The organism is Glycomyces lechevalierae (assembly GCF_027622945.1).
GTDB lineage: Bacteria > Actinomycetota > Actinomycetes > Mycobacteriales > Micromonosporaceae > Glycomyces > Glycomyces rutgersensis.
The window spans coordinates 77,802-133,712 of the sequence record NZ_JAPZVQ010000013.1 but is presented as its reverse complement, the minus strand read 5'-3'; the positions used below and the strand labels follow the sequence as shown (position 1 = coordinate 133,712).

The 55,911-nt window shown below is 67.7% G+C and carries 54 protein-coding genes, 1 tRNA gene and 5 pseudogenes (1 of these 60 cut by a window edge); 28 read left to right on the top strand and 32 right to left on the bottom strand.

From position 1 onward, the window contains the following. Window positions 1–36 carry the 3' portion of a TetR/AcrR family transcriptional regulator C-terminal domain-containing protein gene (locus O2L01_RS19225; RefSeq protein ID WP_270123633.1) on the top strand. 639 nt of this gene lie to the left of the window's left edge, so only the last 36 of its 675 coding nucleotides appear in the window; its start codon lies beyond the left edge, outside the window; its stop codon occupies window positions 34–36. Between the two features lie 448 nt (window positions 37–484). On the opposite strand, the gene O2L01_RS19220 is transcribed toward O2L01_RS19225, so the two are convergent. The 4 genes from O2L01_RS19220 to O2L01_RS19205 form a co-directional block, all read right to left on the bottom strand. Beyond that, window positions 485–1,141: a hypothetical protein gene (locus tag O2L01_RS19220; RefSeq protein ID WP_270123632.1), complete on the bottom strand. Its 657-nt coding sequence runs from the start codon at window positions 1,139–1,141 to the stop codon at window positions 485–487. 103 nt (window positions 1,142–1,244) lie between these two features. Beyond that, a complete protein-coding gene (locus O2L01_RS19215) occupies window positions 1,245–1,565 on the bottom strand; it encodes a hypothetical protein (RefSeq protein ID WP_270123631.1) in 321 nt (106 codons plus the stop codon). A 52-nt stretch (window positions 1,566–1,617) separates the two neighbouring features. Next, the gene (locus O2L01_RS19210) at window positions 1,618–2,601 is read right to left on the bottom strand and encodes a hypothetical protein (RefSeq protein ID WP_270123630.1); all 984 of its coding nucleotides are present in this window, start codon (window positions 2,599–2,601) and stop codon (window positions 1,618–1,620) included. A 356-nt stretch (window positions 2,602–2,957) separates the two neighbouring features. Then, window positions 2,958–3,368 (bottom strand): hypothetical protein, encoded by a 411-nt coding sequence (locus O2L01_RS19205; protein ID WP_270123629.1) that lies wholly within the window; start codon window positions 3,366–3,368, stop codon window positions 2,958–2,960. Window positions 3,369–3,459: 91 nt separating this feature from the next. Here O2L01_RS19205 and O2L01_RS19200 point away from each other — a divergent pair, with 91 nt between their 5' ends. Further along, a complete protein-coding gene (locus O2L01_RS19200; RefSeq protein ID WP_270123628.1) occupies window positions 3,460–4,359 on the top strand; it encodes a hypothetical protein in 900 nt (299 codons plus the stop codon). Window positions 4,360–4,776: 417 nt separating this feature from the next. On the opposite strand, the gene O2L01_RS19195 is transcribed toward O2L01_RS19200, so the two are convergent. From O2L01_RS19195 to O2L01_RS19175, 5 genes are all read right to left on the bottom strand, one after another. Beyond that, on the bottom strand, window positions 4,777–5,472 hold the full coding sequence (locus O2L01_RS19195) for a hypothetical protein (RefSeq protein WP_270123627.1): 696 nt from the start codon (window positions 5,470–5,472) through the stop codon (window positions 4,777–4,779). A gap of 22 nt (window positions 5,473–5,494) precedes the next feature. Then, window positions 5,495–5,785, bottom strand: a complete 291-nt coding sequence (locus O2L01_RS19190) for a hypothetical protein (protein ID WP_270123626.1) — start codon at window positions 5,783–5,785, stop codon at window positions 5,495–5,497. A 273-nt stretch (window positions 5,786–6,058) separates the two neighbouring features. Continuing rightward, window positions 6,059–7,588 (bottom strand): S1 RNA-binding domain-containing protein, encoded by a 1,530-nt coding sequence (locus O2L01_RS19185; RefSeq protein ID WP_270123625.1) that lies wholly within the window; start codon window positions 7,586–7,588, stop codon window positions 6,059–6,061. A 107-nt stretch (window positions 7,589–7,695) separates the two neighbouring features. Beyond that, window positions 7,696–8,442, bottom strand: coding sequence for a 2,3-bisphosphoglycerate-dependent phosphoglycerate mutase (locus tag O2L01_RS19180; protein ID WP_270123624.1), 747 nt, complete (start codon window positions 8,440–8,442; stop codon window positions 7,696–7,698). Between the two features lie 436 nt (window positions 8,443–8,878). Continuing rightward, window positions 8,879–12,022 (bottom strand): AfsR/SARP family transcriptional regulator, encoded by a 3,144-nt coding sequence (locus O2L01_RS19175; protein WP_270123623.1) that lies wholly within the window; start codon window positions 12,020–12,022, stop codon window positions 8,879–8,881. Window positions 12,023–12,213: 191 nt separating this feature from the next. On the opposite strand from O2L01_RS19175, the gene O2L01_RS19170 reads away from it, so the two are divergent. After that, on the top strand, window positions 12,214–12,558 hold the full coding sequence (locus tag O2L01_RS19170; RefSeq protein WP_270123622.1) for a hypothetical protein: 345 nt from the start codon (window positions 12,214–12,216) through the stop codon (window positions 12,556–12,558). Window positions 12,559–12,600: 42 nt separating this feature from the next. Continuing rightward, window positions 12,601–12,963, top strand: a complete 363-nt coding sequence (locus O2L01_RS19165; protein ID WP_270123621.1) for a hypothetical protein — start codon at window positions 12,601–12,603, stop codon at window positions 12,961–12,963. Window positions 12,964–13,657: 694 nt separating this feature from the next. On the opposite strand, the gene O2L01_RS19160 is transcribed toward O2L01_RS19165, so the two are convergent. Together O2L01_RS19160 and O2L01_RS19155 are read right to left on the bottom strand one after the other, a co-directional pair. Continuing rightward, entirely contained in the window at window positions 13,658–14,218 is a 561-nt protein-coding gene (locus O2L01_RS19160) for a hypothetical protein (protein ID WP_270123620.1), read from the bottom strand. A 103-nt stretch (window positions 14,219–14,321) separates the two neighbouring features. Next, window positions 14,322–15,126 (bottom strand): annotated as a pseudogene (locus O2L01_RS19155) (IS5 family transposase). Window positions 15,127–15,232: 106 nt separating this feature from the next. Between O2L01_RS19155 and O2L01_RS19150 the strand changes: the two are divergent. After that, window positions 15,233–16,723, top strand: a complete 1,491-nt coding sequence (locus O2L01_RS19150; protein WP_270123619.1) for an FAD-dependent monooxygenase — start codon at window positions 15,233–15,235, stop codon at window positions 16,721–16,723. Further along, a complete protein-coding gene (locus O2L01_RS19145) occupies window positions 16,720–17,334 on the top strand; it encodes a TetR/AcrR family transcriptional regulator (RefSeq protein WP_270123618.1) in 615 nt (204 codons plus the stop codon). The genes O2L01_RS19150 and O2L01_RS19145 overlap by 4 nt, the downstream gene beginning before the upstream one ends. Before the next feature lie 165 nt (window positions 17,335–17,499). Here the strand turns inward: O2L01_RS19145 and O2L01_RS19140 are convergent, their stop codons facing one another. Continuing rightward, the gene (locus O2L01_RS19140; protein WP_270123617.1) at window positions 17,500–18,324 is read right to left on the bottom strand and encodes a GIY-YIG nuclease family protein; all 825 of its coding nucleotides are present in this window, start codon (window positions 18,322–18,324) and stop codon (window positions 17,500–17,502) included. Between the two features lie 1,029 nt (window positions 18,325–19,353). Between O2L01_RS19140 and O2L01_RS19135 the strand changes: the two genes are divergently transcribed. Together O2L01_RS19135 and O2L01_RS19130 are read left to right on the top strand one after the other, a co-directional pair. Next, window positions 19,354–19,842: a GNAT family N-acetyltransferase gene (locus O2L01_RS19135; RefSeq protein ID WP_270123616.1), complete on the top strand. Its 489-nt coding sequence runs from the start codon at window positions 19,354–19,356 to the stop codon at window positions 19,840–19,842. Between the two features lie 96 nt (window positions 19,843–19,938). After that, window positions 19,939–22,464, top strand: coding sequence for a tetratricopeptide repeat protein (locus O2L01_RS19130; RefSeq protein ID WP_270123615.1), 2,526 nt, complete (start codon window positions 19,939–19,941; stop codon window positions 22,462–22,464). Window positions 22,465–22,480: 16 nt separating this feature from the next. On the opposite strand, the gene O2L01_RS19125 is transcribed toward O2L01_RS19130, so the two are convergent. Then, window positions 22,481–23,350, bottom strand: coding sequence for a GHMP family kinase ATP-binding protein (locus tag O2L01_RS19125; protein WP_270123614.1), 870 nt, complete (start codon window positions 23,348–23,350; stop codon window positions 22,481–22,483). Between the two features lie 295 nt (window positions 23,351–23,645). On the opposite strand from O2L01_RS19125, the pseudogene O2L01_RS19120 reads away from it, so the two are divergent. The 8 genes and pseudogenes from O2L01_RS19120 to O2L01_RS19095 all read left to right on the top strand — a co-directional run. Further along, window positions 23,646–23,792, top strand: a pseudogene (locus tag O2L01_RS19120) (DUF397 domain-containing protein); the annotation flags it as partial. 34 nt (window positions 23,793–23,826) lie between these two features. Then, window positions 23,827–24,573: a phosphotransferase gene (locus tag O2L01_RS19115; RefSeq protein WP_270123613.1), complete on the top strand. Its 747-nt coding sequence runs from the start codon at window positions 23,827–23,829 to the stop codon at window positions 24,571–24,573. 574 nt (window positions 24,574–25,147) lie between these two features. After that, window positions 25,148–25,579 carry a PadR family transcriptional regulator gene (locus tag O2L01_RS25735; RefSeq protein ID WP_416259806.1) on the top strand — a complete coding sequence of 144 codons (432 nt, stop codon included), beginning with the start codon at window positions 25,148–25,150 and terminating at the stop codon, window positions 25,577–25,579. Window positions 25,580–25,617: 38 nt separating this feature from the next. Next, window positions 25,618–25,725, top strand: a pseudogene (locus tag O2L01_RS25730) (sigma-70 family RNA polymerase sigma factor); the annotation flags it as partial. 8 nt (window positions 25,726–25,733) lie between these two features. Continuing rightward, a pseudogene (gene rsrA / locus O2L01_RS25725) lies at window positions 25,734–25,946 on the top strand (mycothiol system anti-sigma-R factor); the annotation flags it as partial. A gap of 922 nt (window positions 25,947–26,868) precedes the next feature. Next, on the top strand, window positions 26,869–28,467 hold the full coding sequence (locus tag O2L01_RS19105) for a hypothetical protein (protein ID WP_270123611.1): 1,599 nt from the start codon (window positions 26,869–26,871) through the stop codon (window positions 28,465–28,467). 149 nt (window positions 28,468–28,616) lie between these two features. Continuing rightward, window positions 28,617–29,108 carry a hypothetical protein gene (locus tag O2L01_RS19100; RefSeq protein ID WP_270123610.1) on the top strand — a complete coding sequence of 164 codons (492 nt, stop codon included), beginning with the start codon at window positions 28,617–28,619 and terminating at the stop codon, window positions 29,106–29,108. Window positions 29,109–29,196: 88 nt separating this feature from the next. Beyond that, window positions 29,197–29,367: a hypothetical protein gene (locus O2L01_RS19095; RefSeq protein WP_270123609.1), complete on the top strand. Its 171-nt coding sequence runs from the start codon at window positions 29,197–29,199 to the stop codon at window positions 29,365–29,367. Window positions 29,368–29,544: 177 nt separating this feature from the next. Here the strand turns inward: O2L01_RS19095 and O2L01_RS19090 are convergent, their stop codons facing one another. The 5 genes and pseudogenes from O2L01_RS19090 to O2L01_RS19070 form a co-directional block, all read right to left on the bottom strand. Further along, a complete protein-coding gene (locus O2L01_RS19090; RefSeq protein WP_270123608.1) occupies window positions 29,545–29,934 on the bottom strand; it encodes a DUF3307 domain-containing protein in 390 nt (129 codons plus the stop codon). Beyond that, window positions 29,934–30,101 (bottom strand): hypothetical protein, encoded by a 168-nt coding sequence (locus tag O2L01_RS19085; RefSeq protein ID WP_270123607.1) that lies wholly within the window; start codon window positions 30,099–30,101, stop codon window positions 29,934–29,936. Before O2L01_RS19085 ends, O2L01_RS19090 begins: the two co-directional genes overlap by 1 nt. Window positions 30,102–30,449: 348 nt before the next feature. Continuing rightward, window positions 30,450–31,119 (bottom strand): annotated as a pseudogene (locus O2L01_RS25845) (transposase family protein); the annotation flags it as partial. Between the two features lie 335 nt (window positions 31,120–31,454). Continuing rightward, the gene (locus O2L01_RS19075; RefSeq protein WP_270123606.1) at window positions 31,455–31,616 is read right to left on the bottom strand and encodes a hypothetical protein; all 162 of its coding nucleotides are present in this window, start codon (window positions 31,614–31,616) and stop codon (window positions 31,455–31,457) included. A 191-nt stretch (window positions 31,617–31,807) separates the two neighbouring features. Next, a complete protein-coding gene (locus O2L01_RS19070; protein WP_270123605.1) occupies window positions 31,808–32,029 on the bottom strand; it encodes a hypothetical protein in 222 nt (73 codons plus the stop codon). 277 nt (window positions 32,030–32,306) lie between these two features. Here O2L01_RS19070 and O2L01_RS19065 point away from each other — a divergent pair, with 277 nt between their 5' ends. Next, a complete protein-coding gene (locus tag O2L01_RS19065) occupies window positions 32,307–33,605 on the top strand; it encodes a tyrosine-type recombinase/integrase (protein WP_270123604.1) in 1,299 nt (432 codons plus the stop codon). Window positions 33,606–33,642: 37 nt separating this feature from the next. On the opposite strand, the gene O2L01_RS19060 is transcribed toward O2L01_RS19065, so the two are convergent. Next, window positions 33,643–33,727 (bottom strand) — tRNA-Leu (locus O2L01_RS19060). Window positions 33,728–33,883: 156 nt separating this feature from the next. On the opposite strand from O2L01_RS19060, the gene O2L01_RS19055 reads away from it, so the two are divergent. Further along, window positions 33,884–34,897 (top strand): phosphotransferase, encoded by a 1,014-nt coding sequence (locus O2L01_RS19055; RefSeq protein ID WP_270123602.1) that lies wholly within the window; start codon window positions 33,884–33,886, stop codon window positions 34,895–34,897. A gap of 45 nt (window positions 34,898–34,942) precedes the next feature. Then, entirely contained in the window at window positions 34,943–36,040 is a 1,098-nt protein-coding gene (locus tag O2L01_RS19050; protein WP_270123601.1) for a C45 family autoproteolytic acyltransferase/hydolase, read from the top strand. Here O2L01_RS19050 and O2L01_RS19045 read toward each other — a convergent pair. The 9 genes from O2L01_RS19045 to O2L01_RS19005 form a co-directional block, all read right to left on the bottom strand. Beyond that, entirely contained in the window at window positions 36,037–36,912 is an 876-nt protein-coding gene (locus O2L01_RS19045; RefSeq protein WP_344469032.1) for a TrmH family RNA methyltransferase, read from the bottom strand. The genes O2L01_RS19050 and O2L01_RS19045 overlap by 4 nt on opposite strands. 6 nt (window positions 36,913–36,918) lie before the next feature. Next, the gene (locus O2L01_RS19040; RefSeq protein WP_270123599.1) at window positions 36,919–37,947 is read right to left on the bottom strand and encodes an SPFH domain-containing protein; all 1,029 of its coding nucleotides are present in this window, start codon (window positions 37,945–37,947) and stop codon (window positions 36,919–36,921) included. Between the two features lie 100 nt (window positions 37,948–38,047). Beyond that, window positions 38,048–38,494 carry an NfeD family protein gene (locus O2L01_RS19035; protein WP_270123598.1) on the bottom strand — a complete coding sequence of 149 codons (447 nt, stop codon included), beginning with the start codon at window positions 38,492–38,494 and terminating at the stop codon, window positions 38,048–38,050. Window positions 38,495–38,581: 87 nt separating this feature from the next. Next, window positions 38,582–39,622, bottom strand: coding sequence for a ferrochelatase (locus O2L01_RS19030; protein WP_344469095.1), 1,041 nt, complete (start codon window positions 39,620–39,622; stop codon window positions 38,582–38,584). 19 nt (window positions 39,623–39,641) lie between these two features. Next, window positions 39,642–40,424, bottom strand: a complete 783-nt coding sequence (fabI, locus tag O2L01_RS19025; protein ID WP_270123596.1) for an enoyl-ACP reductase FabI — start codon at window positions 40,422–40,424, stop codon at window positions 39,642–39,644. A gap of 49 nt (window positions 40,425–40,473) precedes the next feature. Next, window positions 40,474–41,178 (bottom strand): beta-ketoacyl-ACP reductase, encoded by a 705-nt coding sequence (locus O2L01_RS19020; protein ID WP_270123595.1) that lies wholly within the window; start codon window positions 41,176–41,178, stop codon window positions 40,474–40,476. Window positions 41,179–41,286: 108 nt separating this feature from the next. Then, entirely contained in the window at window positions 41,287–42,237 is a 951-nt protein-coding gene (locus O2L01_RS19015) for a VWA domain-containing protein (protein ID WP_270123594.1), read from the bottom strand. 33 nt (window positions 42,238–42,270) lie between these two features. Continuing rightward, window positions 42,271–43,164, bottom strand: a complete 894-nt coding sequence (locus tag O2L01_RS19010; protein WP_270123593.1) for a DUF58 domain-containing protein — start codon at window positions 43,162–43,164, stop codon at window positions 42,271–42,273. A 14-nt stretch (window positions 43,165–43,178) separates the two neighbouring features. Then, the gene (locus tag O2L01_RS19005; RefSeq protein ID WP_270123592.1) at window positions 43,179–44,261 is read right to left on the bottom strand and encodes an AAA family ATPase; all 1,083 of its coding nucleotides are present in this window, start codon (window positions 44,259–44,261) and stop codon (window positions 43,179–43,181) included. 383 nt (window positions 44,262–44,644) lie between these two features. On the opposite strand from O2L01_RS19005, the gene O2L01_RS19000 reads away from it, so the two are divergent. From O2L01_RS19000 to O2L01_RS18985, 4 genes are all read left to right on the top strand, one after another. After that, entirely contained in the window at window positions 44,645–45,208 is a 564-nt protein-coding gene (locus tag O2L01_RS19000) for an alpha/beta hydrolase (RefSeq protein WP_270123591.1), read from the top strand. 124 nt (window positions 45,209–45,332) lie between these two features. Further along, window positions 45,333–45,545 (top strand): hypothetical protein, encoded by a 213-nt coding sequence (locus tag O2L01_RS18995; RefSeq protein WP_270123590.1) that lies wholly within the window; start codon window positions 45,333–45,335, stop codon window positions 45,543–45,545. A gap of 22 nt (window positions 45,546–45,567) precedes the next feature. Next, complete coding sequence (locus tag O2L01_RS18990; RefSeq protein WP_270123589.1) at window positions 45,568–46,074, top strand: PH domain-containing protein; 507 nt, start codon at window positions 45,568–45,570, stop codon at window positions 46,072–46,074. Next, entirely contained in the window at window positions 46,071–47,513 is a 1,443-nt protein-coding gene (locus O2L01_RS18985; protein WP_270123588.1) for a PH domain-containing protein, read from the top strand. Before O2L01_RS18990 ends, O2L01_RS18985 begins: the two co-directional genes overlap by 4 nt. A gap of 93 nt (window positions 47,514–47,606) precedes the next feature. Here the strand turns inward: O2L01_RS18985 and hisG are convergent, their stop codons facing one another. Both hisG and O2L01_RS18975 read right to left on the bottom strand, forming a co-directional pair. Continuing rightward, the gene (hisG, locus tag O2L01_RS18980; protein ID WP_270123587.1) at window positions 47,607–48,452 is read right to left on the bottom strand and encodes an ATP phosphoribosyltransferase; all 846 of its coding nucleotides are present in this window, start codon (window positions 48,450–48,452) and stop codon (window positions 47,607–47,609) included. A gap of 23 nt (window positions 48,453–48,475) precedes the next feature. Next, window positions 48,476–48,739 (bottom strand): phosphoribosyl-ATP diphosphatase, encoded by a 264-nt coding sequence (locus O2L01_RS18975; RefSeq protein WP_270123586.1) that lies wholly within the window; start codon window positions 48,737–48,739, stop codon window positions 48,476–48,478. Window positions 48,740–48,992: 253 nt separating this feature from the next. On the opposite strand from O2L01_RS18975, the gene O2L01_RS18970 reads away from it, so the two are divergent. Together O2L01_RS18970 and O2L01_RS18965 are read left to right on the top strand one after the other, a co-directional pair. Further along, window positions 48,993–49,700 (top strand): GH12 family glycosyl hydrolase domain-containing protein, encoded by a 708-nt coding sequence (locus O2L01_RS18970; RefSeq protein ID WP_270123585.1) that lies wholly within the window; start codon window positions 48,993–48,995, stop codon window positions 49,698–49,700. Between the two features lie 105 nt (window positions 49,701–49,805). Next, window positions 49,806–50,186 carry a hypothetical protein gene (locus O2L01_RS18965; RefSeq protein ID WP_270123584.1) on the top strand — a complete coding sequence of 127 codons (381 nt, stop codon included), beginning with the start codon at window positions 49,806–49,808 and terminating at the stop codon, window positions 50,184–50,186. A gap of 14 nt (window positions 50,187–50,200) precedes the next feature. Here the strand turns inward: O2L01_RS18965 and O2L01_RS18960 are convergent, their stop codons facing one another. Together O2L01_RS18960 and O2L01_RS18955 are read right to left on the bottom strand one after the other, a co-directional pair. Further along, the gene (locus O2L01_RS18960; protein WP_270123583.1) at window positions 50,201–51,931 is read right to left on the bottom strand and encodes a glycoside hydrolase family 2 protein; all 1,731 of its coding nucleotides are present in this window, start codon (window positions 51,929–51,931) and stop codon (window positions 50,201–50,203) included. 76 nt (window positions 51,932–52,007) lie between these two features. Beyond that, window positions 52,008–52,742 (bottom strand): SbtR family transcriptional regulator, encoded by a 735-nt coding sequence (locus O2L01_RS18955; RefSeq protein ID WP_270123582.1) that lies wholly within the window; start codon window positions 52,740–52,742, stop codon window positions 52,008–52,010. A 109-nt stretch (window positions 52,743–52,851) separates the two neighbouring features. Between O2L01_RS18955 and O2L01_RS18950 the strand changes: the two genes are divergently transcribed. The 3 genes from O2L01_RS18950 to O2L01_RS18940 all read left to right on the top strand — a co-directional run bounded on the left by O2L01_RS18950 (window position 52,852) and on the right by O2L01_RS18940 (window position 55,812). After that, window positions 52,852–53,763 (top strand): NmrA family NAD(P)-binding protein, encoded by a 912-nt coding sequence (locus O2L01_RS18950; protein ID WP_270123581.1) that lies wholly within the window; start codon window positions 52,852–52,854, stop codon window positions 53,761–53,763. Between the two features lie 119 nt (window positions 53,764–53,882). Next, the gene (locus O2L01_RS18945) at window positions 53,883–55,331 is read left to right on the top strand and encodes an ArnT family glycosyltransferase (RefSeq protein ID WP_270123580.1); all 1,449 of its coding nucleotides are present in this window, start codon (window positions 53,883–53,885) and stop codon (window positions 55,329–55,331) included. Window positions 55,332–55,386: 55 nt separating this feature from the next. After that, window positions 55,387–55,812 (top strand): ester cyclase, encoded by a 426-nt coding sequence (locus O2L01_RS18940; RefSeq protein WP_270123579.1) that lies wholly within the window; start codon window positions 55,387–55,389, stop codon window positions 55,810–55,812. The last annotated feature ends 99 nt before the right edge of the window (window positions 55,813–55,911 follow it).

Here is a 55,911-nt window from a genome sequence, read left to right as displayed (position 1 = left end):
GAGAGCGGCCCACCTCAACCGGCCAGGAGCCGGTAGATGCTGCGGCGGCTGATTCCGTACTCAGCCGCCAGCGCCTTCTTGCAGTAACCGGCCCAAGCCGCTGCCAGTAGTCGCTGGTAGTCGCCCGGGTCCAACCGGTCGCGGATGGCGCGGGGTTGGCCGTTGCGGGAGGCAGCGGCGAGCTCGGAGACTCGCGGCCCCGACTGGTGCCGTTCCGCAGCCCCGGCGGCCGAAATGATGTCCCGTACGCGCGCCAATATGTCCGTGACCTGCGGTGATGAGTTGTAGTAAGCGGTGCTTAGGGTCCACAACGCATTGATAACTATGAATATCATTCATATTCATTGCAGCACAACGGATCTCATCTAGTAGTCGCTCGTGACATTCAGTCCTGGCATCGATTCCGAATACTCGCGTCGCCGGGATCACGCTTCGCCGGATCGCTCCAGCGGGGGCGCGATGCGGCCCGGACCCCGATTGCCTCTTAACGCCGCCGTGAGCGCGCGTAAGTCGCAGCGGTCGCATACCCGCCCGAGGCTCCTTCGAACTCGACCAGGTGCGCCCCCGCTGACAGCGCCTCGAGCGCGACCCACAACCCGCACCCGGTCACCGAGAACCGCCCGCCGTCTCCGAACGCGGCGTTCCCGTTGACGAGGTCGATCGTGAGCTCCTCGACTGGCATTTCATGAACTTGCACGTCCATGCCGTCGAGGGTGGCGGTCCCGCTCGCATCCTCCAGGAAGCCGTCGCAGGAGCCGGCTCCCCCAGCCGTGTTCACGATTGGGAAGACGATCGGCATCCCTGCAGGAATATCGCAGGAACGCTCGATGCGGCCTCCGTAGGTGCCCGCGAGGAACCAGACCTCACTGCCCTGGTTTGTTGCGCAAGCTTCGCCGGTCTCGTCTTCGACGGGTCCGGATCCGATGGGCTTGCTGCCGGCCCACGACCACCAGGCGCCCTGGTCGATCAGGCCGGGGTCGGCACCTTCGATGAGAACATCGTGTGCCGGGGAGGTCGCAGCAGCCACTTCATCGGCAGATGCGGACGCATTCGGGCTCGTTTGCGGTTGGGCACCAGGATCTGCAGCTCCGCACCCGGCCGAAAGGAAAAGCGCAGCAAGGGAGCTGAACACAATTCGCATGTGGGGCACCACGAGAAAGTACCAGGGCGCACCCCAACAGCAACTCCGCTCAAACTTGCAGCGACCCATACCCTCCTCCGGTCCAGCGCTCCGGGGACGACCGCTACGAAATCTCGAAGTGGATCTCGTGGTCGTCGCCAAAGCAGTTCAGTGCAAGGTTCCGCAATCGCTGCACGAGGTCTACTTCGTCCTCCTCGACGAGGCGGAGCAGCCGGTTGAGTTCGTCGACTAGGTCAAGGGCTTCATTACCGCGCGCAAGCACGAGGTTCCGGTACCGGCGGATCCGGCTGAGCATGGGGAACCCGTCGTACTTCATCGCCAGAGCAACGAAATCGCCGTCGAGCGCTTGCAAGCTCTGGACTTCAGCATATCCTCGAGGTCGACCGCCGGTTCCTTCGCGGAACCGATAGAGAACCATGTACATGTCGGGCCTGATTTCGGTTGTGGGGCAGCGAACACCGGGTTCATCGCCCAGGTCAGACCATGATAGAAACGGGTGCATGGGCAGGGTCGGTGCCGCAGTGGAAGATCTGGAGGTCGGCGCCGCGGCCGATGATGATCTCGACAGCATCCTCCACGCGATCGCCGTCTTCGAGGGGTATCCAAACGAGGGTCGCAGAGCCCCATCTGCGGGATGCGGCGTTCAACAGCGGTTTCGCTTTCGCGCCGCATTCGCAGCGCACGTCGAAGGGGTCGATCAGCATCCACTCGCTGCCATGGCCGTTCGCCTTCCATCCGGGCGCCAGCGCGAGCTCGCGATAGAAAAAGTTGTCGGTGATGCGCTCGTGCGCCTCGATGCGACCGGCGAGGTCGGGCGGGAGGAGACCGAAGTCGGGGTACTCGGTGACGGGCTCGGGGGTGACGGTGCATGGGTTTGGGACGTAGTCGGCGAAGCCTACGAGGGTGTCTGCCGGCGGGAGCGCGGCGGCCATGGGTTGATCGGCCGTGTTGCGCCAGCGCAGGTGGACAGCAGGCTGGTAGTCCTCCGCGTGGTCGTAGGGGCACCACAGCACTTGGAGGAGGTCGAATCGGTCGCTTAGCGGCAGCCCGGGGACGTCGCGGGTGAACAGCTGCGCGACGGGGAGGAGCGCAGCCGGTTCAGTCAGGAATGCGGTCCGCCTGGTGCGATCGGTTTGAATCTCGTTGAGCAGGTCGCGGCGGTCCCCATCTTCTGTGGAGTAATTGAGCGGTCCAGTGCCGTCGGGGCCCCAGGCTCTCGCCATGATGCGGCGGTGTTCCTCCACTTCATCCAATGTGGCGAGCACGTCCCATTCGTGTGGGGCGGCGCACGTCGGCCAGGGTTCGTCTTCGGGCCACAACAGCGGCCCACCGATGGAGGACTGGTCGAGGGTCGGCTCCCCCCGGCGCGGATGCAGACGGACCGCGGTGCGGGCAAGCGGCGCGAGCTCGGGCCAGAGAGAGGCGACATCCACGGGTCGAGGCGGCGTGGTGAAGGGCATCGAAGACTTCCAGGTATCAGGGCAGGTGCGGGACAGGTGCATCTTACTGATGCAAGCCGCGAAAACAGGGCGAGTGTTGGGCCACTTTTCAAGCTCCCACACGTCAAGCTCTGACCAGAACCAATTTCCCTGACCGAGACGGTCGCCGGGTCCACCGGCTCGGGTTTCGGAGCGAGGCCCTGGGCTCGCAGTCGCTCGGTCCTGGCGATCCGTTTGAAGACTCCAGCAATCCGATGCACATCGATGGTCTCGCGCCGCTCTCCGGTCACTCTGATCTTGCGGTCGTGTCCTGCCATCGCCCGACCGTAACGCCAAAGCCCTCACATTCAGCGGAATCAGCCGTACCGAGTCGCCGCTCAGGCGGCCAGGAGCCGGTAGATGCTGCGGCGGCTGATGCCGTACGCGGCGGCCAGCTCCTTCTTGCAGCAACCGGCCCGCGCCGCGGTCAGTAGCCGCTGGAAATCGTCGAGGTCCAAGCGGTCGCGGATGGCGCGGGGTTGGCCGTTGCGGGAGGCAGCCGCGAGCTCGGAGACCTGCGGACCCGACTGGTGCCGTTCCCCGGCCGCGGTGGCCGAAATGATGTCCCGTATGCGCGCCAATACGGCCGTGACCTGCGGTGATGAGTTGTAGTAAGCGGTGCTAAGATCCACGGAACATTCATGTTCATGAATATCATTCAGATTCGTTGCGCTGCAACGTATCTCAGGCCATGCCTGTTCATGCCACAAGATCCTGACGGTCGGCCAAGAGCCGGTGAACACGGCCACGACCGCCATCACCCTTCGTAAGATTTCAGCGGCGCAGTTCGATGTCATGCCCTACCGGTACCGTCCACGTCCCCGGATGGAAAGTCGACCCATGGCCCTCACCACTCCCCCGCGCCCCTACGACCTGCTCAAGGATTTCCCCGAGCTGGCCTCGTACGCCAAACCCGCGGTCCGCCTGCACCCCTGGCCAGGCAACCCCACCGTGGAGGAATCCTCGATCGGCGGCCCGCTGCTATGGCCGGCGGATGAGGAGTGGCCGATGTGCGGCTTCGAACACGCGGAATTCACGGTCGACCCCGTTGACGGAACGCGTGTCGATGAGGATCCCGTACCGCTGATCCCTGTCGCGCAACTGTTCTACCGAGACGTTCCAGGCCTGCCGTTCGCCGACCGGTTCGACCTGCTCCAGATTCTGTGGTGTCCCCGCGACCACGTCAATACACGGAACCAACCCTCATACTGCCCAGCGTTCCAAGTCCGCTGGGGCCGCGCCGACACCACCGACAGCGTCCTCGCGCATCCGCCGCAACCGGACTTCGCTGTTGACAACTACGTGCCGACCGCATGCGTGGTGCAGCCCGAGACCGTCACTGAGTACCCCGACATTCGTACGCTGCCCGAGTCGCTGGAACAAGCGCTGAGCGCATGGCACCGGCCTGAAGACGAAGAGGAGGACGACGAATGGTCGACCGCCTACAGCTTCGACACCGCGCACGCTCCCGGCTGGAAAGTCCTGGGCTACGGCATGTACTGGGGCATCTTCGACCCTGCCCCGGTCATGTGCGACTGCGGCGCCGAGCAGCTCCCGCTCTTCACCGCCGACACCGGTGAGAACAACGGCGGCAGGCAAAGCTGGCAGCCGCTCGAAGAAGCCGGGACCCAGGAAACGTACGAGGGCCCCGTCAGCGTCAGCATCGGCCGCGGCTACGCGCTCCAACTGTTCTACTGCCCCGAGTCCGAAACCCACCCATGCCGCGCCGTCATGGCCTAACACCCCATTCACGGCTCTCCCGCGAGGCCGCAGTCGCAGTGTCATGCGGCAAGCCGATGACGCCGAACTGTTCGGCATCGACGGAGCCACCCACATCGACCTGTATTGGAGGGCCAAGTACGTCGCCCTGGCCGTCGCCAAACTCACCGACTTTTGGCACCGACCTGAAGAACTCAGGCCTGGCAGGAACGCTGAAGGCCCGTGCAAGGAGCAAACATCAGCAATTCCCGGCACGTGGCCTTCTCGGCGAGTCCTCAGCTGCCCGCAGCGAGTCGGTCAACGCTCCGGCGGCTGATCCCGTACTCGGCCGCCAGCGCCTTCCTTGATGCTCCCGCGCGGACGGCAATGAGCAGGCGCTCGTATTCCTCAGGCGTATCACCACAAAGGCGCTCTCGCCGCTCACTGGACTGCTCACGTTCAGCGTGCAACTTCTTTGCCAGAGCGGAGGCGCAGTGCCGCGATGAAGGCCTCTTCGGAGGGCTCGGTCTCGCGCAATTCGCACATCACATAGCCGCCGTAGTCGGCCGCGTACCGGCTCTGCGGGATCCCGGGGGCGAATCCGCCGCCCTCGGGCAGGATGGCCACCACCAGACGCTGATCGGAGTAGTTGCACCTGATCGCGATGTGGTCGATGCGGTCCCATGAGATCTGCCATGCCTTCGGCTGGCGGTAGCTGCGTTTGACGGTGAAGGCCTGCTCGTCAAGCTCGACCCGGTACGGTGCCGTTTCCCAGTCGTAGAAGAACGCCGCCAGAAACATGACTCCCATGCCCAGCAGCAAGTCGGCCGTCGGGGTGCCGCGGTCGGGCGCGAGCCCGATGATGACGTAGACACCGATCGCACCGACCATGACCGCCACGCCGATCATCATAGGATTGTTGTAGCCCTTGCAGGTGAAGCCCTGCCGGTCCCCGGGGCCGGACTGTTGCTGCTGGTTGGCGAGGGATAGCCGGAACTGCCGGTAGGCGTAATAGGTCGCGAGGACCCCGGCCGCGGCGCCGATGACCTGCACACCCGTGTCGAAACTTAGCTCCATCACACGACCATAGCCAGCCGAAACCATTGCGGCCCATCCACAGACGCGCACCCCAGATGCACGGGTTTCGATCCCCATGCCGCCTGTGCCGTGTCGCCTCTCAGGCGTTCAGGAGTCGGTAGATGCTGCGGCGGCTGACCTCGAACTCCTCGGCCAGCGCGTTCCTAAGGGCTCCTGCCCGGGCTGCAGCCAGGAGCCTCTGGTATTCCCCGGGAGCGAGGCGGTCCCTGATCGCACGGGGCTGACCGCTCCGCGACACCAGCTCCGAGACTCGCGGTCCCGTCTGGTGCCGTTCCGGGTCACCGGCGGCCAAAATGACGTCCCGTACGCGCACCAACAGGGCTGTGACCTGCGGTGATGAGTTGTAGTAAGCAGCGTTAAGGTCCACCATGTATCGATGATAGTAAATACCTTTCATATTCGTTGCAGCACAATGCATCTCGTCTGTCATCGAATGTGGCATTCAGTCCTGGCATTGATTCCGAATGCTCGTGTCCCTGGTATCACGCTTCGGCGGACAGCTCCAGCGATGGCACGATGCGACCCGGACCTCCGAGGCGCTCCCGACGTGGCGGACATGATCGAGCCGCGACACCTGGACCGGTGCGAGATGTGCGGCAACCCTGCCCAGATCTGAGAATCACGCAGCAGCCGCGACCGCTACTCAGCGGAAGTCGTCATTGGAAGGCTCGGTATGGTCCGCGTGGGCGAGGCGAATGTGGCGCCGCGACGGATCCACCTCGGCAATCCTCACAGCGATTACATCGCCGACGGCAAGCTCCAGTCCTCCGTCGGTCTCGTTGAGCACCATGCCTTCGAAGCCGTCGTCGCGGTCCTCGATGCGCACGAACGCTCCAATCGGCACGACCTGCGTCACCGGGCCGGTCACGATCTGGCCGACTCGCTCAACAAACGACTCCAAAGGGTTGCGGTCCGCGGCCCGCAGTGACAGCGATACCCGCTCGCGCACCATGTCGACGTCGAGAATCTTGACGGTGATCTCCGGGCCGATCGAGACGACGTCGGTCGGGTGCTCAATGTGTCGCCAGGACAGTTCGGGAATGTTGATCTGGCCGAGGGCTCCGCCGATGTCAACGAACGTGACAAGGAACGGAGGGATGGCGGTGACAGTCCCGGTGCGGACTTGGTCCCTGCGCAGTGTCTTCAAGACGGCCCAGCGCCGGTCGCTCTCAGTCGGTTCGGTTCTCCATCTGGCCCGCAGCACCCTGTCGCTGTCCGGGAGGACCGCAGTGAAGAATGGTCGGCGGCTACCTCCGTCGAACTGGACAGCCGCAGCCCGAGCACTGCGGATCGTCTCGGCAAGCTCCGGATAATCCGTGTCGTCGGCGAAGGTGCCATTGAGCCGCCCGTCTTCGTCTTCCCAGACGACTTCAACCAAACCTTCCTCGGGAAGCTCCCCAATGACTGCTGCGCTGTCCGTGGACAGATCCGGCCAGACTGACAGCATCGCGCGCGGGGTGAGAGCTGCCCGAACCGAGTCGACGGTGTCGAGTGTGAGCCGGTGCCAGCGTGGAGCACCGACCACTCCGGTCTCTTCGAGGATCGCCGCCTGCCGTATGGCGATGGACCACTCGAGCCGGGCCCAGAAGTCGTCGTCGGCGGGGCGCTGCTCCACGTCGTAGTCATCGAAGGAGGCAGCGTAAGGAGAGGCCGCTACCGGCTCGGGGAACAACCCGAGGGCACGCGTGCGGGCTAGTGCGGCTTCGCTAGATACGTGCGTGCTGATGTAGACGTACTGGTCCCATCCGATATGCACCGTGAACAGGTTCTCGACTTCGAGGCGGCACGAGGCCCCTGTCGCGCGCAGCATTGCGCGAACCAGTTCCAGTGCAACGTCGAGCGTGACTGTCGCGCCGTCGTGATAGCCGGTCAGGTCCGGCGGGAAGATGCCGGCGAGGCAATGGCTTGGCACCGCCGGGCCTGCATCGAAGCGATGCGAACCGGAGACGCCCGGCTCCCGGATCGAGAATCGGTTGACACCGGCGTCTTCGGCGAACGCCGCCACCGCGTGGAGGTACGCGGTTTCGACCGGGCCGCGGTCACTGTCAGTGTCAGTGTCAGTGTCAGTGTCAGTGTCAGTGTCAGTGTCAGTGTCTTCGGTACCAACGTAGCGCCCCGACGCGTCGCGGTCGACGGGGTCGTACTTGGTGATGCGGTATGCGAAGGAAAGCACGTCACCGCTCGTCTTCGGCGAGGTCGAGGGTGTACCAGTGGCCGTCGGTCGTGATCCGGTGCAGCTTGGATCCCTGAGCGGTGGTGTTGAGCAGATCGTGCACTGCACTAGTACTCCATCCGTGATTCGTGACAGGCCTTGAGCCGGGTGGGGTTGGGGTGCAGGCAGGAACAGCCACTCTCACATGTTTCATGGTGTGCGACAGGAAGGCTGTCGATTCGGTACAGTACGAGGCTTCCGTTGGCGGGTCGCATCAGATGTGCGTCTTCAGGTGCAATACCCTCGATTAGCATGCGGATGGCACGAAATGTTGTGCCGTGGGTGAAGGCGACAACGTTGATCGATGCCGCAACGGCTTCCTGGGTTTGGGTGAGCCATGGCTGTACCCGCGCGATGACATCGGCAAGCGACTCACCGCGGGGAATCGACATTCCGAGCTCAGGGTGACGTGACCGATGCACTGCCTGGCGGGGGTCATCGACATCCATGAGCGGGGGACGCTCATTGCCCCAACGCCACTGGTCCACTCGGTCTGCACCGTGAGTCGCAGCCAGATCCGCACGCCGTGCACCCTCCAGATCGCCGACATGACGTTCGTTGATGCGCCAGTCAACGATGTATGGGGTGGGACGGTGGTTCAACTCTGCTATAGCTACGGTCGCAGTCTCCGCCGACCGACGCAAAGTTGACACGTAGACGGTGTCCCAATCTACGCCAGATCTGGCCAAAGCCATCCCTGCGGCCTTGCTGTCACGGTGCCCCTGTTCGGTGAGTCCCTCATCGGCCCAGCCCGTGAAGACACCGATGCGGTTCCACTCGGTCTGACCGTGTCGCACGATTGCCAGGTACGTCACCTGCTCACCTCTTCGAGGATGAGAACGACGTGGCCGCAAAGCCGCGTGTCGGAGATCGACAGGATGACCATCGTTGTGCAGCTCCTTCTGGCCGTCGGCTGCGCGCCGGTGACCGGGAGGATGGATCTACCTCCGCCCTCAGGGAATCGGTTGAACTCCAAGCGGCTCCCCAATGTCGCTCCTTGGCGAGCTCATGAGCTGCAACCAGTTCATCCATCGTCAGTATCTTGACTACATGGTCGATGTCATCCTTCTAGACCTTGGAGAATCGTATGCGCTCTTCGTCCTCCACATGGCCCTCCTGGATCGGTCTCGCCAGCTCGCGATGGTCGCGCCGTCGGGCGGAAGACTACATCTCGGAGCAGGACGCCATGACCTCCAGGCCGATCGCAGGACCTGGTTCGCCGCCACCCTGGGAATCCCGCACCGGAACGGCTCAGAGGTTAAAACGCAAGCTAAGAGCGCGTCTTCTCGGTTGGCGCCGACCGGGCAGGTTACGAGCGAGTCCCGGTGGCCATGAAGCGGACGGCGAGTTGGTCGTACCTGGTGACGACGGCGCGCTTGGTGGATTCGGAGGGCGGTGCGGGCGTGGCGGGAGAAAACGCACATTGCCTCCCGCACCACCTTGATGGCCGATCCACTCGTGCCCCGTCCGGAGGTGGGGCGCGAGCTTGAGTCCGAAGTCGATCGCGGACTTGATCAGGGTGCAAGCCGGACCGGTAGGTGTCACCCCGGAGGCTAAGGGGACGTCATTGGTTCCATGGGCGTTCCCGTCGAGCTTGGCGCGGATCCGGTCAGCGTCAGGATGGTTGAGGTCGTCGAAGATCTTGAGTGCCCGCTGCCACGAGTTCCAGGCCGCCTTGCCGTCCCCGGCCACGCTTTGGGCGTCTCCGAGGTTGGCGAGCGAAGCGGCCTCGCCCGAGCGGAAGCTGAGCTCCCGGCTGAGTTCGACGGAGTGCTGGTAGTGGTCGATGGCCAGTTCATGTTGCCCGAGGCGGAGGCGGATGTACCCGAGGCTGTCCAATGTCGCTCCCTGCCCTGCGCGGTCGCCGGTCGCTTGCGCGAGAGCCAATGCCTCCTCGCAGTATGAGAGCGCCTTCGTGTAGTCCTCGTCAACGAGGGCGTGGTGCCATCCGATCGAGTTGAGCGCGACAGCCTGGCCGCCTTCGTGTCCGACCGCCCGGTACAGCTCGAGCGCGTCCCGGTTGCACGTGATCGCCTCCTCGAACCGTCCTTGACGCCGCAACATGTAACCGCGGAGCTGGAGCAGATGGCCCTGCCCGGCATAGTCGTCCATCTCCTGGCACAAGATCTGCACCTCGTCGAGGAGCGCGTGGGCCTCCTCGAACCGCTCGATGAGGGAGTAGGCCAGTGCGAGTCGGCGGTGCACTCGGACACGGACAGCCTCGTCTTTGTGTGCTCGGACCGCATTCGAGACCGTCTGCCAACAGCCCAGCAGGTCATGCCAGTGGCCCCTGCGGTGCAGGTTATCGGTGATGGCCCAGGCCAGTTGCCAGCAGTGGTCCTCCAGCCCGTGCGCGGCCGCTTGGTGGACGGCGGAGAGCAGCACGGCGTGTTCGGCGACGAACCACGCCATCGCCGCGCCACCGTCCTCGGGGTATTCCGGATTGGCGCGGGGAGCGGCTGCCGCGAGTGCGATGGGGTCCTGGATCGGGTTGATCAGCCGGTGGCCGGCGTAAGCGGTATGCAGGTAGTAGTCAAGGACGCGCCGCCGAGCAGCGGCAAGGCCGTCGCGACCGTCCTCGGCGTCGGCGAGGTCAGCCGCGTAGGCGCGCAGGAGGTCGTGGAACATGAATCTGCCGGGGGCTTGTTCGGTCAGCAGGCTGGCGCGTGCGAGTTCGGCGAGTGATCGGCGAGCTTGTTGCAGATCGATTCCGGTAGCCGCGGCGGCCGCGGCTGCGGTCAGGTCGGGCCCTGGGTGTGCGCTGAGGAGCCGGAACATCCGCGCGGTTTCGGCCGACAGCGCTCGGAAGGACCACGAGAACACGGACCGGACATCGGCGGCCGGGTCGAATCCGGTGAGTGCCTCGAACCGGTTGGTCGCCTCACGCAGGTCGGCTGCGAGCGCGGCGAGGGCGAAGTCGGGGTTCGCCGCGGCGCGGGCGGCGACGACCGTCAGCGCGAGCGGCAGTCCGGCGCAGGCGTGGATGATCGCCTCGGTGGCGTCGGGTTCGGCGGCGGTCCGGCGATTGCGAAGGCGCCTGGCCAGGAGCCGACCGGCGTCATCGGCGTCTAGCTGGCCGAGCGTGACCAAGTGCGCGCCTTCGGCGATGAGTTCAGAGAGCCGGTCGCGGCTCGTGACGACCGCCGTGGTGTTCGCCCGGCCCGGGAGGAGCGGGCGAACCTGCTCGGCATCGTGCGCGTTATCCAGGACGACCAGGACTCGTTTGTCGGCCACCAGACTGCGGTACAGCCCGACTTGGGCGTCGAACTCCTTCGGAACCTTCTCGGGTGGCACTCCGAGCGCGGAGAGGAATGCGCGCACGGCCTCACCAGTTGCCATCGGCTGTCCAGTTGGATCGAAACCACGCAGATTGACGTACAGCTGCCCGTCGGGAAAGCGATCGGCGACCTGGTGCGCCCAGTGGACGGCCAGAGCAGTTTTGCCGATCCCGCCCGCGCCGCAGATCACGACTGCACCGATCGGATCAATCCCAGGCTCGAGCAGTACTTCGTGCATTTCGGAGAGCTGTTCGGAGCGCCCGGTGAAGTGGGCGGGGGCGGCGGGGAGTTGCCGGGGCACCACCCAGGCCACGTCCGTTTCCGAGCGAAGTGGCGCGGCGTCAGCGCGGCGTTGCAGACCCGGGTCGCCTTCGAGGATCTGGCGATGCAGGCGTTCGACCGGCGGTGAAGGCGCGATGCCCAGTTCTTCGTCCAACAGGCGATACAGACGCTGATACGTCACGAGCGCCTCGCCGGCCCGCCCGGCCCGGTAGAGGCCGAGCATGAGCAATCGCCACAGGCTCTCGCGCATCGGGTGCGCGGTGGTCAACTGTTCGAGTTCGGCCACCGCCGCCGTGGGCGTCTCCAGTTCCAGTTCCGCGCTGAGGCATTGCTCGGTGACGTCCATGCGCAGCTCGTCGAGGAGTTGGGCCTTGTCGCGCACCGCCGGGACGTCGATGCCGGCGAACGCAGCGGAACCGCGCCACAGGCCGAGCCCTTCTCGAAACGCGGTGGCCGCCTTTTCGAACTGGCCGCAGCGCATCGCCTGCCGTCCTCGAGCGGAGAGGGCTTCGAAACGGTGCGCGTCCAGTGATTCGGGAAGTGCCTCCAGGGCATAGCCGCCACCCCGGGCGCGAAGCACCACTTCACTGGCGAACGCTCCCAGCTCTTTGCGCAGCTGGTAGACGTAGGCGCGTAGCGTCGCCGTTGCCGCCTTCGGGGGTTTGCCGGCCCACAGCTGGTCAATGAGCCAGTCGCGTTCGGACACTCGGTTCACCTCGAGTAGCAGCAGGGCCAGCAGCGCCCGCGGCTTCGCTGCCCGAGGCGTCACCCCTTTGCCGTCAAGAACCAGTTCGAGCGGGCCCAGGATCCGAAACTTCACCGAGCGCTCAGGCATGCTGCATCCTCATTGGATAGTTTCAGGCGAACCGGGAGAGAGCCGGTCGAAAGCGATACGCCGCGATCAAGGCGGGCGGTTGCTCCCACGGGCCATCGTTTCACCACTTTTTCACCACCTTACGTGGGCAAGATGTGACATCAGACACCGAGTCAAGATCGGTGCAACGCAACAGAAAGCAGGTGAAGACGGTGCTCAAGAATGCTCGCCTCCGGCGGACCGCGGCCGCGGCGCTGCTCGGAACGATGATGACCGGAATCCTCGCGCTCGGCTCAGCCGCGCCCGCGATGGCCGGTGACGTATCCGCCCAGGGCTGGCCGACCGGGTGCACCGCCCAGGTCCAGGACTGGGGCGGGGTCGCCTCGTGCTCCAGCCACAATGGCGGCTCCTACCAGGCCGTGGCGACCTGTAAGGACAGCAACGGCAACACCTTCATCGTCAACGGCACGTGGCGGCAGACCGGGTGGTCCAGGGCGTTCTGCCCCGGCAGCTCTAAGGCCGTGAGCGCAAACGTGTGGACCTCACCGACCCCCTGACCCGGCACCGACCCGGATCGATCAAGAAAGGATCAACCTCTGATGAAGAAGACGATCTACTCCCTGCTCGCCGCCATGGCGATGGCGATCAGCCTCCTCGTCGGCGCCCACGGAGCCGCGGCGGCGGCACCTGACGCGGCGCCGGCCTCCGACGACGTGTCCATCATGGGCTGGCCGTCGGGATGCGCCGACTACCAGTACAACAACGGCTGGCTGGCTCGCTGTACCAAGGCCAACGGCGGTTCCTGGATGGCATTCGCGGTGTGCCAGACCGAGGGCGGCGGCCCGCGGTTCACGCGCAACCCGTCCGTCTGGCAGACCGTCTCCAACGTCCCCTCGTACGCGAGCTGCCCCCCGGGAAGCTTCGTGGTCGATGGCGGCATCTGGACCAGCAACACCCCATAGTGCCGAAGACGCTCGGTTAGGTGCTGAACGCTGTCTCTTTCAGGCGTGCAGGTAGATGGGGTGGTGCTGTTGTTTGCGGCACCACCCCATCTACCTGCGGCTTGGCAGTGTTTGAGAAGCCGGGTCCAGTGGGGATGATCGGACTTGGAGGGCCCACCAGGCGATCGCATCGAAAAGCGTCCTACGCGACCTGGTGATCGGCCGCCCGTCGCCGCTGGGGCGGGCAGCCATCGAAAGCAAATGCCTCCACCAATCGGTGAACGCCGCATGGACCGGGACCCTTGACACCGGGAGCCTCTAGCATTGTGTTTTGTTGTGACACAACAAAAATTGACTGGATGCTGCCTCAGTTCCCGAGCAACGCCTAACCGGAGTGAGTGATGGTCAGCTCGAATTCGGTGATGAACCCGAGGGGCTCAGAGCCGGTGACGCCGTCTGCCCCTTCCCAGAGCATCACGATGCTCGGGGCGGCGAAGGTCTGCTCGTACGGGGGGAACTGCGGGTTTGCCACAGGTTGGGTCGGCAGCATGCCAAAGCCCGAAGCTCTTGCACCGCGGCCGTGCCCGGATCTCTCTCAAAATCCCCAAGGGGGAGGACCCCCAGGGGAGCTGGCAGCGCGACGGGTAGGTGCTGAGGTCCGCCACGTGAACGAGCCTGGGTCTCTGTTTCGACAGGGCAGATCCTGGACGCGGAACTATGATTGCTTACGGTTAGTGTCGCTCCGGTCAAGGAATTCTTGCTCGTCACCTTCGTTGGGCGCATCAAATATCGAGGTGTTCAACAATTCTCGGCTTTGCAAGATATCAAGCTTGCCTTGAACAGTTTGCCAGCCAGGGTCATTGACTGTTCGCCTCTGCGCGACCCAGTCTCGAATCTCGTCAAGCATTTGCAATCGGAGATTGATTGACTGCTCAAGTTGAGCAGGCGCCAAATCTTCAAACTCCGCCAATATATCGCTCGATTTGTCTACAAGATACAGAGCTGCTGAACGGAGCTTATCTGATTGTTGCTCTTCTGGAAGTCTTGCAATCATCAAGAGGACATCTCGAGCTGCGCCAAGGGAATCCAGGTATGCCAAGAAGGTACTTTGAATCCTGCTCTCGATCAGCTCTTTCTTGGCTTCAGCCTCTCTCAGCTTCGATTCCCTTGTCAGACGTGCCTGTCGCCGGGCCGCCTGGAGGGTGAAAAGCGTGAGTACTGTGGCTATGGTTGCAAGAATTGGGGGAATGAAAGTGGCGATCGCTTCGATGTTCATTGAGTCTGCCCCAATCGAACTATTACCAGGCCGGCGATGCTCAGAATTACTTGTGAAATGAATAGAGTAAGGGATTCGGTGGCCACTGCACTAAGAGCTTGTCTCAGTTGGCGAGTTTCTTGTAGCAGGTGATGGCCGCTGCGAGGGCGAGGAATGCGGCGAAAAGGTGGCTGTGGCGCTCGTATCGCAAGGTCAGGCGGCGGTAGCCGCCGAGCCAGGCGATGGTCCGCTCCACTGCCCAGCGGTGTCGGCCAAGCCGTTTCGAGGACTCGATGCCGATGCGGGCGATCCGGTCGCCGATATGCCGCTCACGAAGCAGGCGGTGGTTGGCGGGGATGTCATAGGCCTTGTCCGCGTGGACCTTCGCGGCTTGCGCCGCCGGGGCCCGCGCCGGGATCGAACCTTCGGGATGCCCTGGATCAGCGGCTCGAACGCCTGGGAGTCATGCAGGTTCGCACCCGAGACACCGAGGACGAGCGGGAGGCCGTTCCGGTCGGTCAGGACATGGATCTTCGAGCCCGGCTTGCCGCGATCGACCGGGTTTGGCCCGGTCAGCGATCCCCCCTTTTGGCCCGCAAACTCGCGGCGTCCACGATCGCGCGGGACCAGTCGACCTCGCCTTGCGCGCCAAGCCGGTCGAGCACCGCCCGATGCGGCTTGGCCCACAGCGCGGCCTCGGACCACTCGGTGAAGCGCCGGTGTGCGGTCTGGTGCGAGACGCCGAAGGTCGGCGGCAGATGCCGCCACGCGCACCCGGTAGTCAGCACGAACACGATCGCGGCGAAGACCTGACGGTCATCGACCCGTTGGATGCCGCCGCCCTGCGCGCGCTTCGGTGTCGTTGGGATCAGCGGTTCGGTGATCTTCCACAGCCCATCGGGCACAAGGCGTCTGGTGAAATCGTCCACACCGGATCTGTACCAGACCCTTTGGGCGCCAGGCGCGACACGCGCCGAGTAGGGCAGTGTGATATTAGTAAACGTCGTCGGTGGCGTTTACTAATTAGGAGATGTGATGGATGCTGAAGTGCTCGTAGCCGGAGCCGGCCCGTCCGGCCTGGTGTTGGGGTGTGCGCTTGCGGCGCAAGGCGTCAAGGTGCGGGTGGTCGACCGCGGCGAGGGTCCGGCGCGGACCTCGCGGACGAACATCCTCCATGCCCGTGGCGTCGAGGTGCTCACCCGGATTGGCGCGCTCGGTGATCTGCCGGAGCGTGCATTGAGCCCGGTGGGGATGACGATGTACGCCCGCAGCCGCGAGCTGGCGACGATGCGATTCGCCCCCGATCCGCGCGAATCGGTGCAGGCGCTGTTCGTGTCGCAGGACGAGATCGAGACGCGGCTGCGGCAGCGCCTGGAAACCTTGGATTGCAAAGTCGAGTACGGACGCGAAGTGATTGGCGCCGCCCAGGACCCGCGCGGCGTCACGGTCGAATTCGCCGATGGGGACGCCCTCCGCATCGGCTGGCTCATCGGCTGCGACGGCTCCCGAAGCGCCGTCCGCGAACTCGCCGACATCGCCTTCCCAGGGGTGCCCGTGGTTGAGCGGTTCCTGCTGGCCGACGTGTTCGCCGACTGGAACCGGTCACGGGAAGGCTCGGCGGGCTGGTTCCACGCCGACGGCATGGTCCTGGCCATCCCCATGCGCGGTAGCGGAGAGGGAAACCTCTGGCGGGTGATGGCGGACGTCCCCGACACCGGCGAGCACCTCAGCCCCGACCAGATCATCGACCAGATCCGCGCAGTCCTCCTCGATCGGGCCGGCGTCGACGACATCGCGATCCTCAAGGCGGTGTGGACGTCGGTGTTCCGGATCCAGAGACGGCTCGCCGAATTCTACCGGCGAGAACGCATCCTCCTCGCTGGCGACGCCGCCCACGTCCACAGCCCGATCGGCGGCCAGGGCATGAACACCGGCATCGGCGACGCCGAGAACCTCGCCTGGAAACTCACCCTCGTGATCCAAGGCCGGGCCAAGGCCTCCCTGCTCGACACCTACACCGCAGAACGGCGGCCTCTCGCCGAGGAGGTCTTGCGCAACACCACCGCGAACACCCGCATCCTGGCCGGAGGAACACCACTGACCCGGCTCGTCCGCGACAGGCTGATGCTCCCGCTGCTCAACCTGCCCGCGGTCCAACGGCAAGCAACGCGGACCGCATCCCAACTCTGGGTGACCTATCGAAAAGGGCCACTCGGCGGCCGCGGACCGGCACCCCGCCCGGGCGACCGCGTCCCCGACCTCGCCTGCTCAGATCCCGAAGGCACGCAGACCAGCTTGTACGACGCGCTCCGCTCGGGTTGGGCGCTCGTCGCCGACCGAGAGCACCCTGAGCTGGCCGAACTGGCCCGACGACATCTGGGCACCGTCGCGATGCTGCATAATCCGAAGGCGGCCGACCCCCCGATACTGGTCCGACCTGACGGCCACCTCGCCTGGCGCGGCCGTGAACCGGACGAGCTGCGAGACTGGCTCACCGGCAAACTCGGGACCATGGAGACGGCATGAGCAGCAAACGCGAACAGCCCCCTGGCCCGGGCAGGCCCCGCGACCCCGAAGCCGACGCGGCGATCCTGCGGGCGGCAATGGAAATCCTGGTCGAACAGGGCGTCGCGGGCGCGAGCATCGACCGGATCGCCAAGCGCGCAAACGTCGCCAAAGTGACCGTCTACCGCCGCTGGTCCGCCAAGGAAGACCTCTTGGCCGACGCGATCGAAGCGGTACGCGAGGAAATCCCCGCCGCCGATGAAACCGACCGGCCTGCCGAGGACCTGCACGCGATCATCGACCAGCTACTTCCCCAATGGAGTGAAGCACTGGTGCAGCCGAGGCTCCGCGTCCTCACCGCCCGCCTGCTCAGCGCCGGCCCCGACCACCCGAAGCTGCTCGACGCCTACCGAGAGCACCACGTCAAACCCCGCCGCGAACGAGCGCTCGCGACCCTACGACGAGCCCGCGACACCGGCATTCTGGACCCCGACTCCGACCTCGACATGCTGATCGACATGATGAACGGCGCGATCATCCAGTTCGTACTTCTCGCCGAAAACCCGATCCGACCCGCTGAAGCCCGCGAATACCTCACACGCCTCTTCCGGCAAGCCGGCCTCCACGAATAACTTCAACAGACGAGCGGCCGCCAACTGAGACACACTCTAAGAGCGTGTCTCAGTTGGCGAGTCGCCTGTAGCAGGTGATGTGGGTGTCGGAGCTGGCGTGAGCCGGTACGGGCGGGATGGTCGCGGAAGGCATCTCAAATTCCTGCTCAGTGCTGGTATCGCTGATCACGGGGCGGTCATGCCCAGGTCTCCGTTCGTGTGCGCGTCACGTTGGATGGGCTTGGGGCGCTTGGTGCGGACGATCGGCAACCCCTGGTCGTGCGGGCCTGGGGTGGTGAGAGTGGCGGTCGGGTCATCGACGGCGAGGGTGAGGCTGGCGGCGGCGAAGGCGGTCACGATCGCCCTGGCATGCCCTGAGCTCGGCGGTTTGTCGGGGTCGATGTAGAGCTTGACGACGGTGTCGTTTTCAACGGTGACGGAGACGTTGGAGTCGGGGTCGATATCAGCGAGAACGCGTGATGCGGCTGTGTGGGTGCGAGCTGCGGCGAGGATGGCGAGCACGCGGTTGCGGTTCCAGCCGGGCCCGGCAGTGCGACCTGCAAGTGCCCTAGCGATGTTGTTGGCGCTGACGTTTCCGTGAAGGTGGGCGTCCACGATGGCGCGGACTAGGATGTTGTGTGCGGTCTCGTAGGCGCGGACAGCTTGATTAAGGACAGCGAGCGATTCGCCAGCTCGCTGCATGCCTGCTCTGTTGTAGCGGGGTTTCTCGGCTCGGATCGCATCTCGCTCGGCCGAGAGCACAGCGTCTCGGTTTGGGAAAAACTCGGTGGAGATGTTCGTGACCCGTCCCCACCAGGGCTTCTGGTCGATATGGTTCTGCATTCGGCGCGGCAGGTTGTCGGTGATCCCGACATACAGCAGCGTTCCGTCCGCATCGAAGAACCTGTACAAGGTCTGCAGCTTCGTCCTGGCCTCTCTGGGGGGCACCTGCTCGTGTGGCAGGTCGATGATCGGCCTCGCGTCGTCGGTAGGTCGGTGCGGCTCGGACATGGTGAACTCCTCGGCGTGCGGGCCGGGGTCCGATCGGGAGTACCGGCCGAGTGTCGGTGGAGGGAGATCGCAGTGATCTGCCCCGTTGGAGGGCTACCGCCCGTTGGCGTCGTGTCTAATGCCGTCGATCGTGATGTCAGGTGCATGGAATGGCTCGGTCCAGTGGACGACTGCGGTGCTCTGAGCGCCGGCCGGCTTGGTACCGACCGGTTGCACTGGCGTGGTGCTTGTGGTCATCAGTGGAGTGTGGTCTACGGGTGTGACACTGGCCGGATGGGGGAAGCAAGCTCGTTGCAACAGGCGTCCCCGACGGGCATCGGGGCCCGGCGAGGGTCCGCAGCGGCACGGAGAAGGCTTCGCAGCAGATCGAGTAGGTTGCAGCGGTCTTCCTTGAGGCACAGATACGAGGCCGAGTAAGCGGTTCAGGTTTCCGGTGACCGCGAACTCGCCGCCTTAGAGTGAGGGCAGGCAGGCGAAGCTGTCCTGCACCCGAGCGCGAGGAGAGGTTAACCTCTAGTTTAGACGTCGAGGTCGACAGCGACAGGCATGCCTGCGCGAGTGCGGTAGCGAGCACGGTGGGCGGGAAGGTGAAGATCTGGTCGTTGTCCAGGACGCTGCGCAGGACCGCGTGAAGTGCGGGTTGGAAGTGCTCGGTACCGGCCGCGGCGAGTGTCAGGATCGGGGCGAGGTCGACCCGACTGCGCCAACTGGCCGCAACCGGTTCGATCGCCCGCAGCGCACCGAGCCGCGCGAGGTAGGGACTCTCCTCCCAGTCCTGCGGCCAGAAGACCTCGTTGAGCTCGCGGACAGCGGCACTCAGATGCGGCGGCACTGCTGTTGTCGAGGGCGGCAGCGGCAATGGCGACCTCGCCGGCCAGCAGGGGCACGCCGACCCAGGCCAGCACGCCGTCCCGGACTTCATCAGGTAGTGCGCACCGGGCATGGGCGAGCGCGGCCCGATGCGTCATGCGAGTGAGCCACAGGACCCGCGCTCGCGCCCGCGCAGCCCCGAGCGGGCATACTCGATGTATGAGCGAGGTCAAGTTCCGGCAGCCGCAGGACGCCGAGTGGCTCGACGTGGCCCGGCTCCGATGGCAATGGCTGACTGAGGAAGACGGCCAAGCCGGGACCGATCGCGGCGCGTTCGAACAGGAGTTCGCGCGCTGGGCGGCGGCGGCGCACTCCCACCGGTGCGTCGTGGCGGTCCGCGAGCGGGAGCTGATCGGCATGGCCTGGATCGCGATCACCCCTCGCGTACCCACTCCACTCGTACTGGACCGCTCCGTCGGCGACGTCCAGAGCGTCTACATCGTTCCGGAAGCACGCAACAGCGGCATCGGGAGCGGCCTCGTGGACGCACTCCTACTTCTCGCCGACGAACTCGGATTGGAGCGCGTGACCGTCCACTCGACGACCCGAGCGGTCGCCGTCTACCAGCGCGCGGGGTTCACCCCATCGCAACGGCTCATGCATTTCGAGCCCGAGCTGCCTCCAGAGCGTCGCCCCCCGGGGCACTAGGGCGTCGTCGGGCGCGCAAGCCGGAAAGCGGCGACGGCGTCAGATCGGTAGCATTGGAACCCACCCCTTGAGCGAACGGCGATGTCCATGGACCCCTTGAGCATTAGCATGTGGATCGCCTCCAAGCTCTCCCAACGCGCCTCCGATTTCGTCGCCGCACGTCGACGCCGGGACTCCGCAGAGGTGCGACGAGCGCTCCTCATCGCCGTCTCCCGGGGCGCCCGGACCGCGATCGCAACCTTGTGGGAGGACGATGCGCGACTCCGGCGCACCGTTCGCAAGTCCCTGCTCGGCCAGCGAAAGGCCAACTGGCCCTTGGTGAACGGTACGGCAATCGAGGATCTGGTCGGCTCCGTGCGATTGTGGATCGACGCCGCCGGTACTGGTTTCCCGGCGGTGGTGGGGAACACGGAGCACTCGGTCGTCGCCGTGTTCTGCACGTCTATCCTGCGCGAGGTCGAGCATGAGGCCACGCGGGGCATGCAGGTGCTCAATCCGCTGTGGCAGGCGTTCCGCCAGAACGACCTCGAGCGGCTCCCCGAGCTCGAAGCCGCGGCCTCCGGTCGCCGCGACATCGAGATCGCTTCCGGAGAGGCCCGGTTCGAGTGGCGCGACTACTGGCACCCCGACCAGAGCGGCACCGGGTTCGTCGGCAGGGAGGCGGACCTCGAACGGATCCGAGCGGCAGTCGAGTCCGCCGACGGGATCGCACAGGTCCAGTCGATCGGTGGGTTCGGCGGAGTCGGCAAGACCGCTCTCGCCATCGCGTTCGCGAATCGAGCCCACTCCTTCGAGGGCCGGGTCTTCTACGACTTCCACTCCTACGGGACGAAGCTCCCGCAGACCGCCGACCAGGCACTGGCGACGATGCTGCCGACCGTGAGCGGACGTTCGGTCATGGAGATCGGCAAGCTGACCGCGCCGGAGCGGCTGGCGCTGTGGCGATCGGTCACCGCAGGCCGGCGGCTCCTCATGGTGTGGGACAACGTCAGGGCCGCGGAGCAGGTCACCGACCTGATGGTGCGCGCCCCTGGGTGCGCGACGATCATCACCAGCCGGAACCGCATCGAGATGGAACTGGCGAGCAGTCCGATCCGGCTCCACGTGCTGGAACCGCCGGAGGCGCAGGCCATGTTCGAGCAGATCGCCGGGGTCGGGCACGACCGCTCCCTCGTCGCGGCGCTGCTGGAGCGCGACCTGTACATCCCCGTCCTCATCGCCTCGCACGCCAGGAAGGTCGCCGCCGGCTGGCCGCTGGCCGAGGTCGTCGAGGACCTTCCTGAGCCACGCGAAAGCACGGAACCGGACTCGTTCTCCGACCTGTTCGTGCGATTGGGCGGCTCGTACCGCCACCTCGATGAGCAGCAGCGGCGGGCCTTCCGCGCGTTCGGCGTGCATCCTGGGGCCGCTGTCACGCTCGACAGCATCGCGTCTGTCCTCGGCCTCCCGCTCCGGCGCACGGCCGCGGTGATGGACATGCTCATCCGCGCAGGTCTCGCCGAGCGCCCGGCGGCCGCCGCCTCGGCTTCCGACATGGGGCTGCGCAGTTACGTCGCTCACGACATGATCCGGGCATTCGGCGATCACCTCGCCCGGCTCGGATGGTCTGACTCCGCCTCGGACCCGGTCGGCGCCGGCTCCGATCCGGCCGATCACGACCGGATCGTCGCCGCGCTCGTCGCGCACTACCGCACCCGAGTCGCGTCGACGAACGAGGAACGGCGGGACTGGTTCGAGGCGGAGGCCGAGAACGTGCGCGACGTCGCCGTGTCGGGCCGAGACGGCGACCGCGCCCGTCTCGCGCGCGCGGTGGGCGGTCTGGCGATCCTGCTGGATCGGTACGACATCGCCGCCACCGCGCTGCTGCACGCCGCGGACGTCTGCGGTGAAATCGGCGACCAGGCCGGCCAGGCCTCGGCCCAGTGGGGGCTCGGCGAGATCGGGCGCCTGCGCGGAGAGTACGCCGCTGCCGAGCGTCATTACGCGGAGGCCCTCTCGACGTACGAGGCCCTCGGCGACCAGGGAGGCATCGCCGACGCGGTCTCGGGCCTCGCCCACATCGCCCGCCTCCGGGGTGATTTCGACACCGCAGAGACGCACTACAAGGCGGCGGGAGTGATCTTCGAGACGACCGGGATGCTGGGCGGGGTCGCCGGGGTGCACCGCGGACTCGGCGAGGTGGCCCGGCTGCGCGAGGACTACGCGACGGCCGAGACGCGGTTCTCCGCGGCCTTCGAACTGTTCGCGTCGCTGGGCAAGCGGCGGCGAGCCGCGTACGCCCAATGGGGACTCGGGGCGGTGGCGCTGGCCAAGGGACGACTCGCTGACGCAGACACCTGCTTCCAGGCGGTCCTGGAGACGTTCGAGGAGATCGGCGACCGGCTCGGCGGCGCGAACGCCCGACTCGGCCTGGGAGAGGTGGCCCGGGCCAGGGGAGAGCTCTCCCCGGCGCTGAGCCACTTCGGAGCGGCCGGGGAGATATACGAGCGGATCGGGCTCACCGAGATGGCGGGCCGGATGCGATCGCGAACCAACCGACTGCTCCTCGGCGACACGGTCGAGTCCTCGGCGTGGATCTTCGGACTCATCGCGGAGCACAAGGGAGAGAAGGACTCCGGGTGAGCACCCTCGCACGCTCTTACGCGTCCCGATATTTCCCCTGACGCAGCCTGATCGGCGGAAAGCGCTCATCGGTGCGAAAGGACCAGTTCGGCTCGAGCGCTCGGAGCGAGAGCATCCTTCTCGCGAGAGCGGCACGCTCCACGGATTCGGGATCCCGACCGTCGAAGATCATCCCGGCGACGGTGCCGCTGTGGGAGATCTGGACCCCGAGCGCCCCGCCTCGCTCGGCGACCCCTATGAACTCGGAGAATCGCCGTTTCGGAAGGTAGCGCTGGTTGATCAGGGCACTGGTCGTGGCCACCGATGCCAGTGCCGACGCGTCGTCGTCGCGGACCGCGACCCGAATCCGGCTCCGGAGCTGCTCGAAGTCGCGCTGATCCGCAGGGGTGTACTCGATCAGCGCTTGATCGAGCGTCTCCACCGTTCCGTCGTCGCAGCAGCACCCGACCACGATCATCGACGGAAGCCGGCTTCCGAGGGTCGCGATTACGCGGCCTTCGCGTTGGGCGAACAAGACGACCTTGCTCTGGAACATCAGCGAATCGGCCGCCTTCTCGGCCTGGACCGCCAACTCCGCCACGCGCGACTCTGACAGCTGCCGACCGGCAGCGCCCGCGATCGCATGGATGGTGGAGACGACGTCGGCCGTCGATGAACCCATACCGAGGCCGGGAGGGAGGTTCGATGAAAGGGTGATCCGCAATCCGGCCTTGATACGGAGTGCCTTCCTGGTCAGTTCCGCCGCGTGGAACGCCTTCCAACGCCCGGCGGGAAGCACTCGAATCCCGTCCTCAGTGGTCAGTTGCGCGAATGCGGTGGTTCCGCCGCCGTGGAACGGCATCGTGACCAATGCGCGCACGGGCTTGCCACCCTCGGTGTGGAACACTCCCTGCAGGATCTCTCCGTGATGTCCCATGCAGTATGCCGAGCAGTGTCGCTCAGGTGTCAACGTGTACGTTTTCCTGTCCTGGGCCGACATTCCGCCGTCCTCCCCTTGAGTCCGGTGATCGACCCGCTACGCAATCGTATGTGAGAGTTGTACACATCGGGGTACACGGTTGAACGCTGAGGAACGCGCCGCTGAACGCGAATCCGATCTTCGCCGTGGACGCGCTCGGGTTCGCGGCGTTCCTTCGAGCCTGTGCGACCCGCTGAGCACTGATGAGAAGCAGGAGGCCGTGATGGTCCGGCAGGCGACGCGTTGGCGGAAGGCGAACCGCAGCGGCAACAACGGGAACGGCGCGAACTGCGTCGAGGCGCGTTGGCGCAAGTCAAGCTACAGCGACGGAACCGGCGACGGGAACTGTGTCGAAACGCGAGGGAGCGGCGGTGTGTTCGAAGTCAGAGATTCGAAGCTGGGCGATGCCTCCCCGATTTTCGCGGTGGACGCGAACGGGCGGGGCCTCGGACAACCACATCGCACGGGAGATCCACGCCCACCGCGAATGGACCGGACCGTGGATCCGCACCGGGCGGGCCGCCCGGATGCTCCACGCCGATCCCGACGCCAAGATCCTGGTGACCGAGTACCTACCCGGAACCCTGGTCCAAGGCACCGACTCAGCCTCCGATATGGACACCTACGTCCAGGCCGGCGAACTCCTCCGCGAGTTCCACGACCAGGCGGCGATCGAAGATCCCGACTACGAGTTCCGCATGAACACCAAGGTGCTCGCCTGGGTGGACGGACCCCACCGGATCAAGCCGGAAACCGCCGAGACGCTCCGCGCCATGGTTGAATCCTGGCCGACCGGCGCCGCCACCTGCGTTCCTACGCATGGCGACTGGCAATGCCGGAACTGGCTGGTCGACAAGGGAACGATCCGAGTGATCGACTTCGGACTCGCGGAACTGCGACCGGCGGCTGAGGACTTCAAGCGGCTCGCCGTTCAGGAGTTCCAGTGGCATCCGGGCTTGGAGGAGGCGTTCGTTTCCGGCTACGGCAAGGACCCGCGCGAGCCCGAAGCCTGGTTCCGCCAGCGCGTCCGCTCCGCGATCGGCACGGCCTACTGGGCCCACCACCTCGGCGACGCGGACTTCGAGGCCCAGGGCCATCGCATGATCGCCGACGTCCTTACCGAAGCCGACATCACAGGTGTTCGCGGCTGATCACTCGTAGCCGATGGCCCCGATGAGCGCATCCGCGATGAGACTCCACCCCGGGCCGCGAACGAGCGGCCGGTGATGGTGATGGGCAGCGAAGGGTTCGGCGTCGGACAGGTTCTGCACCCCAGGACGATCGCGATCGCCAACTGCACGAGCACCGTCGAGCGGTCCAGCCAGCCCCGCGCCGCCGAGACCGGCAACGCCTGCACGAGCTCGCCAGTCAAAGCGACCCGGTGGGCGAGGCGGCGCAGCAGAACTGCGCCAGCGTGACCGACCAGGCCCTGCCCCAGCGGCCGCGTCAGGCCCTGATCCCATCCGATTCGCCTCGCCCGGAACGGTGCTCCAATGTGTCATAAACACACACATTTCGCAGGCTAGCCGGCCTTCCCGACTCTCGATCGCCGACTGGGCTGGCCTTTGTCGAGCTCGTCTTCGCGGCGATGTCGCCCATTGCCACCTTCACCACCGTCCGGCGACAACAGCAGCACCGTCGTCCCCAGCGAGTCGACTTCAGCACCGCCCAACCCGGCAGCCCGACACCGAAGTGCATGGCCACCTCCCCGGCTGCCTGCACGGTATGAGAATGGAGTGTGCCATGTGGTTGCGTCGTTCTCGAGCTAGGGGTATTGTCCTTCTCGATATAGGGTCTCGGATTCGAGGAGGAGCGACGATGGATGAGAGCCCGCCGGTGAGGATTCGGCTTACTATGCCCACCAGGGCAGTACTGGACCTACTGATGTCTACGGCCGCTGATGACCCGCCGTGGGGATACCGGATCTGCGAGGAAGCCGGGCTCGGCCCTGGCACTGTTTACCCGATCCTCGAACGGCTCGAAGAGGCTCGGTGGATCGAAGGCACCTGGGAGACGGAGGTGCCTGCCGATCGACCCAGGCGACGCACCTATCAGATCACTGATCTTGGAAGCTGTTCGTATCAAGCGGCGCTCGCGAAAACGAAGCGGCCCGCCGCACGCCTTCGATGGGGCCTGCGACCCGGAGAAGCCCGGTGATCGATATCGTTGGCTGGCTGGTGTCGAGGGCCCGGGCCCCGATCGGCGCCGTCATGTCCCGGCTGCACCGGGGACGGCGGCAGCGCCAACTGTTGAGCTCGTATGTCGCACGAGGCCTTTCGCCCGCTCGGGAGGTTCAGCAGTGACCACCGAACTGGAGAAGCCCAGACTCGACTGTCGGGAGGTCCTCGAAGAGGTCTACCTCTATCTCGACGAAGAGTGCTCCGACCGCCGCCGCGCCGTGATCCGCGACCATCTCGAAGAGTGCTCGCCCTGCCTCGCGGAGTATGGCATCGAGCAGGAGGTGCGCGCGATCGTGCACCGCTGCTGCAGCAGGGAGAAGGCACCGGACGAGGTCAAGACCCGTGCGATTCTCGGGACCCATGATTCTGAGGAGCATGAGCGGCGTCGGAAGGCCGAGCGTGAAGAGCTAATGCGCAAGGCGGAGCGTGACCAGACCCTCGACCAATACTGGACGATCGAGCGTGAGGCGCTCCTCAACGTGTTCCAGATCGAAAGAGAGGGCCGTACCGCCAAGATGCGCAAGCGCCTGCAAGGGCTGCGCCGGCAGCAATTGTCCGCATTGATCGCTACGGTTGCGGGCTGGATCGGCGGCCCTGCGGGTGAGGGTCGAAGGGCCGAATGGTCTTCGGACTTGCACAACAATTCGCGCCCCATCCGCTACGCGTTCGGATTCGTTCGCGCTGCTCTCCTTATGCGCGTGAACTCAAGCCTCTGCCTGCTACTTCGAGGTCTGTGCTGGGGCCTGGCATCCGATGTCCGGACTTGGACCCCGTTTGCAATTGTGCTCGTCGGAGCTGCTTTCAAGACTGCGGTAGATCAGGGCCCGTGGATCGCGATCCTCACCATCCTGGCCGGAGCCCAAGCTTCACAGTGGGCCGTCAATGGCCTCCGTCGGGGGCTTCGCGTCAAGCCGCGCAAGCGGCAGCCTGGCGCATCGGAGCCGGAGAGCTAGCGACTGCACGATCTGGACGGCCAGCGAGATCAGGACACGCTCCCTCACTTGAGGCGTCCATTCCGATTGGGGGCGTCGGTCCATGACGGCTGGCTGTCGCCAGCGTGGAGTACCCTGGTGTCATGAAGTTCGACGAAACGAGTACCTCAGGTTCATGACGTGGTCCGGCGAGCGCAGTGCGCTCGACCCCGATCCCGTCCCCGTCCATCACCGCCTCAGAGACCTACTCGCCAGGCATCCCGTAGGCCCGCTCCCCGCAGCGAAACTCAAAGAGATCCACCATTCCCTCCATGTTCCGCGTACCCGGCCTCTGGTGCCGTCCAAGGATTTCCAGAGCCGCAAACAGGCCCGCCGCGCCGCCGCTGCAGCGCTCGCCGCAGTTGTCAACGCCGCCGGTCCCTCCACTCCGGACTCGCTGGACGGACTCGGCGCCCGATTGCGCTCCCTGGTCCCAGAAGGCAGACCTCCGCACCTCGAACCGTCCGACCTCCACCTCTCCGGCGAGCGGGTCTCGGCGATCGCCGCACACCTGCTGCGAACCGGCACATCCGCAGTGGAACTCCTGACCGGCCTCGCACTCGCGGCGCACCCGAACGCCGAGGTCGACCCAGAGACGATCCGGGTGACGGCGCTCCTCGGCTGCTCCTACGGATTCGAGGCGTGCGCCGCCCTGCGGCGCAGCCCCACGAGCGTGCACGACCTGCACTGGCTCATCACCCGCACACCGGCTCCGCAACTGGACATGTTCCTGTCCGAACTCGGCCGCCTTCCGAGGCAACAGATCGACGGACTCCTGGAGACCCTGACCGTCGCCGAGGCCCTCGCGATCACGCTCATGTCCGCCGATCTGCGGCCAGTCCCGGACTGGCTCAAGGGACATGAACGCCTCGCGAAGCTGCTGGCGGCAGTCGCTGATGATCCGGCGCAGCTCGACCCCGGGTTCGATGCACTGGTCGACCTCGTCCGGTTGTGGGACGAGGTCCGTTTCGGCGGGCTCGCCCTCCTGGGCTTCGCTCCAGGTGAGCGCGAACGAATCGCTGCGTCGCTGCGAGCAGCGCTCGCCGACTCGGCATCAGTGGCGCTCGCCGAACACGCGCTGGCGGAACGGCCCGACGGCACCGACTGCATCTGGCTACGCCGCCGTATCGAGGACGCCCGCACCGACCTGCGGAGCCTGAGGCCGGGCTTGGCGTTCCGTGTCGCCGTCCCGCCGCCGAGCACGCACCGGGACGCGCAGATGCACGTCCTGGTTGACGGCGATCCGGTCACGGTGAGCTGGTTCGAGCGCGGCCACGGCCACTCGCCCGAGGCGGTCCTGGACCTCGGTCCCGACCTGCGCGGCGGTGCGGAAGCCGTTGACGTGCGTCTCTCGGAAGCCGACTGCGTCGAGGAGTGCTGCGGCGCCTTCCGGGTCCGCATCAGCCGTGACACGGAGAACGTGGAGTGGGAGCTGCGGGACACCGGCCGGGCCGGCAAGCCCGAGCGGCAGCTGCGCTTCCCGGCCGACGCCTACGACGCCGAGGTCGACCGCGCGCACGCCGACCGGTCCTGGGAATGGCCGGCCCGGCGCGCCGCCCGACTCCTCCGCGCCAGGCTGAACGCCGAACGAGACCTGCTGGGGCGCTGGGACTGCCGCACGGGCTGGATCCAGTCGATGAACCGCGACCGCAGCACGCTCACGTTCACCTTCATCTATCCCGAAGCCCGTGCGACATCTTCGGATCAGCCCTGGCTGCAGTTCAAACAGGAGGTCGCGATCCCGGACGCGGTAACGGTCGACGACCACGCAGTGGCAGCCGCCGTCGACCGCATCGTCGCCGCGCTCCGTACCACCGACCCGAAGACGATCGCGTCCGTCTGCGGCGGATCGCGGAAGCACGCCAACGCGCTAGGTTTCCCCTGGCCCGACTGACGGGTACGGTGCGGCCGCCGATACAACGGCGGCCGCACCACAGGCCCGTCCCCGGTCGGAATGGATTGCAGCCCAAAGCCACGCGGGAGTCCAAGTGGGGGCTGAGAAACCGGTAGCGGCCCCCCGCGGGTTCGGGCACGATCACGCACATGGACGTGATCCTTCAGCAGGTGCAGACGACGTGGACCAAGGCGTCCCGGGGCGGCCCCTTGGCGGCGATCAGGAACGCGGCACCGGTCGGTTTCCCACTTCCCAGCACAGTACCCCCGCTCGTGCACCAAGCGTGGATGTGCGAGGCCGAGGACTTCCGCCCGCTGCACCGCTCGGGCGCAGGGCTGCCCGAACCGACAGGGAACAGCCGGGCGCGTTTCCAGGTCGAGGGCGATGGGCGCCTTCGGGTGCAACTGGAGCTGGCCCCATCCGGCATTCCGCACCGCAAACGGCGCCCGCCCGCAGTTCGCCTCGACCGTGGTGAATGGCTCCGATGGCAGATCAACTATCGCTTCGCCACCAGCGGCACCAGAGGCGACCAGTGGACCTACCGGCTCGACACGCTCAACATCGCCTTCGGTGAGGTGCCTGCTGACCGGTTCACGAGCGACCCTGCCCGCTTGGTCGACGAGCGAACGCGTCTGCGGTGACCCGCACGTCAGTCACCTGCAAGCGTCGGAAGCGAAGTTCGCCGCGTCGCGCCGCCCGTGGGCGGTCTTGAAGGTTCACACTGCATGTATGAGTGATCAAGACCAGGCGGTCCCTGACCGCATCGGGCAGGTCGAGGAATACCCACCACTGCCGCCAGAAGTCCTTGACCGGATCGGCAGCATCATCGGGCCCGGGTTGCGCAAGGAGATGGCGACACTGCGGGAGTCCACTTCCGGCACCGGCGGCAGGACCGGGTGAACGCGTTGCCGCCGCGACACGGACCTGAGCCGGATGAGCTTCCATGCGCGCCGAGACGGTTCAGCGACCTGTCCCCAGCAGATCAGCTCCGCGTTGTCGAGATTCTCCGCCCGGGGTTCCAGAAAGCACTGGCGAGGTATCTGCAGCGGAAGGCCGCTGACCAAACACGGCCGGACCTCAAACCAGGCACGTGAGCGCCACGGAATTGATGACAAGGTGCATCGTGTTGTCCGCGACAATGAGCAACCCGATCGCGAACCCCGGCTCCTTCTCCGGCGGGTAGCCCGTGGCGGTGCATTTCGCCCACGGTGGATTCCAGCCGCGCGGCGCGATCCAGTTCTTGAGCCACACGACGTACCTGGCGAGCCGGTACCGGTCGATGACGATGTGCGTACCGCTGATAACCGCTAGCGCCCACGGCGACTGGGTGATGAACAGGAACGGGAGCGTGTACGTGAGACCGTGCACGATCGCAGGCCACCACCGTTGCGTTTTCTTCGAAGCCATCCATTCCGACTGGATCAGAAAATCGCCTGCTAGGTGCGCCAGGAAGCCTTCGAAGACCATCAGGCGGCCACCGTGATGCAGGCCGCGACGATGACGAGGGTGATTACGGCGCCGAACCCGGTCATGGCCGAGCGCAGCCACCGCCATTTCCGGCGTGCAATGGCGCCCACGGCAGCAAGTTCGATGTAGAGCGCTTCGGCGTACGCGTCGTCGTCGGCGACGAGCACGGCAAGGGACGTCAGTCGGCTGCTCCGGCGAGATTTCGACTCGGCGGCCGCGGAACTCAGGGCGGCGTTCGACGCGGCCGTGGACCGGTACAAGGAACGGACCGGCGACCTCGCTGACCATGTGGAGGAAGAGCAGCAACGGGCAGCCGAATTGTGGCGAAAGCACAACGAGGACATAGACCGGAGAATTGCCGAAGAGCGGCAAAGAGAAGCCAAGCACGGGCGGAGTCGGAATGGCGGCGGCAATCCGAGGCTCTCCTCCGGGCCGTCCAGCACCTACGGGAGCGACGGCGGCGGGAGCGCGTTCGCCGGAGGGTCCTTCTAATACTCCAGTTGTAAGCTCGGGTTTCAGGTAGCGAGGGCGCGTTGTCGCTGGTAGTGGAGCTGTTTCGCGGTTGCTTGATGGCCGCGTCGCCAGGCCGACCAGCGGAGCCGGTGCTTCCAATCGAGGCTGGGGCGCTCGCGGTGATCAGGAGATGGCGGATCTCGTTGCAGGTCAACGGGATCATCTCGGGCTCCCCAGTGTCGGATCCACGAGCTCGAGCCGCGGCGAGGAGGGCGAAAGCGAGCATCGCCAGGGTGACCCAGCGGTGCCAGGAGGTCCAGGTCCGAACCTGGTGCTCATCGAGTCCGGCGAGCTCCTTGGCGCCCTGGAAGCTCTCCTCGATCCTCCAGCGCATCCCGGCGACGTTGACCAGCGTCTGAAGCGGGACCGGTGTGAGGGTCCAGGTCAGGTCAGGTAGTAGGCGAGCTCGCCGGTGCGCCGGTTGCGGCGGGTCAGCAGGTGCGTGTGGCCCCCGCCCTCGCCGACCAGGTCGATCCAAGCACAGTCATAGCGCCGCAGCCCTTTCGCGCCCTCGCCCGTCGACCGGGCCTGCCAGGCGACCCCGGCCCGTTCGATCGCTTCGGCGGCGGTGGTCTTGCCCGCCTCGACGGTGACCGGGGTGGTGCAGGCAACGGCCAGGACATAGGACAGGCCGCGATCTTGGAGTCGCTGTCGCAGTTCGGGGTTGGGGCCACCAGGTGATCGACGCCAGCTCCCGTTCGCCCGAAACCCGAACCGCCTCCTCCCCAGCGGACCAACGCACGTAGACGACGCGGGAGTTGAGTTTCTCGCGGTGCTGGTGGTCGGCTCCGGGGTCCCACCATTCGGGGGCGGGCGCGGTCTCGTTCGCGCACAAGACGACCTCGACTCCGGCGTTGGCGAGCAGCTCGCGCTTGGTGTCCATGTCGGCGCCCGCCCACTTCTGCCCGTAGGACTCGCCGGTCGGGACGCTCCGCCAATGAGCCTGTTTCAACTTGGATCTGAGTTCGTAGTCGTTGAAGATCTGGACGTCCTCAGCGACCGGGCGGTCAGCGGGCGGTCTCCGCCGCGTCGCGACCGCTGCTCGCACACCAGAACTCCCAAATCCGCCTGGTGTTCGGCAGGTCGGGGCGGTCGAGCAACCAGAGGACGTATCCGGCGTGGAACCTCGCCCACGAGTCGTCCGCATCCGCGGCAGCCTCGAGTCTCATGCGGAGGTCCGGGCCGTCGATGGCGCGGGCGACCCGGACGTACTCGCGGTCTTTGCACCGGTAGGCCGACGGACCGCCAGGTCGATCAACGCCCCCAGCTTCGCGTACGCCGCCGCAGGGAGGTCGGGTTCCGCGAGCTTCCGGATGAGGAGTGCCTTGGAGCCCCACTTCTTCGCGCGGGTGGTCCACTCCTAGCGCATTGGGAGGCCGGGCCAGTCTCCGAGAGCGCCCGGTGGCCGGTTCCACAGGGCGTTGGGCAGCACGTGCCGCATGGCGTCGCGGTAGGCCTCGTGCGCCTCGGCGAGCGACGGCACCCAGGTTTCGATGCGGCGGTTGGGGCGGTTCGAGTCGAAGGTCTCATTGAAATACTTGAGCGCCTTGCTGACGCGGTCGCGTGACTGCGCAGGGTGCATGTCAGCGGCGGCCCTGTCCAGCGGGTCTTCGGCGATGAGCCCGTACGCCCCGCCAAGCCGGGAGTCCCAGGCCCGCGTCTCCTCTCGTCAAACCCGTGTGGCGGGATCGAACCAGTGACACATCGTCCGGGTGGGCCGCTCAGAGCCCTCCTGGGTGACAAACCCGGCGTGCGATCCACTTGGATACTCGATCAATTATCGATCATTTGTTTCATTCCAAGCCTGAGTGCGTTCACACGTTCTAGAATCAAGGTGAACCTCATGGGAGGTGACGGTTATGTCCATTCGCGAACCCCCAGACGCCCCGCACCGGCCCGCCCGCAAGGGTTCCGGCTCGATCTATTGGGATTCTCGGAAGCAGTGTTTCATCGGTTCCGTTTCGTTGGGGACGCGACCCGATGGGAGCAGGATTCGCCCGAAAGTCCGCGGTCATACCTTCGCCGAGGCCTCAGCGAAGCTCGACAAGCTGCGGAGGGACTGCGACAACGGGATCGATCTGAGCGATAAGTACACGGTCGCGCAAGCCGCCCGGGAGTTCCTCGCCGACGGGACGCGCCAGTTGGCGCCGTCGACGCTGGCACAGCTCCGGTTCCATGCCGAGCGGTGGATCATTCCCGGGCTCGGCCACGCGAAGCTCAAGCGGCTGCGAGCAGACGACGTCGACGTCTGGCTCAACGCGATGGCCGAGGAGCTGTCGCCCTCGTCGGTGAAGCGGCGGTTGAGCACGCTGCGGCGGATCATAAGGTTCGCTGAGGCGCACAACCATGTCGAGCGGAACGTCGCTTCACTCATCGATCCGCCGCGCGGGAAGGGCGACGGCCGATCGAGCCAGGCGTTGACACTGGAGCAGGTCCACGCGTTGCTCGAAGCGAGCCGGGGGCGGCCGATCGGGGCGTATATCGCGTTGTCGGCGTTCACCGGGATCCGTACCGAGGAGGCGCGGCCGCTGGAGTGGCGGCACTTGCACCTCAGGCCGGTCGCGGGTCAGATCTGCTCGTGCGGAGGCGTGCACACCGAGAGTTGGGTGCCGCATGTCGAGATCTGGCATTCGGTTCGAGGTGGCGGCGAAACCAAGACGCCAGGGAGTCGACGGACCGTCGCCCTGCCCGAGCTCGCCGTCGAGATACTCACCGATCATCAGGTGCGGCAGCAGAAATGGCGGGCCCGGCACGGCTGGAAGTCGAGCGGGATCGTCTACGTGTTCGGCACCCGGTGCGATACCGTCCCGATGGCCGAGGTCGTCCGGCAACAGTTCAAGGACGTGGTCGCAGACGCCGGGATCGCCGGCTCGTGGACGCCGCGGGATCTGCGTCATACGTTCGTGTCGATCATGTCCGAACGCGGCGCCTCGGTCGAGCTCATCGCCGATCTTGTGGGGCACAAGGACCTGGCGACGACCTGGACGGTCTACCGGCACCAGCTCCGGCCGGTCATCACCGAAGGCGCCGACCTGATGGACGCGGCGCTCCAGGAGCAGGGCTCAAGTCCGAAAGGGACGATTTTGGCGTCGAAACGGGGCTCCCTTTTTGGCTCCCCTCTAGCGGGCGACAACAGGAGGAAGCCGCATGAGGCATAGAAAAGAAGGCCCCGGATGACCGGGGCCTTCGAAACTGTGCGCGAGGGGGGACTTGAACCCCCACGTCCATAATAGGACACTAGCACCTCAAGCTAGCGCGTCTGCCATTCCGCCACTCGCGCGTGCACACAGAAGTGTATATGTAGTTTGTTTTGCCTGCCAGGTGGGCTTTCCCGCCCTCCGTGGCACGAGACGAAACTTTACACGATGGTTCGGCGGTGGGCGCAAGGGGGGTTCACGGTCGGGCGGGCGAGCCGGCGGCGGCTAGGCTTGGGGGCATGACCGTGACCGCGCCTCGACTCCCCGACGCGGCGTTGACACATTGGGATCTCGGGCAGATCTACCAGATGCAGCGGGTCCAGACCGGGCTGATGAACCGGTCGTGGCGGGTCGATACGTCGTCCGGGTCGTACCTTTTGAAGCTGTTCCGGGACGTTACCGGTCCTGAGCTGCAGTTTCAGTTCCATGTCCTCCAGACGCTGGGCGCTTCCGGCGTGCCGGTGGTGCTGCCGGTGCTGAGCCGGGACGGGCGGACCACGATCTTTCTCGAGGGCGAGGAGTTCGGGGTCTTTCCATGGGTCGGGGGACGGCACCGGTCGGGGTTGTCGATGTCACGTGATGCGTGCCGCGACCTCGGGTCGGTGATCGGGCGGCTGCACCGGACCCTGCACGCTTCCATCCCCGCTGATCGCGCGCCGAAGCCGGAGAATCCTCCGACGACGGAAGCGGCTCTCCAGAAGGTCGACCGGCTGCTGGAGCTCGTCGCCGCGGGGCGCGGGGACAAGACCGGGTTCGAGGCGATCGCCGAGCAGACGCTGCGGTTGAAGCGCGGGCTGTTGGTGCGGCTCGGGGACCGGCGGCCGCCGGACCTGTTGCCGCAGTACACGGGTTACACGCACGGCGACCTGCACCCGCACAACGTCCTGCATGGACCTGACGACCGGATCTCCGCAATCCTGGACTGGGACCGCTTGGTGGTCTCGTCGTACGCGCGCGAGATGGCGCGGGCGGCGGTGTTCTACTTCACCTACGGGGACGAGCGCGGGCTCGACTGCGACCGGATCCGGGCGTTCGCGGGCGGGTACCGGTCGGTGTTCGACGTCGGGGAGCCCGAGATCGGGCTGGCGACGCACCAGTTGTGGTGGGACCGACTGACCGACAACTGGGTCATCGAGTGGCACTACGTGCGGCACAACTCCGCGTGCGACCACCTGCTGCCGGGGCAGACGGGGCTCGTGAAGTGGTGGACGATCCACTACTCGCAGGTGGAGCAGGCCCTGATGGGTCGCTGAACAACCCGCTGGCTTCTCGCTATCGCTTTTGTCACAATCGATTCCATGACTTCTCTTCCTCTCCTGCAACTGCACGGCACGCCCCGCGAGCGGGGCCTCCAGCACGGCGAAGCACTGCGGGAGGCGATCGCCACGAACGTCGCGGTCTACCGCTCCCGGATGCTCACCTCGGGGGTCCCCGAGGGCGAGCTGACCGAGCGGTCGCAGCGGTTCCTGGCGCAGTTCGCGCGGTACGACGCCGGCTACGGGGCGACGATGGAGGGCATCGCCGAGGCCTCCGGGCAGGACCTGCTCGACATCGTGCTCCTGAACGCCCGGTACGAGCTGCTGTACAGCGCCTGGAGCGAGTTCGGGCGGCCCACGGTCGACGGCATCCGGTCCGAGTGCACCTCGTTCGGCGGGGCCGACGGGGTCTTCGCCGCGTCGGGGACGCACATCGGGCAGAACTGGGACTGGTTCACCGGTGTCGAAGGGGCCCTGCTGCAGTGGGAGCACGGGGACACGACGGTGATCGGATTCACCGAGGCCGGCGTCGCCGGGGCGAAGATCGGGCTCAACAGCGCCGGGATCGGCTTGTGCATCAACGGACTCGGGGCTTCGGCCGACGACTGGCGGCTCGACACCGTGCCGATGCACCTGCGGACGCAAAGGGTGCTGCAGTCGGCGAGCCTCGCTGAAGCGATCGGCCATGCGCAGGCCCCTCGGCCCGGCTGCTCCGCGAACTTCTTCATCGGGAGCGCCTCGGACGGCGTGGCGACCATCGAGACGTCGCCGCTCGGGTCGCGGGTGATCTACCAGGACGGCGCCGCTCCCCTGGTGCACGCCAACCACTTCCGGGCACCAGAAGCGCTCGGGGTCTACGAGAGCTGGCTCGAGACCGGGCGGGTCTCCACGTACCACCGGTGCGACCGGATGGAGACGCTGCTCGCCAAGGAGTCCCCGGTGTCCACCGAGCGGCTCTACGCGGCGATGCGGGACCACGAGGGCGGGCCGCTCGGGCTCTGCCGGCACCCGGTGGAGACCGATCCCGTTGAGCTGCAGACGCATACGGCCTTCGCGGCGCACCTGGAACTCGACGCCAAGCGGTTCTCGTACACGTGGGGCCCGCCCTGCGAGTCCGAGTTCGCGACGGTGAGCCTCTAGCGGGGCGTCGGCTGGGACAGCTCCCAGCAGGCCACGGCGGTCGCGGCGGCGACGTTGAGCGAGTCGACGCCCGCATGCATGGGGATGACGACCGTGCGGTCGCAGGCGTCCAGCGCGGCCTTCGTGAGGCCGGGGCCTTCCGCGCCGAACATCAGGGCCGGGCGTTCGCGCTCCTCGGCGCTGACCTGGCCGATGTCGATCGCGCCGCGCGAAGGGCTGAGGCCGTGCAGGGTGAACCCGGCGTCGCGGATCTGGGCGAGGCCGCTCGGCCACGGCTCGAGGTAGGCGTACGGCACCGCGAACACCTCCCCCATGCTCACGCGCACGCTGCGGCGGTACAGCGGGTCGGCGCAGTCGGGGGCGAGGAGGACGCCGTCGAAGCCGAGACCTGCGGCGACCCGGAAGATGGCGCCGATGTTGGTGTGGTTGTTGATGCCTTCGAGGACGACGAGGCGGTTCACCGCGGCGAGGAGGTCGGCCGGTGCGGGGAGTTCCTTGCGGTGGAAGGAGGCCAGCGCGCCGCGGTGGACGTGGAAGCCCGTCACGGATTCGAGGACGTCGGGCCCGGCGGTGTAGCAGGGGGCGTCTTCGGCGAGGTGCGCGAGCTGGTCGGCGCGTTTGGCGTCGATGAGCATCGAGCGCATCCGGTAGCCGGCGCGCAGGGCCCGGCCGATGACCTGGTGGCCTTCGGCGATGAACAGGCCGTGGGGCTGCTCGAAGCGGGTGCGGAGGGCGAGGTCCGTGAGGGCGCGATAGTCGCCGAGGCGGTCGTCCTCGGGGTCTTCGATGGCGATGACGTCGGGCACCGGGCGATTCTCCCCTATGGGAACGGCGACGCCCGGGGAGGCTGCGGCAGCGTCCCCGGGCGTCACGTCGTCTTAGACGGGCGGGAGTTCGTTCTTCGCCTTGCCTTCGCCGATGTCCTGGACCTCACGAGCGGCCTGCTGGGCCGCTTCGAGGGCCTGGGCGGCGGAGTCGTCGAGTTCGAGGGCGCTGGTGTCGACCTCGACCTCTTCCTCCTCTTCGCCGGAGACGTCGGGAGCGCCGCCGAAGGCGTTGCCGATGCCGCCGAGGGCCTTGGTGAGCTCGGACGGGACGATCCAGACCTTGTTGGCGCTGCCCTGGGCGATGTCGGGGAGCGTCTGCAGGTACTGGTAGGTCAGGAGCCGGTCGGTGGGCTTGGCCTTGTGGATCGCCGCGAAGACGGTCTGGATGGCCTTGGCCTCACCGTCGGCGCGGAGGACCGCGGCGTCGCGCTCGCCCTTGGCGCGGAGGACGGCGGACTGCTGCTCGCCTTCGGCGTTGAGGATCGCGGCGCGCTTGGTGCCTTCGGCGTTGAGGATGGCGGCGCGGCGGTCGCGCTCGGCGCGCATCTGCTTCTCCATGGCGTCGCGGATGCTCAGCGGCGGTTCGATGGAGCGCAGTTCGACGCGGGTGACCTTGAGGCCCCACTTGTCCGTGGCCTTGTCGAGCTCGGCGGCGAGGCGGGCGTTGATCTCCTCGCGGCTGGTGAGCGTCTTCTCCAGGTCCAGCGAGCCGACGACGTTGCGGAGGGTGGTGGTGGTGAGCTGCTCGACGCCGGCCAGGTAGTCGTCGATGTTGTACACGGCCGCGGTGGGCTGCGTGATGATGTAGTACAGGACGGTGTCGATCTGCACGCCGAGGTTGTCGGCGGTGATCACCGGCTGGGGCGGGAAGTTGACGACGCGCTCGCGAAGGTCCACTTTGGCGCGCACGTTGTCGACGAACGGCACCAGGAGCCGGGGCCCGGGCTCGAGGGTGCGGCGGTACTTGCCGAGTCGCTCGATGATGTAGTTCCACTGCTGGGGAACGATCTTGATCGATCGGAAGAGCACGATGATGAAGAAGAACGCGACTATCAGCAGCAGTACGCCTACGGGATCCATGGTGTCTCAGCCTCCAGTGTCTGGGATCGGCGGGCTTTCACTTGGCTCGTTGTTCGGTTTGCGGGAAGGCTATACGGCCGCATCAAATGGGCGCCGTCAGTCAGCTCTGCTTCCAGACGATGACGGTGGCTCCCTTGATTTCTACCACTGTCACGGTGTCGCCGGGTTCCAGCGACTGGTCGGGCTCGAGGGGGAAGGCGGTCCAGTTGGCGCCTTCGATCTCGACGAGGCCGCCCTTGGTGCCGACGGTCTCGACGACGCGGGCCTGGGCGCCTTCGAGGGCGCGGGTGCCGAAGGTGCGGTGGGCCTGGTCGGCGCCGCGGTCGCTTTCGAGGGCCTGCTTGAGGAAGGGGCGGAGTCCGACGATGGAGGCGATGGATCCGGTCCCGAAGAGCACGGCTTGGAGCCAGAAGGGGGCGCCGAGGGCGGCGCCCACGCCCGCGAGGACGGCGCCGACGCCGACCATGGCGAGGACGAGGGTGCCGGTGAAGAGCTCGATGGCGCCGAGGATCACAGCGGCGATGATCCAATAGAAGACGGGTTCCACATGTCAAGCATGTCATGCGGAAGCCACCTGCGGTGACTACGGTGCGGGCCCGCGTCCCCTGGTGGGGGCGCGGGCCCGGATACCGGTCTAGCGGGTGCGGCTCTTCTCGGGCGCCGGTGGCCTGCGGGCGGGGCAGCAGCCCTCGACCGTCGGGTCCCAGACGGGGAGCTTGCCGAGGCGCTGCAGGGGCGCGCCCTGGACGCGTTCGGCGACGAGGTCGCGGAACATGCCGACGATGTCGGCGCCGACCTCGGGCGTGCCGGCCCTGAGGTAGCGCAGGCCCAGCTCGGCGGCGGTGTCCTTGGCTTCGTTGTCGAGGTCCCAGAGCACCTCGATGTGGTCGGAGAGGAAGCCGACGGGGCTGACCACGACGGTGTCGACGCCTTCGGAGGCGAGGACCTTGAGGTGGTCGTTGATGTCGGGCGCGAGCCACGGCATCGCGGGCGGGCCCGAGCGGGACTGCCAGACGACGTCGAAGGGCCCGGTCCAGCCGGCGTGCTCGGCGACGAGCGCGGCGGCCTCGGCGACCTGGTCGGAGTAGCGGGCGCCTTCGGGGCCCGAGCACTCGTCCATGACGTCCGGGATCGAGTGGGCGGTGAAGACCACGCGGGTGTTCGACCGGTCCTCGATCTCGGCGAGGCTCTTCTCGAGCTGCTTGGCGAAGCCGCCGACGAAGCCCGGGTGGTCGAAGAAGTGCCGGATCTTGTCGATCACCGGTGCGGTGTCGCCGACGGCGGCGCGCGCGGCGTTGATGTCCTCCACGTACTGGCGGCACGAGGAGTACGAGCCGTAGGCGCTGGTGCAGAGGGCGAGGGCGCGCTTGACGCCGTCGCCGGTCATCTGGGTGACGGCGTCGACGAGCATCGGCGGCCAGTTGCGGTTGCCCCAGTAGATCGGCAGGTCGATCCCGCTGACGCGGAACTCCTGGCGGAGCGCGTCGAGGACCTCGCGGCACCACTGGTTGATCGGCGAGATCCCGCCGAAGTGGTAGTAGTGCTCGGCGACCTCGGCGAGGCGCTCGTCGGGGATGCCGCGGCCGCGGGTGACGTTGCGCAGGAACGGCAGCACGTCGCTGGGGCCTTCCGGTCCGCCGAACGAGACGAGCAGGACGGCGTCGTAACCGTTCATCGTGGTCATGGCGGCTCCGCTACTTCTCGGTGCGCTCGACCCCGACGGCGTGGAAGCCGCCGTCGACGTGCAGGATCTCGCCGCTGGTGGCCGGGAAGAGGTCTGACAGGAGCGCCGCGCAGGCCTTGGCGACCGGCTCGGAGTCGGTGAGGGACCAGCCGAGCGGGGCGCGGGTCGTCCACGCCTCCTCGAAGGCCTCGAAGCCCGGGATGGACTTGGCGGCCATGGTGCGCTGCGGGCCCGCGGACACGAGGTTGACGCGGATGCCCTTGGGGCCCAGGTCGCGCGCGAGGTAGCGGTTGGCGGACTCGAGGCCGGCCTTGGCGACGCCCATCCAGTCGTAGACGGGCCAGGCCTGGCTTGCGTCGAAGGTGAGGCCGACGATGGAGCCTCCGTTCCCCATCAGCGGCAGGCAGGCCATGGCGAGGGCCTTGTAGGAGAAGGTCGAGACCTGGAGCGCGGTCGCGACGTCCTCCCACGGGGTGTTGAGGAAGTTCCCGCCGAGCGCCGACGGCGGGGCGTAGGCGATGGCGTGCAGGACGCCGTCGATGCCGTCGACGTGCTCGCGGACCTTGGCCTCGAGCCCGGCGAGCTGCTCGGGGTCGGTGGCGTCGAGCTCGATGACGGGGGCGGGGGTGGGGAGCTTCTTGGCGATCCGCTCGACCAGGGACATGCGCCCGAAGCCGGTGAGGACCACTTCGGCGCCCTGCTCCTGCGCGTACTTCGCGACGCCGAAGCCGAGGGACTGCTCGGTGATCACCCCGGTGATGAGCAGTCGTTTGCCGTCCAAGAATCCAGTCATCTGTTCCTCCGTCGTTATTCGTGCTTGCAATCAGTGTGGCCCGTGGGGCCTAGTGGCCCATGCCGAGGCCGCCGTCGACGGGGATGACCGCGCCGTTGACGTAGGCGGCGTTGTCGCCCGCGAGCCAGGTGACGGCGCCGGCGATCTCCTCGGCGGTGGCGAAGCGCTTGGCGGGGATGGAGTCGAGGTACGCCTTGCGCTGGGCCTCGGGGAGCGCGTCGGTCATGTCGGTCTGGACGAACCCGGGGGCGACGACGTTCGCGGTGATGTTGCGCGAGCCGAGTTCGCGGGTGATGGAGCGGCTGAGGCCGACCAGGCCGGCCTTGGACGCGGCGTAGTTGGTCTGCCCGGCGTTGCCGTAGAGGCCGACGACCGAGGAGATGAAGATCATGCGGCCGAACTTGGCGCGCAGCATCTTCGAGGAGGCGCGCTTGGCGACGCGCCACGCGCCCTTGAGGTTCGTGTCGACGACCCGCTCGAACTGGTCCTCGCTCATGCGGAGCAGGAGGGTGTCGTCGGTGATGCCGGCGTTGGCGACGAGGATCTCGACGGGACCGAACTTGTCCTCGACCTCGGTGAACGCGGCGTCGACCGAGGCGGTGTCGGTGATGTCGCACTGGACGCCGTAGAGCCCGTCGGGGGCGCCGGTGCCGCGGTGGGTGACGGCGACGTTGTCGCCCTGGGCCGCGAAGGCTTGGGCGATAGCGAGACCGATCCCGCGATTGCCTCCGGTGACGAGGACCGTGCGCGCCATTGTTCGAACTCCTCAGTTTTCTTTGTATGAAGCCACCGACGATCGTAGCGACGGGCCCGTTCGGGAGCGAAGGGGCCTTCACGGACGGTGTGGCACTCGACTCACGGGTCAGGTGAGTCGCGAGGTCCAGGCGAGGCTGAGGCCGGCCGCCGCGAACAGGAGGATCATCGCGGTGCCGATGAACCACTGCGAGACGTCCTGCGCGATGGTCTGGTGCGCGAGGGAGGACTCCATGTCCTCGTAGACCGAGCGGAGCTGCTCGGCGGTGACGGCCTCGTAGAAGTTCCCGCCGGTGCCTTCGGCGAGGGCGGCGAGGGCTTCGCGGTCGACGGGGACGGAGACGAGCTCCTGGTCGAGTTCGATCACGCCCTCGTCGGTGCCGAACGCGACCGTGGAGACGGGGATGTTCGCGGCCGCGGCGGACTCGGTGGCCTCCTCGACGGTGCGCCCGGCCGTGCGGTAGCCGTCGGACATGAGGAGGACGCGCGCGGGCGGGAGCGTGCCGGACTCGTCGGCGGGGACCTGCTGGACGGCCTGGAGGGAGGCGAAGACCGCTTCACCGGTGGCAGTGGCCTCGGCGAGGTTGAGGCCGAGGATCGCGGTGGCGACGCTCGCGTGGTCCTTGGTGGGCGGCACGTTGACCGAGGCGAAGCCGGCGAAGGAGACGAGGCCGACGTTGTACTGCGCGGGCAGGTCGTTGACGAACCCGGCGGCGGCCTCCTTGGCGGCCTCGATGCGGGTCGGCGACACGTCTTCGGACATCATGGACAGTGAGACGTCGAGGGCGAGGATGATCGTGGCCCGCTCCTGCGGCTCGTCGACGTCGACGGCGGGGCGGGTCATGCCGCCCACGAGCACCGCCAGCGCGATCACGAGGAGCCCGGCGGGGAGGTGGCGGCGCCAGCCGGGGATCTTCGGCACGAGTTTGGCCAGGAGCGAGGCGTTGGCGAACCTGACGGCGATCCGCTTGCGGGCGAACTGGGCCCAGACGTAGACCGCGGCGAGCGCGGCGACGGGGATGAGCGCCAGGAGCCACATCGGTTCGAGCAGGCGGATCAACGGTTCTCCTTGTGTCGGTACGTTTTCGTGGCGCTAGCGATAGGCGGCGAGGTGGCGGCGCTGCGCAATGAACGCGGCGATGTCGCGCAGCCAGTCCGAGCCGGTCGAGAGGCGCAGGTGGGCGGCGCCGCCGGAGCGGATGCCCGCGGCGATGCGGCGGCGCTGCTCGGCGGCGGCCTCGGCGTAGCGGGCCCGGAAGCGGGCGTTGCCGGTCTGGACTTCGACGGTGGCGCCGGTCTCGGGGTCCATCAGGTCGAGGACGCCGACGTCGGGGAGGGCGAGCTCGGCGGGGTCGAGGATCTCGACGCAGAGCACCTGTTGGCGGACGGCGAGGCGGCGCAGTTCGCGGGGCCAGTCGCTCGGGTGGTCCTCGTCTTCGAGGAAGTCCGAGATGACGACGGCGAGGCCGCGGCGGCGGGCGTGGCGGCGGGTCTTGTCGATGAGTTCGGCGAGGTCGCCTGCGCCTTCCCCTCGCGGGAGCGTGGTGACCGTGCGCAGGAGTGAGCGGGCGCCGCCGCGGCCGGGGCGCGGCGGGATGGCCTTCGCGGGGCCGCCTTCGGTGACGACCGCGCCGATGCGGTTGCCGCCGCGTCCGGCGAGGTACGCGAAGGCGGCGACGGCGCCTTCGGCGAGTTCGCGCTTGAGCATGCCGACGGTGCCGAAGTCGAGGCTCGGCGAGAGGTCGACGGCGAGCCAGGTCTCGAGTTCGCGGTCGGCGATGGTGGTGCGCACGTGCGGCACGGTGGTGCGGGCGGTGACGGGCCAGTCCATGCGCCGCACGTCGTCGCCGGCGCGGTACTCGCGGGCCTCGCCGGGCTCGGAGCCGGCCCCGGGCAGCAGGCCCAGGTAGTCGCCGTGCAGGAGCCCGTCGAGGCGGCGGGTGACGTTGAGCTGCAGCCGGTCGAGGGCGCGCAGGTCGTGTTCCACGGGAGCCGTGGTCCTCACCAGGCGCCCGGCTGCTGCGGCTGGAGCGGTTCGGGGCTGCGCGGCGCGGCGTCCTGGCGCGGGCTCACGGTGGGGGCCGGGACGGCCGCGAGGAGCTGGCCCACGAGCTGGTCGGTGACCACGCCGTCGGCCATGGCGTCGTAGGAGAGCACGAGGCGGTGGCGCAGCACGTCCGGCGCGATGTCGTCGAGGTCCTGCGGGAGGGCGTAGTCGCGGCCGCGCAGGAGCGCGATGGCGCGGGTGGCGCGGATGAGGCCGAGCGAGGCGCGGGGGCTGGCCCCGTACTGGATGTGGCGGCTGATGCCGCCGAGGCCGGCCTGCGCGGGGTTGCGGGTGGCCATGACGATGCGCACGGCGTAGTCGACGAGGGCGTTGTGGATGAACACGCCGTCGGCGGCCTGCTGGAGGCGCAGGAGGTCGTCGGTGTCGAGGATGCGCTCGGGCACGGGCGAGTCGACGCCCATGCGGAAGACGATCTCGCGTTCTTCGGCGTCGGTGGGGTAGCCGACGTTGACCTTGAAGAGGAAGCGGTCGCGCTGCGCCTCGGGCAGCGGGTAGACGCCTTCCTGCTCGATCGGGTTCTGGGTGGCCATGACCAGGAACGGCTTGGGCAGCACGTGGGTCTGCCCGCCGATGGAGATGCGGCCCTCGGCCATCACCTCGAGCATCGCGGACTGGACTTTCGCGGGGGCGCGGTTGATCTCGTCGGCGAGCACGAAGTTGGTGTAGACCGGGCCGAGCTCGACGTCGAAGGCCTCGCTGGACTGGCGGTAGATGCGCGTGCCCACGATGTCGGCGGGCACGAGGTCGGGGGTGAACTGGATGCGCTGGAAGTCGGCGCCCACGACGCGGGCCATGGTCTCGACGGCGAGGGTCTTGGCGACGCCGGGCACGCCTTCGATGAGGCAGTGGCCGCGGGCGAGCAGCGCGGCGAACATGCGCTCGACGAGGGCGTCCTGGCCGACGATGACCTTCTTGATCTCGAACAGCGCCTTCTCCAGCAGGGCGGCGTTCTCCGCCGGAGTGGTGGTCGCGGCCCGGTTTGAGCGGTCTGAACGGTCGGCCTCGGCTGATCCCATGTCGGCTCCTGCCCGTGTGGTTCGGTCTGGTGCTGTCGATACTAATTCGCCCGTTCGAGGATGGCAGCGGGCCGCACGGACCCGCGCGCCGCGCCCGCACCGGCATTTGTCGGGAACCCGACACTTCTCGCCGAACCCCTTGCGGCGCAGGGGGTCTACACTGCCGCGGCACTCCTGCGGCAAACGGAAAGGCGGTATTTGCCCAGGAGCGTGACACGCCGCGCGGATTCAATCCGTTGCTGCGAAATGTCGGAGCGCTATGCTTTCACCAACCCGCACGACTTCCCCCGTGGTCGTGCGGGTCTTTTGCTGCCCGGAGGGTTGCTTTGCGCGGGCTTTCCGGAGGAGGCGCACAGGGCCCGACCGGCACTAGAATTCCTCACATGCCCCGCCGCCGCCAGGCCCTGCTCCTACCTGGACGCAACTACAGCGTCCAAGGGCCGCTGCTGATGTACACCCACGTGGCCCTGCAGTCCCGTGGCGCCCATACGTATCCGCTCGTATGGAAGGGCGTCGACCGGCTCGCGGCCGACGAGCACGCGATGATCGAGGGCGTGTGCGAGCAGACCGAGGCCGTGCTCGACCGGGTCCACAACGACGACCCGCCGCTGCTCATCGGCAAGTCCCTCGGCACGGCCGCCGCGGTCCTCGCGGCGCACCACGGGCTCCCGGCGATCTGGTTCACGCCGTTCCTGCAGCACTACCCGATCGTGCAGGCCCTGCGCCGCTCGACCGCCCCGTACCTGCTCGTGGGCGGCACCGCCGACCCGGCGTGGAACACGGCGCTGGCGCGCGAGCTGCCCGGCGAGGTCTGCGAGGTGGCCGGCGCCGACCACGGCATGTTCATCCGGGGCCGGCCGCTGGTCGAGTCGGCGCACGCGATGGCGGACGTGATCGAGGCCGTGGAGGCGTTCATCGACACCGCAGTGTGGCCCCGCTCGGGATGAGGCTGTGGCTTTCACGGCTCGCGGGCGCCGCGACGGGACGCGTCTACGGCTCGCCGGCGTCGCCACAGAACACATTTACGGCTCGCCGGCGTCGCCGAGGCAGAGCGTGGCGGACAATCGCGCTGTGACCTCAGAGCCGGAAACGCCGTCCGAAGCGCCGATCTGCTCCTCCCGCGGATGCCGCAGCGAGGCGACCTGGATGCTGCTGTGGCGCAACCCGCGCATCCACGGCTCCGACCGCGTGAAGCGCTGGGCCGCGTGCGACGAGCACGAGCCGGTCCTGCGCGAATTCCTCACGGCACGCGGATTCCCTTGCGAGACCCAGAGGTTGACGTGATCCGGCGTGGAATGATCGAGCGATGAACGCGAGAGCGGTCCCGGTGTGGGACCTGTGGCCGGACGGGATCTCCTGGCAGCCGATGTCGCCGACGCTGCGCACGGTGTGGGTGCTGCGGAGCCTGCTCAACGTGCTCATCCTGGCCGTGATCGCGGCGGTCCCGCTGACGATCTGGCTCGGCTGGGACGGCCTGCTGTGGGCCCTCGGCGGTTACGTCGTCCTCGCGGGGCTCCGGGCGCTCGCCGTCTCACGCACCGTGCGCACCTGGGGCTACGCCGAACGCGACCAGGACCTCCTGGTGCGCCACGGGCTCCTGACGCGTCGGCTGAGCATCGTCCCCTACGGCCGCATCCAGCTCATCGACCTCTCCGCCGGGCCCGTCGAGCGGATGTTCGGGCTCACGACGGTGCAGGTGCGCACCGCCGCGCTCGGCTCGAACACCGAAGTGCCCGGGCTCGATCCGCTGGTGGCGGCCGCGCTGCGCGACCGGCTCGCCGTCCGCGCCGCCGAGGTCCGGGAGGGCCTGTGAGCGCGGAGGCCGGGCCGGTCCACGGCGACGAGCCCGCTCCCCCGCTGTCCCCCGCGCCCTACGGGCCGGTGCCCTACGCGCCGAGCGCGCCGCCTGAAGGCGTGCAGCGCCAGCGCCTGCACCCGCTCACGCCGCTGCTGGAGAGCGTCAGGTTCCTCACGGCCGCAGCGGCTGCGGTGGGCCTGCAGATGTTCACCTCGCGAAACTTCCTGTTCGCGGTGTACGCGGCGGTGGCGGCGGCGGTCGTGGGCGGCATCGCGAGCCTCATCGCGCTGCAGTTCCGGGGGTTCGTGATCTGGGGCCGGGAACTGCACATCTACGGGGGCGTGTTCACGCGCAGCCACCGCACGGTGCCGCTGGACCGGCTGCAGTCGGTGGACCTGGTGCGCCCGCTGCGGGCGCGCGTGTTCGGCTTGGCGCAGTTGAACATCGAGGTCGCCGGCGGCGATGGGACGGACGCGAGGCTCGCGTACCTGAAGCACGACCGGGCGCTGGAGCTGCGGTCGGAACTGCTGTCGATCGCGGGCCGTCCCGGGGCGGCGCCGCAGACCGCTGTCGAGTCCACTGAGGAGGCTCCAGCGGCGGGGCCGGCACCACTGGTGCCGCCGGTGACGGTGCGCAAGCTCGCGGTCGCGTCGCTGCTCGAGGCGCTGCCGGTGCAGTTGACGGCGCTGCTGGTCTTCGGGACCGCGTTCGCGGTCACCGGGTCGATCTTCGGGTTCACGCAGGTGGCAACGGCGCTGTGGTTCGGGTTCTTCGCCCCGGCGCTCCTGGGCTACCTGCAGAGCACGGTCCAGATGGTGAACCGGTTCCTGCGCAACTGCCGGTTCCGGATCACCCGCGACGGCGGGAACCTGCTCATCGAGCGGGGCCTGACGGACACCAGCCACGAGACGGTCCCGGTGGACCGGGTGACCGCCGTGAGCTTCGACGAGCCGATCCTGTGGCGGCGCAAGGACTGGCGGCGCGTCGAGGTGTGGACGGCGGCGGTGGCGCAGAGCGCAGCGGTCGTCAAGTCGACGACGGCGCTGCCGGTCGGCACCCCGGATGAGGTCTCGACGGTGGCCGCCGAGGCGGTGCCGGAGCTTTCGTCGGTGTTCGCGGTGGAGCAGCCGCCGCGCCGGGCGCGGTGGCGGATGCCGTTGCGCTGGAAGCGGACCGGTGCCCTGCTGGACGAGAAGGTGTTCGTGGTCCGGCACGGCTGGTGGGTGAACACCTATGCGGCCGTGCCGTACGCGCGGATCCAGTCGGTGCGGGTCGTGCAGGGGCCGATCCAGCGGATGCAGGGGCTCGCCTCCGTGCACGCGATGACGGCCGGGGGCGTCGGGCACACGGCGACGGCGGCGCACCGCGACGTCGTCGAGGCCGTCGCGATGGCCGCCGAACTGCGCAAGCGGGCCGATGCGGCCGCGGCGCTGGAAGCGCCGCGGCTCAGCTGACAAGTCGGACTAAAGCCGGCGGACGCCAGGACCTTGCCTAGAGCTGGCAGGCGCCGGAGCCTTGCCTAAAGCCGGCAGGCACCAGACCCTTGCCTAAAGCCGGCAGGCGTCGATGTTCGAGGCAAGGATGCCGCGGGCGCCGATCTCGTAGAGGGCGTCCATGACCCGGTGGAGGTCGGCGCGCTCGGTCATCGACTGGACCGCGACCCACCCTTCCCGATGCAGCGGCGAGACCGTCGGCGATTCGATGCCGGGGGTCAGTTCGACCGCGGCCTCGAGGAGTTCGGCGCGCACGTCGTAGGCGAGCATCACGTACGAGCGGGCCACGAGCACGCCGCGGAGGCGGCGCAGCAGCAGCTCGACGGCCGGGGCCTCGCCGTTGCCGGCCTTGCGGACAAGGACGGCCTCGGAGCGCATGATCGGGTCGCCGAAGACGGCGAGCCCGGCCTGCTTGAGGGTCGTGCCGGTCTCGACCACGTCGGCGATCGCGTCCGCGACGCCGAGGGCGATCGCGTTCTCGACCGCGCCCGCGAGCTTCACGATCTCGGCCTTCACGCCGTGCTTCTCGAGGTCGCTGCGCACGACCCCCGGGAAGGAGGTCGCGATGCGCTTGCCGTCGAGGCCCGCGACCGAGTCGACGGTGCCCGGGCGGGCGGCGTAGCGGAACGTGGAGCGGCCGAAGCCGAGCGCCAGGACCTCTTCGACCTGCTCGCCGGAGTTGACGGCGAGATCCTGGCCGGTGATGCCGAGGTCGAGGTCGCCGGAGGCGACGTAGGTGGCGATGTCGCTGGGGCGCAGGTAGAAGAACTCGACGCCGTTGGCGGTGTCGAGGGACTGGAGGTCGCGGCTGGAGCCGCGCTGGCGGTAACCCGCCTCGGTGAGCATGTCGGTGGCGCCCTGGGAGAGCGATCCCTTGTTGGGCACGGCGATGCGGAGCATGCGGATGGGCCTTTCGGAAGCGGTTAGAGGTACCGGTACACGTCGTCGAGGGTGATGCCGCGGGCGACCATCATCACCTGGAGGTGGTAGAGGAGCTGGGAGATCTCCTCGGCCGCGGCCTCGTCCGACTCGTATTCGGCGGCCATCCAGACCTCGGCCGCCTCTTCGACGATCTTCTTGCCGATGGCATGGACGCCGGCGTCGAGTTGGGCGACGGTGCCCGACCCGGCGGGTCGGGTGGCGGCTTTGTCGGCGAGTTCGGCGTAGAGCTGCTCGAAGGTCTTCACGGCCGGAATTCTACGTGGCGGGCCTGACCGGGGCGACCGCGAACCGCCCGGTCGCACCACTGGCCGGGACGGTGAGACGGGCGTCGCACCCGAATCCGGCGTTTCACCGCAGGAGCGGCCTTCCGGGCGTGACCGGAATAGGGGGCGTATGGGATCTAGACATTAATTGGGTCGCATGCTCTAATTAACGCATCGACATTCCTCAAAGTCTTGTCGATGCTGACAACATGACCTCGAGAAAGGCGTGCCCTTCATGCGACGCAGATCGCTCCTTTCCGCCGCGCTGGCCGCTCCGCTGGCCACCGCGGGCGCCGTCGGCGCCCTCCAGTCCCCCGCGCAGGCCGCCACCTGGTCCTCCTCCGACCGGTGGGGAAGCTGGCAGAACGGCGCCTACACGCTCTACAACAACGTCTGGGGCAGCGGCTACGGCGCGCAGTCCATCTGGGCGAACTCCTACAGCAACTGGGGCGTGTGGGCCGACCACCCGAACACCGGCGGCATCAAGTCCTACCCGAACGTCTCGTACACGCTGGGGCGCACCGTCTCCAGCATGGGGAACGTCAGCAGCTCGTTCAACGCGAGCGTGCCGGGCTCCGGCTCGGGCCTGGCGTACAACACGACGTACGACGTGTGGGGCAACGGCCACGCGCACGAGATCATGATCTGGACGCAGTGGACGTCCAACGTCGGCCCCATCGGCGGGTACGTCACGAACGTGAACCTCGGCGGCCGCAACTGGAACTACCACCAGGGCCACAACGGGGCCAACCCCGTCTACAGCTTCATGGCCACCAGCCAGTTCACGAGCGGCACGGTGAACATCACGCCGATCTGCCAGTGGCTGGTCAACCAGGGCCGGATGCCCAACGTGCGGATCGATCAGATCCAGCTCGGCTGGGAGATCACCTCCTCGGCCGGCGGCAAGAACTTCAGCATCAACAGTTACTCGCTCTCGACCTAGCCTGGGCCCGAAGGCGTCTTGAACCGCGAATCCGCGTGGTTCAAGACGCCTATTCCCGCGCCGTCCTGGGTAAACTCCGAGTGACCGACTCAGGGAGGGCGCGACATGAAGTCGAAGCACGAGAAGCCGAACGACACTGAACCGGCCGGCGAGACGGACGCACTGCGGCTGTCCGACCTCGCCGAGAGCGAGGCCGCCCCGGCCGAGGCGCTCGACAGCGTCCATGACGGTGCGTACGCGCCCGACGAGGACCTCTGGCCCGCCCCGCGGAGCGTCCGGCGCGGGCTCGCCCTCGCCGCGGTCGGCGTGGTCGTGGTCGCGGCCGCCGTCATCGGCGGGAAGATCGCCTACGACCGCCGCAAGTCCGCCAAGGGCTACCGCCGCGCGGTCGCGGCGCTCGAGGACGCGCGAGACGCGCTCCTCTCAGCGGCCGCCGAGCTTCCGGAGCGCGGACGCGAGGTCCTGCACCGGGTCACCGACCGCTGAGCGAGCGCGCCGCGTCAGGCATTGTTCTCGAAGGTCCTGTCGTCGAAGGTCCTGTCGTCGAAGGCCTTGTCGTCGAGTCGCCGCCGGAAGTGCCCCTGCACGGTCCGGAACGCCTGTTTGGGGCGGCGGTACTCGTCGATGAGGCCTTTGTCGTTCACGCCGCGCGGGCGCCGGAGCAGGAACTCGCGCTGCTCGGTGGTGCGGAAGTCCCCCAGGACCCAGATCGCGAGGCCCGAGATCCGGTCCTGGCCGTCGATGATGTGGCCGGCCACGGTGTCGAGCAGGCGCGCCTGGTAGTCCTCGGTCCACAGTGAACCGATCGAGTCGTTCCAGCCGGGCACCGCGCCCGCGCCGATCTCGGAGATGATGAGCGGCTTCTCGGCGTGCCCCAAGGCGTCCACGTGCGCGGCGATCTTGTCGAGCTCGCCGGGGATGTCCGGCACGTCGGCCCAGTACCAGCCCGGGTAGGTGTTCGCGCTGACGACGTCGACCAGGTCGAAGCACTTGTCGTCGAGCGCGTTAATGGCCGCGTACGTGACCGGGCGGGTCGCGTCGAGCTCGCGCAGGCGCCCGAGCAGCCGCTCGTAGACCGGGTGGCCCGCCTCGGACCAGCTCGGACACTCGTTCAGGATGCCCCACAGGATGATCGAGGGGTGGTTGCGCGAGGCGGCGACCATCTCGTCGATGTGCGCGAGCTGCGCCTCGATGAACGCCGGGTCGGTGAGGTGCTCGACCGGGTACTGCCAGCCGATCGACTCGCACCACACGAGGATGCCGGCCTCGTCGCACAGGTCGAGGAACAGCGGGTCGAGCGGGTAGTGGCTGCCGCGCACGAAGTTGCAGCCGAGCTCCTGCAGCTGCTGCACGTCGTTGACGAGCAGTGCCTCGGGCTGGGCGTGGCCGAACTGCGGGTGGGCCTCGTGGCGGTTGACGCCCAGGAGGGTCAGCGGCTCGCCGTTGAGCGTGATGCGCCCGTTCGCGGTGGCGACCTCGCGGAGGCCGAAGCGCTCGCGCAGGTCGTCCTCGCCGAGGCGGACGCTGAGAACGCTCAGGTTCGGGTCCGCGGGCGTCCACGGTGCGGCCCAAGGGAGTTCGATGGCGCGGTCGAGGCTGCCGGCGGTGCTGAGCTCGACGTCCTCGGTGAGCACGGTCCGCCCGTCGCAGACGATCTCGAGCGGGACCGGGCCGGAAGCGTCGGCGGCGTAGTCGATCCGCACGTTCACGCGCCGGTCGGCAACCGAGGCGGTCTCGACGCGCAGGGCGTCGATCCGGACCGGGCCGAGCAGCTGCAGCTCGACGCTGCGGGAGATCCCGCCGTAGTGGTACCAGTCGAAGTGCTCCATGTGGAGCGGGGAGCGCTCGTCGAAGCGGTTGTCGACGAGGACGACGATCTCCGCTTGGCCCCCTTCGGATTCGGTCTCGGCCCAGAAGCGCGTGAAGCCGCCCGCGTGCTCGCGGATGAGGTCACCGTTCCAGTAGACGCGGGCCCAGTGCTGGACGGCGTCGAAGACGAGCCGCTGGCGGCCGGGCTCGACGTCGAGGCGGGTGCGGTAGGCGGCGAGGCCGCGCCTGCCGGCGAAGGCGGGGGTGGCGTCGAAGCAGCCGGGCACGGCGGCGACGGCGTCGAAGTCGATCCGGTCGGGCGCGACGGCGTCGGGGTCGGCCTCGCCCAGGAACGCGAAGTCCCAGATGCCGTCGAGCGCAGCGGTCGGGCGCCGCTCGTGTGTCGCGAATCTGCGGGCCATGCGGCCTCCTCGGGTGGTCTCGTCAGATGCGGGACTGATCCTAGGCGACCGGTTGCCAGAGGGGAAGAGCCTGTGACTACGCAGTCTTGCGCTTTTCGCGGAACGCCTTCTGGCGGCAGGCCGCCGAGCAGTACTTCGCGGGGCGGCCGGTCGCGGTCTCGGGGATCGGGTCCCCGCAGACCGGGCAGTTCCGTTTCGTTTCGTCACGGAGCTCGGGCAAGCGCACGGTTTCGTTACGGATCTCGGAGTTTCGTTCCGCTCGGATGCCGTCCCACATGACGCCCAGAAGCCGTTGCACGCGTGCAGGGTCCTCGGCGATGGCCGCGCAGGCCGTCAGGAGCGCCCGCACGTCCCGGGTGTCGAGGTCGGCACGCACGACACCGGCCCGCTGGGCCCGCACGAGCAGGGCCGAGAGCGGGGTGTCGACCACGCACTGCCCGCTCGCCTTCGCCGGTTCGACCCAGTCCTCGCGCGCGGCCAGCGCCTCGCAGATCGCGCGGTTGGCGAGCGCCTGGTCGGCGATGAACCGCAGGTAGCGGCGGAAGGCCTCGCCGGGATCGGCCATGGCGAGGGCCCGCTCGCCGTACTCCCCCAACTGGCTGAGCCGCTGGTCGAGGACGGTGGCGAGGAGGGCGTCCTTGGTCGGGAAGTGGCGGTAGACAGTGCCCGCGCCGACGCCGGCGGCGGTGGCGATCTCGTTGAGGGAGACGGCGGCGCCGCGCTCGGCGAAGAGGCGATCGGCGGTCTCGAGGACGTTCTGGCGGTTGCGCTGGGCGTCTGCGCGTTCGGCGCGCTGGGCTACTGCGGACACGGGGTCCCCCTCTCATGGACTCGCTTAAACGGGTGTAGTGTTCCGTTTCATCAACCGGGTTGCCGCTCCCGATAGTAGTCGGCGCACCCCGCCACCGAAAGGAACACCCATGTCCGATTCAGCGAAGACCATCCTCGTCACCGGCGCGACCGGCCGCCAGGGCGGGGCCGTCGCCGCCCGCCTGCTCGCCGACGGCTGGCACGTGCGGGCCCTCACCCGGAACCCGGAGAGCGCGAAGGCCAAGGCGCTCAAGGAGGCCGGAGCCGAAGTCGTCGCGGGCGACCTCGACGACCAGGACTCGCTCGACACGGCCGCCGCCGGCGCCTTCGGCGTCTTCAGCGTCCACGCCGGGGCGTACGAGGGCGGGCCGTACGGCCACGACCTCGGCCACGAGGCCCGCAGCGCCGCCAAGATCGGCGCCGCCGCGAAGGCCGCGGGCGCGACCCACCTCGTCCACTCGTCGTCGATCGGCGTCGGCGGCCCGCTCGAAGCGGTGATGGACATGCTGCAGCGCAAGGCCGAAGCCGAGCACGCGATCCGCGAGAGCGGCGTGCCGCACACGATCCTGCGCCCCAGCTCGTTCATGGAGAACACCTTCGACTCCTTCCGCGAACTCCAGAACGGCGCGCTCGTCTCGATCCTCAACGCGGACACGCTCGAACCCCACATCGCCGCCGCGGACATCGCCGCCTTCGCCGCGATCGCCTTCACCGACCCCGCGGCCCACGCCGGGAAGGTCTACGAGCTGGCCGGCGACAACCTCACCCAGACCGAGAAGGCCGCGCTCATCGGCCGCCTCGTCGGACGCGAAGTGCCCTACGTCGGCATCACCGCCGAACAGGTCGCCGCGGACAGCCCCTCGACCGCGAAGATGCTCGGCATCCTCAACGAGCACCCCCTGCCCGTCGACATCCCGGCGCTGCGCGCGATCCACCCCGACCTGCTCACCCTCGAGGAGTGGATGACCGGCGTCGGCAAGCCGCTGGTCGACGCGTACTTCGCGCGGATCGACGCGGCCTGACCGCACCCGGCGGCCGGGGCTCCGGTCCCGGCCGCCACGGGTGGATTGCGACGGGAGAGTTGCGCGCGTCCGTCCACTGCGGGAGGATCGTGGCCACCCCCGAATGCGAAGGCCCGCCGATGCAACTCCCTCCCCTCCACCGCGCCCACCTCGTCGCCGCCTCCGCCGTGCTCGCGACGGTGCTCGCGATCCTCAACGGCCGCTATGACTACCACCGCGACGAGCTGTACTTCCGGATGCTCGACCCCGCGTGGGGCTACGTCGACCAGCCGCCGCTCACCCCGCTGCTCGGGAAGGCCGCGACCGCGCTGCTCGGGGATTCGCTGTGGGCCTTCCGGTTCCCGTCGATCCTGTGCATGGTCGGGCTGCTGTGGATCGCGGCGCTCCTGACGCGCGAGTTCGGCGGCGGCAAGGCCGCGCAGGCGCTCTGCGTCTGGGGACTGGCGTTCGCCGGGGTCGCGCTGGCCTTCGGACACCAGTTGTCGACGAACTCGGTGGACCTCGTGGTGTGGGTCGCTGCGATCCTGTTCGCGGTCAAGGCACTGCTGCGCGACCATCCGAAATGGTGGCTCGCGGTCGGCGCGATGGCCGGGGTCGGCTTGTACAACAAGCATCTGATCGTGCTGCTGCTGTTGAGCCTCGGGCTGGCGCTGCTCGCCGTCGGGCCGCGGAAAGCGCTGCTCTCCAAGTGGCTGTGGGCCGGCGCGGGCCTGGCGCTGGTGATCGGCTCGCCGAACCTTGTCTACCAGGCGGTGAACGACTGGCCGCAATTGGAGATGGCCTCCGCGATCAACGAGACGGACGGCACCGAGAACCGGATCCTGCTGCTGCCCTTCCAGTTCCTGCTGATCGGACTGTTCCTGGTGCCGGTCTGGATCGCCGGGTTCGCGGCGCTGCTGCGCCGGCCCGAGTGGCGGCCGGTGCGGGCGCTGGCCGTCGCGTATCCGATCCTGCTGGCGATCACGCTGGTGACGGGCGGACAGTTCTACTATCCGATGGGCCTGGTCATGGCCTTGTACGCGGCCGGGTGCGTCCGGGTCGCGGCGTGGGCGGCGACGCCGGGCCGCCGCCGGACGCTGGTCGCGGGCGTGGCGCTGAACAGCGCGATCTCGGCACTCGTCGCGCTGCCGCTGCTCCCCGTCGAGGTGGTGGGCGGTACGCCGATCGCGGCGATGAACAGCTCGGTGCCCGACGGCGTCGGCTGGCAGACGTACACCGACCAGGTCGAGGCCGTGGTCGCGGCGAATCCCGAGGCCGGGGCGGTCATCACGGCGAACTACGGCGAGGCCGGGGCGCTCGTGCGGTACGGGGAGGGCCTGCCGCCGGTCTTCAGCGGCCACAACGCGCTCCACGAGTACGGTCCTCCCCCGGCGGGTCCGGACACGGTCGTCACGGTGGGCCTGGACGCCGCGGGCCTGAGCCGCCTCTTCGACTCCTGCGAGCCGGCCGCCGAGCTGGACAACGGCCTCGGTGTCGACAACGAGGAGCAGGGCGCGGTCGTGGCCGTCTGCCACGGCCCGGTCGAGGAGTGGGCACAGCTCTGGCCCGAATTCCAGCACTACGGCTGAACGGCGACGAACTCACCGGTAGCGAAGAATAATCGGGATTGAGGAGGTGAGGGCCATGGGCCAAGCCAGAGAGGTAATGGACCGGATGACCGAAACGGCCGTCGGGCAGCACGACGTCGACGCCGCCGTCGAGCTGTACAGCGACGACGCGGTCGTGATGACGCCCGACGCCGGAGCGGTCAAGGGCCACGAGAACATCGCCGAGTACTGGCACCAGTTCATCGACGCGTTCCCGGACGGCGCCTACGAGCCGATCATGAAGCTCGAATCCGACGGCAGGGCCGTCGACGAGGGGTACTTCGTGGGCACCAACACCGGTGACATGAAGACGCCCACGGGCGAGACGATCCCGGCCACCGGCAAGAAGGTGAAGCTGCGGAGCTGCGACATCGCAGTCGTCAAGGACGGCAAGATCACCGAGCATCACCTGTACTTCGACGAATCGGAGTTCATGCGGCAGATGGGGTTGACCGCACCGTGACGACCGACCTGCCGATACGCGCGCGGGGGCGGGCGGGGGGGGGGGGGGCGCGGGCCGGGGGGGGGGGGGGGGGGGGGGGGCGGCGGGGCCGGCCCCCCC

Excerpts from the sequence above, each read along its gene's own strand:
- O2L01_RS19220 (WP_270123632.1), bottom strand. The coding sequence starts at position 1,141 with ATGCGAATTGTGTTCAGCTCCCTTGCTGCGCTTTTCCTTTCGGCCGGG.
- O2L01_RS19215 (WP_270123631.1), bottom strand. The coding sequence starts at position 1,565 with ATGTACATGGTTCTCTATCGGTTCCGCGAAGGAACCGGCGGTCGACCT.
- O2L01_RS19210 (WP_270123630.1), bottom strand. The coding sequence starts at position 2,601 with ATGCCCTTCACCACGCCGCCTCGACCCGTGGATGTCGCCTCTCTCTGG.
- O2L01_RS19200 (WP_270123628.1), top strand. The coding sequence starts at position 3,460 with ATGGCCCTCACCACTCCCCCGCGCCCCTACGACCTGCTCAAGGATTTC.
- O2L01_RS19195 (WP_270123627.1), bottom strand. The coding sequence starts at position 5,472 with ATGGGGATCGAAACCCGTGCATCTGGGGTGCGCGTCTGTGGATGGGCC.
- O2L01_RS19190 (WP_270123626.1), bottom strand. The coding sequence starts at position 5,785 with ATGGTGGACCTTAACGCTGCTTACTACAACTCATCACCGCAGGTCACA.
- O2L01_RS19175 (WP_270123623.1), bottom strand. The coding sequence starts at position 12,022 with ATGCCTGAGCGCTCGGTGAAGTTTCGGATCCTGGGCCCGCTCGAACTG.
- O2L01_RS19165 (WP_270123621.1), top strand. The coding sequence starts at position 12,601 with ATGAAGAAGACGATCTACTCCCTGCTCGCCGCCATGGCGATGGCGATC.
- O2L01_RS19160 (WP_270123620.1), bottom strand. The coding sequence starts at position 14,218 with ATGAACATCGAAGCGATCGCCACTTTCATTCCCCCAATTCTTGCAACC.
- O2L01_RS19150 (WP_270123619.1), top strand. The coding sequence starts at position 15,233 with ATGGATGCTGAAGTGCTCGTAGCCGGAGCCGGCCCGTCCGGCCTGGTG.
- O2L01_RS19145 (WP_270123618.1), top strand. The coding sequence starts at position 16,720 with ATGAGCAGCAAACGCGAACAGCCCCCTGGCCCGGGCAGGCCCCGCGAC.
- O2L01_RS19140 (WP_270123617.1), bottom strand. The coding sequence starts at position 18,324 with ATGTCCGAGCCGCACCGACCTACCGACGACGCGAGGCCGATCATCGAC.
- O2L01_RS19135 (WP_270123616.1), top strand. The coding sequence starts at position 19,354 with ATGAGCGAGGTCAAGTTCCGGCAGCCGCAGGACGCCGAGTGGCTCGAC.
- O2L01_RS19115 (WP_270123613.1), top strand. The coding sequence starts at position 23,827 with ATGCCTCCCCGATTTTCGCGGTGGACGCGAACGGGCGGGGCCTCGGAC.
- O2L01_RS25735 (WP_416259806.1), top strand. The coding sequence starts at position 25,148 with ATGAGAATGGAGTGTGCCATGTGGTTGCGTCGTTCTCGAGCTAGGGGT.
- O2L01_RS19100 (WP_270123610.1), top strand. The coding sequence starts at position 28,617 with ATGGACGTGATCCTTCAGCAGGTGCAGACGACGTGGACCAAGGCGTCC.
- O2L01_RS19095 (WP_270123609.1), top strand. The coding sequence starts at position 29,197 with ATGAGTGATCAAGACCAGGCGGTCCCTGACCGCATCGGGCAGGTCGAG.
- O2L01_RS19090 (WP_270123608.1), bottom strand. The coding sequence starts at position 29,934 with ATGGTCTTCGAAGGCTTCCTGGCGCACCTAGCAGGCGATTTTCTGATC.
- O2L01_RS19075 (WP_270123606.1), bottom strand. The coding sequence starts at position 31,616 with ATGAGACTCGAGGCTGCCGCGGATGCGGACGACTCGTGGGCGAGGTTC.
- O2L01_RS19070 (WP_270123605.1), bottom strand. The coding sequence starts at position 32,029 with ATGCACCCTGCGCAGTCACGCGACCGCGTCAGCAAGGCGCTCAAGTAT.
- O2L01_RS19065 (WP_270123604.1), top strand. The coding sequence starts at position 32,307 with ATGTCCATTCGCGAACCCCCAGACGCCCCGCACCGGCCCGCCCGCAAG.
- O2L01_RS19055 (WP_270123602.1), top strand. The coding sequence starts at position 33,884 with ATGACCGTGACCGCGCCTCGACTCCCCGACGCGGCGTTGACACATTGG.
- O2L01_RS19050 (WP_270123601.1), top strand. The coding sequence starts at position 34,943 with ATGACTTCTCTTCCTCTCCTGCAACTGCACGGCACGCCCCGCGAGCGG.
- O2L01_RS19040 (WP_270123599.1), bottom strand. The coding sequence starts at position 37,947 with ATGGATCCCGTAGGCGTACTGCTGCTGATAGTCGCGTTCTTCTTCATC.
- O2L01_RS19030 (WP_344469095.1), bottom strand. The coding sequence starts at position 39,622 with ATGAACGGTTACGACGCCGTCCTGCTCGTCTCGTTCGGCGGACCGGAA.
- fabI (WP_270123596.1), bottom strand. The coding sequence starts at position 40,424 with ATGACTGGATTCTTGGACGGCAAACGACTGCTCATCACCGGGGTGATC.
- O2L01_RS19020 (WP_270123595.1), bottom strand. The coding sequence starts at position 41,178 with ATGGCGCGCACGGTCCTCGTCACCGGAGGCAATCGCGGGATCGGTCTC.
- O2L01_RS19005 (WP_270123592.1), bottom strand. The coding sequence starts at position 44,261 with ATGGGATCAGCCGAGGCCGACCGTTCAGACCGCTCAAACCGGGCCGCG.
- O2L01_RS19000 (WP_270123591.1), top strand. The coding sequence starts at position 44,645 with ATGCCCCGCCGCCGCCAGGCCCTGCTCCTACCTGGACGCAACTACAGC.
- O2L01_RS18990 (WP_270123589.1), top strand. The coding sequence starts at position 45,568 with ATGAACGCGAGAGCGGTCCCGGTGTGGGACCTGTGGCCGGACGGGATC.
- hisG (WP_270123587.1), bottom strand. The coding sequence starts at position 48,452 with ATGCTCCGCATCGCCGTGCCCAACAAGGGATCGCTCTCCCAGGGCGCC.
- O2L01_RS18970 (WP_270123585.1), top strand. The coding sequence starts at position 48,993 with ATGCGACGCAGATCGCTCCTTTCCGCCGCGCTGGCCGCTCCGCTGGCC.
- O2L01_RS18965 (WP_270123584.1), top strand. The coding sequence starts at position 49,806 with ATGAAGTCGAAGCACGAGAAGCCGAACGACACTGAACCGGCCGGCGAG.
- O2L01_RS18960 (WP_270123583.1), bottom strand. The coding sequence starts at position 51,931 with ATGGCCCGCAGATTCGCGACACACGAGCGGCGCCCGACCGCTGCGCTC.
- O2L01_RS18950 (WP_270123581.1), top strand. The coding sequence starts at position 52,852 with ATGTCCGATTCAGCGAAGACCATCCTCGTCACCGGCGCGACCGGCCGC.
- O2L01_RS18945 (WP_270123580.1), top strand. The coding sequence starts at position 53,883 with ATGCAACTCCCTCCCCTCCACCGCGCCCACCTCGTCGCCGCCTCCGCC.
- O2L01_RS18940 (WP_270123579.1), top strand. The coding sequence starts at position 55,387 with ATGGGCCAAGCCAGAGAGGTAATGGACCGGATGACCGAAACGGCCGTC.